66 protein-coding genes, 1 rRNA gene and 4 riboswitches (1 of these 71 cut by a window edge) are annotated in these 54,583 nt (G+C 40.5%); of the genes, 22 read left to right on the top strand and 45 right to left on the bottom strand.

Going from position 1 to position 54,583, the window contains the following annotated elements:
• Nucleotides 1-1,031: the 5' portion of a GGDEF domain-containing protein gene (locus AC1DSK_RS10910; RefSeq protein ID WP_477547147.1), read on the bottom strand. 214 nt of this gene lie to the left of the window's left edge; only the first 1,031 of its 1,245 coding nucleotides appear in the window; its start codon is at nucleotides 1,029-1,031; its stop codon lies beyond the left edge, outside the window.
• Nucleotides 1,032-1,270: 239 nt separating this feature from the next.
• Nucleotides 1,271-1,972: a YwaF family protein gene (locus tag AC1DSK_RS10905; RefSeq protein ID WP_477547146.1), complete on the bottom strand. Its 702-nt coding sequence runs from the start codon at nucleotides 1,970-1,972 to the stop codon at nucleotides 1,271-1,273.
• A 254-nt stretch (nucleotides 1,973-2,226) separates the two neighbouring features.
• On the opposite strand from AC1DSK_RS10905, the gene AC1DSK_RS10900 reads away from it, so the two are divergent.
• The gene (locus AC1DSK_RS10900; protein ID WP_477547145.1) at nucleotides 2,227-3,258 is read left to right on the top strand and encodes a serine hydrolase domain-containing protein; all 1,032 of its coding nucleotides are present in this window, start codon (nucleotides 2,227-2,229) and stop codon (nucleotides 3,256-3,258) included.
• Nucleotides 3,259-3,358: 100 nt separating this feature from the next.
• Nucleotides 3,359-3,529, top strand: coding sequence for a hypothetical protein (locus AC1DSK_RS10895; protein WP_016429834.1), 171 nt, complete (start codon nucleotides 3,359-3,361; stop codon nucleotides 3,527-3,529).
• Nucleotides 3,530-3,640: 111 nt separating this feature from the next.
• Here AC1DSK_RS10895 and AC1DSK_RS10890 read toward each other — a convergent pair whose 3' ends face one another.
• The 3 genes from AC1DSK_RS10890 to AC1DSK_RS10880 all read right to left on the bottom strand — a co-directional run bounded on the left by AC1DSK_RS10890 (nucleotide 3,641) and on the right by AC1DSK_RS10880 (nucleotide 5,633).
• Entirely contained in the window at nucleotides 3,641-4,219 is a 579-nt protein-coding gene (locus AC1DSK_RS10890; protein ID WP_477547144.1) for a hypothetical protein, read from the bottom strand.
• Nucleotides 4,220-4,237: 18 nt separating this feature from the next.
• Nucleotides 4,238-5,143, bottom strand: a complete 906-nt coding sequence (locus tag AC1DSK_RS10885) for a DUF4349 domain-containing protein (protein ID WP_477547143.1) — start codon at nucleotides 5,141-5,143, stop codon at nucleotides 4,238-4,240.
• 220 nt (nucleotides 5,144-5,363) lie between these two features.
• Nucleotides 5,364-5,633 (bottom strand): hypothetical protein, encoded by a 270-nt coding sequence (locus tag AC1DSK_RS10880; protein WP_477547142.1) that lies wholly within the window; start codon nucleotides 5,631-5,633, stop codon nucleotides 5,364-5,366.
• A gap of 135 nt (nucleotides 5,634-5,768) precedes the next feature.
• Between AC1DSK_RS10880 and AC1DSK_RS10875 the strand changes: the two genes are divergently transcribed.
• Nucleotides 5,769-8,927: a DUF3427 domain-containing protein gene (locus AC1DSK_RS10875; protein WP_477547141.1), complete on the top strand. Its 3,159-nt coding sequence runs from the start codon at nucleotides 5,769-5,771 to the stop codon at nucleotides 8,925-8,927.
• Here the strand turns inward: AC1DSK_RS10875 and AC1DSK_RS10870 are convergent.
• Both AC1DSK_RS10870 and AC1DSK_RS10865 read right to left on the bottom strand, forming a co-directional pair.
• Entirely contained in the window at nucleotides 8,904-9,308 is a 405-nt protein-coding gene (locus AC1DSK_RS10870; protein ID WP_477547140.1) for a (deoxy)nucleoside triphosphate pyrophosphohydrolase, read from the bottom strand. The two genes, AC1DSK_RS10875 and AC1DSK_RS10870, sit on opposite strands and share 24 nt — an antisense overlap.
• 17 nt (nucleotides 9,309-9,325) lie before the next feature.
• On the bottom strand, nucleotides 9,326-9,754 hold the full coding sequence (locus AC1DSK_RS10865; protein WP_477547139.1) for a hypothetical protein: 429 nt from the start codon (nucleotides 9,752-9,754) through the stop codon (nucleotides 9,326-9,328).
• A gap of 115 nt (nucleotides 9,755-9,869) precedes the next feature.
• On the opposite strand from AC1DSK_RS10865, the gene AC1DSK_RS10860 reads away from it, so the two are divergent.
• Nucleotides 9,870-10,322: a GNAT family N-acetyltransferase gene (locus AC1DSK_RS10860; protein WP_477547138.1), complete on the top strand. Its 453-nt coding sequence runs from the start codon at nucleotides 9,870-9,872 to the stop codon at nucleotides 10,320-10,322.
• A gap of 244 nt (nucleotides 10,323-10,566) precedes the next feature.
• Here the strand turns inward: AC1DSK_RS10860 and AC1DSK_RS10855 are convergent, their stop codons facing one another.
• Together AC1DSK_RS10855 and AC1DSK_RS10850 are read right to left on the bottom strand one after the other, a co-directional pair.
• Complete coding sequence (locus tag AC1DSK_RS10855; RefSeq protein WP_477547137.1) at nucleotides 10,567-10,923, bottom strand: YolD-like family protein; 357 nt, start codon at nucleotides 10,921-10,923, stop codon at nucleotides 10,567-10,569.
• On the bottom strand, nucleotides 10,923-11,147 hold the full coding sequence (locus AC1DSK_RS10850; protein WP_016429822.1) for a hypothetical protein: 225 nt from the start codon (nucleotides 11,145-11,147) through the stop codon (nucleotides 10,923-10,925). The genes AC1DSK_RS10855 and AC1DSK_RS10850 overlap by 1 nt, the downstream gene beginning before the upstream one ends.
• Before the next feature lie 344 nt (nucleotides 11,148-11,491).
• On the opposite strand from AC1DSK_RS10850, the gene AC1DSK_RS10845 reads away from it, so the two are divergent.
• From AC1DSK_RS10845 to AC1DSK_RS10830, 4 genes are all read left to right on the top strand, one after another.
• Nucleotides 11,492-12,466 (top strand): F510_1955 family glycosylhydrolase, encoded by a 975-nt coding sequence (locus AC1DSK_RS10845; RefSeq protein ID WP_477547136.1) that lies wholly within the window; start codon nucleotides 11,492-11,494, stop codon nucleotides 12,464-12,466.
• Nucleotides 12,467-12,830: 364 nt separating this feature from the next.
• A complete protein-coding gene (locus AC1DSK_RS10840; protein WP_477547135.1) occupies nucleotides 12,831-13,385 on the top strand; it encodes a TVP38/TMEM64 family protein in 555 nt (184 codons plus the stop codon).
• 198 nt (nucleotides 13,386-13,583) lie between these two features.
• The gene (locus AC1DSK_RS10835; RefSeq protein WP_477531481.1) at nucleotides 13,584-13,673 is read left to right on the top strand and encodes a YjcZ family sporulation protein; all 90 of its coding nucleotides are present in this window, start codon (nucleotides 13,584-13,586) and stop codon (nucleotides 13,671-13,673) included.
• Between the two features lie 178 nt (nucleotides 13,674-13,851).
• On the top strand, nucleotides 13,852-14,643 hold the full coding sequence (locus AC1DSK_RS10830) for an alpha/beta fold hydrolase (protein ID WP_477547134.1): 792 nt from the start codon (nucleotides 13,852-13,854) through the stop codon (nucleotides 14,641-14,643).
• Between the two features lie 42 nt (nucleotides 14,644-14,685).
• Here the strand turns inward: AC1DSK_RS10830 and AC1DSK_RS10825 are convergent, their stop codons facing one another.
• On the bottom strand, nucleotides 14,686-15,354 hold the full coding sequence (locus AC1DSK_RS10825) for a TVP38/TMEM64 family protein (protein ID WP_477547133.1): 669 nt from the start codon (nucleotides 15,352-15,354) through the stop codon (nucleotides 14,686-14,688).
• 224 nt (nucleotides 15,355-15,578) lie between these two features.
• Between AC1DSK_RS10825 and AC1DSK_RS10820 the strand changes: the two genes are divergently transcribed.
• Both AC1DSK_RS10820 and AC1DSK_RS10815 read left to right on the top strand, forming a co-directional pair.
• Nucleotides 15,579-16,232 (top strand): plasmid pRiA4b ORF-3 family protein, encoded by a 654-nt coding sequence (locus tag AC1DSK_RS10820; protein WP_477547132.1) that lies wholly within the window; start codon nucleotides 15,579-15,581, stop codon nucleotides 16,230-16,232.
• Between the two features lie 106 nt (nucleotides 16,233-16,338).
• A complete protein-coding gene (locus tag AC1DSK_RS10815) occupies nucleotides 16,339-16,437 on the top strand; it encodes a YjcZ family sporulation protein (RefSeq protein ID WP_081637846.1) in 99 nt (32 codons plus the stop codon).
• 257 nt (nucleotides 16,438-16,694) lie between these two features.
• Here AC1DSK_RS10815 and AC1DSK_RS10810 read toward each other — a convergent pair whose 3' ends face one another.
• The 6 genes from AC1DSK_RS10810 to AC1DSK_RS10785 form a co-directional block, all read right to left on the bottom strand.
• Entirely contained in the window at nucleotides 16,695-17,225 is a 531-nt protein-coding gene (locus tag AC1DSK_RS10810; RefSeq protein WP_477547131.1) for a cupin domain-containing protein, read from the bottom strand.
• Nucleotides 17,226-17,227: 2 nt separating this feature from the next.
• Nucleotides 17,228-17,857, bottom strand: coding sequence for a methylthioribulose 1-phosphate dehydratase (locus tag AC1DSK_RS10805; protein ID WP_477547130.1), 630 nt, complete (start codon nucleotides 17,855-17,857; stop codon nucleotides 17,228-17,230).
• Nucleotides 17,854-18,513, bottom strand: coding sequence for a 2-hydroxy-3-keto-5-methylthiopentenyl-1-phosphate phosphatase (locus AC1DSK_RS10800; protein ID WP_477547129.1), 660 nt, complete (start codon nucleotides 18,511-18,513; stop codon nucleotides 17,854-17,856). The genes AC1DSK_RS10805 and AC1DSK_RS10800 overlap by 4 nt, the downstream gene beginning before the upstream one ends.
• Entirely contained in the window at nucleotides 18,510-19,724 is a 1,215-nt protein-coding gene (locus tag AC1DSK_RS10795; RefSeq protein ID WP_477547128.1) for a 2,3-diketo-5-methylthiopentyl-1-phosphate enolase, read from the bottom strand. The genes AC1DSK_RS10800 and AC1DSK_RS10795 overlap by 4 nt, the downstream gene beginning before the upstream one ends.
• A 72-nt stretch (nucleotides 19,725-19,796) precedes the next feature.
• Nucleotides 19,797-19,901, bottom strand: a riboswitch (SAM riboswitch).
• A 152-nt stretch (nucleotides 19,902-20,053) separates the two neighbouring features.
• The gene (locus tag AC1DSK_RS10790) at nucleotides 20,054-20,368 is read right to left on the bottom strand and encodes a DMT family transporter (RefSeq protein WP_016429811.1); all 315 of its coding nucleotides are present in this window, start codon (nucleotides 20,366-20,368) and stop codon (nucleotides 20,054-20,056) included.
• Nucleotides 20,368-20,703 (bottom strand): DMT family transporter, encoded by a 336-nt coding sequence (locus AC1DSK_RS10785; RefSeq protein WP_342542659.1) that lies wholly within the window; start codon nucleotides 20,701-20,703, stop codon nucleotides 20,368-20,370. The genes AC1DSK_RS10790 and AC1DSK_RS10785 overlap by 1 nt, the downstream gene beginning before the upstream one ends.
• A gap of 58 nt (nucleotides 20,704-20,761) precedes the next feature.
• A riboswitch (guanidine-I (ykkC/yxkD leader) is annotated at nucleotides 20,762-20,865 on the bottom strand.
• 169 nt (nucleotides 20,866-21,034) lie between these two features.
• Here AC1DSK_RS10785 and AC1DSK_RS10780 point away from each other — a divergent pair.
• Nucleotides 21,035-21,241, top strand: coding sequence for a hypothetical protein (locus AC1DSK_RS10780; protein WP_477547127.1), 207 nt, complete (start codon nucleotides 21,035-21,037; stop codon nucleotides 21,239-21,241).
• Between the two features lie 268 nt (nucleotides 21,242-21,509).
• On the opposite strand, the gene AC1DSK_RS10775 is transcribed toward AC1DSK_RS10780, so the two are convergent.
• Complete coding sequence (locus tag AC1DSK_RS10775) at nucleotides 21,510-21,644, bottom strand: hypothetical protein (protein ID WP_016429808.1); 135 nt, start codon at nucleotides 21,642-21,644, stop codon at nucleotides 21,510-21,512.
• A 233-nt stretch (nucleotides 21,645-21,877) separates the two neighbouring features.
• On the opposite strand from AC1DSK_RS10775, the gene corA reads away from it, so the two are divergent.
• Nucleotides 21,878-22,840 (top strand): magnesium/cobalt transporter CorA, encoded by a 963-nt coding sequence (gene corA, locus AC1DSK_RS10770; RefSeq protein ID WP_342542657.1) that lies wholly within the window; start codon nucleotides 21,878-21,880, stop codon nucleotides 22,838-22,840.
• A gap of 240 nt (nucleotides 22,841-23,080) precedes the next feature.
• On the opposite strand, the gene AC1DSK_RS10765 is transcribed toward corA, so the two are convergent.
• From AC1DSK_RS10765 to AC1DSK_RS10720, 10 genes are all read right to left on the bottom strand, one after another.
• Entirely contained in the window at nucleotides 23,081-23,251 is a 171-nt protein-coding gene (locus AC1DSK_RS10765; protein ID WP_477547126.1) for a hypothetical protein, read from the bottom strand.
• Between the two features lie 178 nt (nucleotides 23,252-23,429).
• Complete coding sequence (locus AC1DSK_RS10760; RefSeq protein WP_477547125.1) at nucleotides 23,430-24,185, bottom strand: VanW family protein; 756 nt, start codon at nucleotides 24,183-24,185, stop codon at nucleotides 23,430-23,432.
• Nucleotides 24,186-24,397: 212 nt separating this feature from the next.
• Nucleotides 24,398-24,808 (bottom strand): pyridoxamine 5'-phosphate oxidase family protein, encoded by a 411-nt coding sequence (locus AC1DSK_RS10755; RefSeq protein ID WP_477547124.1) that lies wholly within the window; start codon nucleotides 24,806-24,808, stop codon nucleotides 24,398-24,400.
• Between the two features lie 66 nt (nucleotides 24,809-24,874).
• Nucleotides 24,875-25,891 carry a PQQ-dependent sugar dehydrogenase gene (locus AC1DSK_RS10750; RefSeq protein WP_477547123.1) on the bottom strand — a complete coding sequence of 339 codons (1,017 nt, stop codon included), beginning with the start codon at nucleotides 25,889-25,891 and terminating at the stop codon, nucleotides 24,875-24,877.
• Between the two features lie 56 nt (nucleotides 25,892-25,947).
• A complete protein-coding gene (locus tag AC1DSK_RS10745) occupies nucleotides 25,948-26,679 on the bottom strand; it encodes a sulfite exporter TauE/SafE family protein (RefSeq protein ID WP_477547122.1) in 732 nt (243 codons plus the stop codon).
• Between the two features lie 219 nt (nucleotides 26,680-26,898).
• Nucleotides 26,899-27,885: a GNAT family N-acetyltransferase gene (locus AC1DSK_RS10740; protein WP_477547121.1), complete on the bottom strand. Its 987-nt coding sequence runs from the start codon at nucleotides 27,883-27,885 to the stop codon at nucleotides 26,899-26,901.
• A 35-nt stretch (nucleotides 27,886-27,920) separates the two neighbouring features.
• Entirely contained in the window at nucleotides 27,921-28,742 is an 822-nt protein-coding gene (locus AC1DSK_RS10735; protein ID WP_477547120.1) for a metallophosphoesterase, read from the bottom strand.
• Between the two features lie 12 nt (nucleotides 28,743-28,754).
• Nucleotides 28,755-29,372, bottom strand: a complete 618-nt coding sequence (locus AC1DSK_RS10730) for an NAD(P)-dependent oxidoreductase (RefSeq protein WP_477547119.1) — start codon at nucleotides 29,370-29,372, stop codon at nucleotides 28,755-28,757.
• Nucleotides 29,373-29,584: 212 nt separating this feature from the next.
• Nucleotides 29,585-29,971: a VOC family protein gene (locus AC1DSK_RS10725; RefSeq protein WP_477547118.1), complete on the bottom strand. Its 387-nt coding sequence runs from the start codon at nucleotides 29,969-29,971 to the stop codon at nucleotides 29,585-29,587.
• Nucleotides 29,972-30,016: 45 nt separating this feature from the next.
• Nucleotides 30,017-30,361, bottom strand: coding sequence for a hypothetical protein (locus AC1DSK_RS10720; protein ID WP_477547117.1), 345 nt, complete (start codon nucleotides 30,359-30,361; stop codon nucleotides 30,017-30,019).
• 126 nt (nucleotides 30,362-30,487) lie between these two features.
• On the opposite strand from AC1DSK_RS10720, the gene AC1DSK_RS10715 reads away from it, so the two are divergent.
• Nucleotides 30,488-30,859, top strand: coding sequence for a VOC family protein (locus AC1DSK_RS10715; RefSeq protein WP_477547116.1), 372 nt, complete (start codon nucleotides 30,488-30,490; stop codon nucleotides 30,857-30,859).
• Nucleotides 30,860-31,059: 200 nt separating this feature from the next.
• On the opposite strand, the gene AC1DSK_RS10710 is transcribed toward AC1DSK_RS10715, so the two are convergent.
• Together AC1DSK_RS10710 and AC1DSK_RS10705 are read right to left on the bottom strand one after the other, a co-directional pair.
• Nucleotides 31,060-32,013 carry a nuclease-related domain-containing protein gene (locus AC1DSK_RS10710; protein WP_477547115.1) on the bottom strand — a complete coding sequence of 318 codons (954 nt, stop codon included), beginning with the start codon at nucleotides 32,011-32,013 and terminating at the stop codon, nucleotides 31,060-31,062.
• 248 nt (nucleotides 32,014-32,261) lie between these two features.
• Nucleotides 32,262-32,978 (bottom strand): CBS domain-containing protein, encoded by a 717-nt coding sequence (locus AC1DSK_RS10705; protein WP_477547114.1) that lies wholly within the window; start codon nucleotides 32,976-32,978, stop codon nucleotides 32,262-32,264.
• Nucleotides 32,979-33,068: 90 nt separating this feature from the next.
• On the opposite strand from AC1DSK_RS10705, the gene AC1DSK_RS10700 reads away from it, so the two are divergent.
• On the top strand, nucleotides 33,069-33,473 hold the full coding sequence (locus AC1DSK_RS10700) for an HIT family protein (protein WP_477547113.1): 405 nt from the start codon (nucleotides 33,069-33,071) through the stop codon (nucleotides 33,471-33,473).
• Nucleotides 33,474-33,684: 211 nt separating this feature from the next.
• Entirely contained in the window at nucleotides 33,685-33,897 is a 213-nt protein-coding gene (locus AC1DSK_RS10695) for a hypothetical protein (protein ID WP_477547300.1), read from the top strand.
• 47 nt (nucleotides 33,898-33,944) lie between these two features.
• On the opposite strand, the gene AC1DSK_RS10690 is transcribed toward AC1DSK_RS10695, so the two are convergent.
• The 5 genes from AC1DSK_RS10690 to AC1DSK_RS10670 are packed head-to-tail and all read right to left on the bottom strand — an operon-like array spanning nucleotide 33,945 to nucleotide 37,332.
• Complete coding sequence (locus AC1DSK_RS10690) at nucleotides 33,945-34,727, bottom strand: ABC transporter permease (protein WP_477547112.1); 783 nt, start codon at nucleotides 34,725-34,727, stop codon at nucleotides 33,945-33,947.
• On the bottom strand, nucleotides 34,724-35,626 hold the full coding sequence (locus AC1DSK_RS10685) for an ABC transporter ATP-binding protein (RefSeq protein ID WP_477547111.1): 903 nt from the start codon (nucleotides 35,624-35,626) through the stop codon (nucleotides 34,724-34,726). The genes AC1DSK_RS10690 and AC1DSK_RS10685 overlap by 4 nt, the downstream gene beginning before the upstream one ends.
• Nucleotides 35,623-35,823: a PLD nuclease N-terminal domain-containing protein gene (locus AC1DSK_RS10680; RefSeq protein ID WP_477547110.1), complete on the bottom strand. Its 201-nt coding sequence runs from the start codon at nucleotides 35,821-35,823 to the stop codon at nucleotides 35,623-35,625. The genes AC1DSK_RS10685 and AC1DSK_RS10680 overlap by 4 nt, the downstream gene beginning before the upstream one ends.
• Nucleotides 35,824-35,839: 16 nt before the next feature.
• Nucleotides 35,840-36,946, bottom strand: coding sequence for a DUF1648 domain-containing protein (locus AC1DSK_RS10675; RefSeq protein ID WP_477547109.1), 1,107 nt, complete (start codon nucleotides 36,944-36,946; stop codon nucleotides 35,840-35,842).
• Nucleotides 36,946-37,332 carry a GntR family transcriptional regulator gene (locus tag AC1DSK_RS10670; protein WP_477547108.1) on the bottom strand — a complete coding sequence of 129 codons (387 nt, stop codon included), beginning with the start codon at nucleotides 37,330-37,332 and terminating at the stop codon, nucleotides 36,946-36,948. The genes AC1DSK_RS10675 and AC1DSK_RS10670 overlap by 1 nt, the downstream gene beginning before the upstream one ends.
• A gap of 158 nt (nucleotides 37,333-37,490) precedes the next feature.
• Nucleotides 37,491-37,597, top strand: a riboswitch (TPP riboswitch).
• A gap of 103 nt (nucleotides 37,598-37,700) precedes the next feature.
• Here AC1DSK_RS10670 and AC1DSK_RS10665 point away from each other — a divergent pair.
• From AC1DSK_RS10665 to AC1DSK_RS10650, 4 genes are read left to right on the top strand one after another with little or no spacing between them, the layout of a single operon-like run.
• A complete protein-coding gene (locus AC1DSK_RS10665; protein ID WP_477531505.1) occupies nucleotides 37,701-38,306 on the top strand; it encodes a YkoF family thiamine/hydroxymethylpyrimidine-binding protein in 606 nt (201 codons plus the stop codon).
• 1 nt (nucleotide 38,307) lies between these two features.
• Nucleotides 38,308-38,907, top strand: a complete 600-nt coding sequence (locus AC1DSK_RS10660; protein ID WP_477547107.1) for an ECF transporter S component — start codon at nucleotides 38,308-38,310, stop codon at nucleotides 38,905-38,907.
• On the top strand, nucleotides 38,900-40,354 hold the full coding sequence (locus AC1DSK_RS10655) for an ABC transporter ATP-binding protein (protein ID WP_477547106.1): 1,455 nt from the start codon (nucleotides 38,900-38,902) through the stop codon (nucleotides 40,352-40,354). Before AC1DSK_RS10660 ends, AC1DSK_RS10655 begins: the two co-directional genes overlap by 8 nt.
• Nucleotides 40,347-41,108 (top strand): energy-coupling factor transporter transmembrane component T family protein, encoded by a 762-nt coding sequence (locus AC1DSK_RS10650; RefSeq protein ID WP_477547105.1) that lies wholly within the window; start codon nucleotides 40,347-40,349, stop codon nucleotides 41,106-41,108. The genes AC1DSK_RS10655 and AC1DSK_RS10650 overlap by 8 nt, the downstream gene beginning before the upstream one ends.
• 47 nt (nucleotides 41,109-41,155) lie before the next feature.
• Here AC1DSK_RS10650 and AC1DSK_RS10645 read toward each other — a convergent pair whose 3' ends face one another.
• Nucleotides 41,156-42,094 (bottom strand): carbohydrate kinase family protein, encoded by a 939-nt coding sequence (locus AC1DSK_RS10645; RefSeq protein WP_477547104.1) that lies wholly within the window; start codon nucleotides 42,092-42,094, stop codon nucleotides 41,156-41,158.
• 100 nt (nucleotides 42,095-42,194) lie between these two features.
• Between AC1DSK_RS10645 and AC1DSK_RS10640 the strand changes: the two genes are divergently transcribed.
• Both AC1DSK_RS10640 and AC1DSK_RS10635 read left to right on the top strand, forming a co-directional pair.
• Nucleotides 42,195-42,758: a GNAT family N-acetyltransferase gene (locus tag AC1DSK_RS10640; RefSeq protein ID WP_477547103.1), complete on the top strand. Its 564-nt coding sequence runs from the start codon at nucleotides 42,195-42,197 to the stop codon at nucleotides 42,756-42,758.
• 251 nt (nucleotides 42,759-43,009) lie between these two features.
• Nucleotides 43,010-43,780: a FixH family protein gene (locus AC1DSK_RS10635; protein ID WP_477547102.1), complete on the top strand. Its 771-nt coding sequence runs from the start codon at nucleotides 43,010-43,012 to the stop codon at nucleotides 43,778-43,780.
• A gap of 433 nt (nucleotides 43,781-44,213) precedes the next feature.
• Here the strand turns inward: AC1DSK_RS10635 and AC1DSK_RS10630 are convergent, their stop codons facing one another.
• The 9 genes from AC1DSK_RS10630 to AC1DSK_RS10590 all read right to left on the bottom strand — a co-directional run bounded on the left by AC1DSK_RS10630 (nucleotide 44,214) and on the right by AC1DSK_RS10590 (nucleotide 52,504).
• Entirely contained in the window at nucleotides 44,214-44,612 is a 399-nt protein-coding gene (locus tag AC1DSK_RS10630) for a hypothetical protein (RefSeq protein WP_477547101.1), read from the bottom strand.
• Between the two features lie 73 nt (nucleotides 44,613-44,685).
• Nucleotides 44,686-46,065, bottom strand: a complete 1,380-nt coding sequence (locus AC1DSK_RS10625) for a sensor histidine kinase (protein ID WP_477547100.1) — start codon at nucleotides 46,063-46,065, stop codon at nucleotides 44,686-44,688.
• Nucleotides 46,062-46,736 (bottom strand): response regulator transcription factor, encoded by a 675-nt coding sequence (locus tag AC1DSK_RS10620; RefSeq protein ID WP_477547099.1) that lies wholly within the window; start codon nucleotides 46,734-46,736, stop codon nucleotides 46,062-46,064. Before AC1DSK_RS10620 ends, AC1DSK_RS10625 begins: the two co-directional genes overlap by 4 nt.
• Nucleotides 46,737-47,564 carry a YihY/virulence factor BrkB family protein gene (locus tag AC1DSK_RS10615; RefSeq protein ID WP_477547098.1) on the bottom strand — a complete coding sequence of 276 codons (828 nt, stop codon included), beginning with the start codon at nucleotides 47,562-47,564 and terminating at the stop codon, nucleotides 46,737-46,739.
• Between the two features lie 221 nt (nucleotides 47,565-47,785).
• Nucleotides 47,786-48,901: an iron-containing alcohol dehydrogenase family protein gene (locus AC1DSK_RS10610; protein ID WP_477547097.1), complete on the bottom strand. Its 1,116-nt coding sequence runs from the start codon at nucleotides 48,899-48,901 to the stop codon at nucleotides 47,786-47,788.
• Nucleotides 48,902-48,916: 15 nt separating this feature from the next.
• Nucleotides 48,917-49,750 carry a MetQ/NlpA family ABC transporter substrate-binding protein gene (locus tag AC1DSK_RS10605; RefSeq protein WP_477547096.1) on the bottom strand — a complete coding sequence of 278 codons (834 nt, stop codon included), beginning with the start codon at nucleotides 49,748-49,750 and terminating at the stop codon, nucleotides 48,917-48,919.
• An 18-nt stretch (nucleotides 49,751-49,768) separates the two neighbouring features.
• Complete coding sequence (locus AC1DSK_RS10600; protein ID WP_016429774.1) at nucleotides 49,769-50,440, bottom strand: methionine ABC transporter permease; 672 nt, start codon at nucleotides 50,438-50,440, stop codon at nucleotides 49,769-49,771.
• Nucleotides 50,430-51,443 carry a methionine ABC transporter ATP-binding protein gene (locus AC1DSK_RS10595; RefSeq protein ID WP_477547095.1) on the bottom strand — a complete coding sequence of 338 codons (1,014 nt, stop codon included), beginning with the start codon at nucleotides 51,441-51,443 and terminating at the stop codon, nucleotides 50,430-50,432. The genes AC1DSK_RS10600 and AC1DSK_RS10595 overlap by 11 nt, the downstream gene beginning before the upstream one ends.
• 69 nt (nucleotides 51,444-51,512) lie before the next feature.
• A riboswitch (SAM riboswitch) is annotated at nucleotides 51,513-51,621 on the bottom strand.
• 88 nt (nucleotides 51,622-51,709) lie between these two features.
• Nucleotides 51,710-52,504, bottom strand: coding sequence for a carbon-nitrogen family hydrolase (locus AC1DSK_RS10590; RefSeq protein WP_477547094.1), 795 nt, complete (start codon nucleotides 52,502-52,504; stop codon nucleotides 51,710-51,712).
• A gap of 85 nt (nucleotides 52,505-52,589) precedes the next feature.
• Between AC1DSK_RS10590 and AC1DSK_RS10585 the strand changes: the two genes are divergently transcribed.
• Nucleotides 52,590-53,753 carry an aminotransferase class I/II-fold pyridoxal phosphate-dependent enzyme gene (locus tag AC1DSK_RS10585; protein WP_477531516.1) on the top strand — a complete coding sequence of 388 codons (1,164 nt, stop codon included), beginning with the start codon at nucleotides 52,590-52,592 and terminating at the stop codon, nucleotides 53,751-53,753.
• 571 nt (nucleotides 53,754-54,324) lie between these two features.
• Here the strand turns inward: AC1DSK_RS10585 and rrf are convergent.
• Nucleotides 54,325-54,440: ribosomal RNA gene (gene rrf, locus AC1DSK_RS10580) — 5S ribosomal RNA — on the bottom strand.
• Nucleotides 54,441-54,583 lie beyond the last annotated feature (143 nt).

Below are 54,583 nucleotides of genomic sequence, written 5' to 3'. Positions count from 1 at the left end.
TAGGTGCTTACCGACTTTAGGAACTCCAGACATTCTAAATAATTGCGACCTCGCAAGAAAATCGTGAATTCTTCGCCACCACTTCGGAACACACAATCATCTTTACTTGTATGAGATTTCAAAATGTCCGCAAAATGTTGAATGACCTTGTCACCAACGGCATGATTGTAGTTGTCATTGATTTGCTTGAACTTATCAATGTCAGCCACGACAATTCCAAGTACTTCATCGGTGCCATTGATTTCTTCCATTTGCTTGTCCATCATAGCCCGGTTTGACAAGCCTGTCATGAAATCGGTGTAAGCCATTTCACGGAAACGGTCACGTTCCAATTCATTTTGAGCTTTTTCCTGTCTCGAAACAAAGGATTTACTCACCACGTAATTTAATAGGAACATTCCAATCAGCATCTCCCACTGACTTTCCATTACAAAATAATATAAAAGAGCATTTGTAATGGCAACTTTTCCATTATCAAAAAGCGTTCTATTTTTTAAGAAAGCCCATACTTCTGACCAAGAATTTATATTTCCAATTAAATAAAAAGAAAACGCCATGAGCCCATGGGCATTCCAGGAGTTAATTACTGTGACCACAAAAAACAGAAGGAAGTAACCGAAGGGGATCGTTTGCGCAAACGGGTAAAACGCGAAAAAGATTAGATAGCCGAGTGTATTGTACAACACGAATGAACCAATGTTATAGAGCGTATCCGTGAATTCATCCGCATCAGCCGTTTTAGTATATTTCCGTTGTAAATACACATTAAAACGATGGATGAATTCAAAAATAAACAGCCCAAATGGTCCTGCAAATAATGTAAAAGACTGACTGTAGGATATTCCGTAATCGAAACTACCGCGGCCATTACCCTGTTGTATTTTTATATTAGAATAAATCGCAGAGAAGATTAGATAAATGGAAATGACTATTAAAAATTTAATTAAATCTACCTCTATAGGTGCAAACGATAGTCCCACTATTATACTAGCTACAAATAAAGAAACGTCAAAAATCTTGTATTTCGGCATTTTCGTGCACCTTCTTAACTATGAATATCAAAATTATAGCACAAGATTACCCAATTGAATGTAAATTCCGAATACTTTCTCTTTGCTTTATTTTCTGATAGCCATCACATGCGTATTCTAGTCGAATCACCAAAAAGACTTTTTGTCCGACCAAAATATTTTTTATGATTTATCAAGTTTTATTTCTCACTGTCCTGGCTCATATAGTTCCCTCTTTTTAATGTACTGTGCAATTCCCCCTATCCTGAACGCCTTTTTCTGAATACCAACCATAAACATACGAAAATGAAGAAAGCCACCAATTCAAGAGATACGATGTACCATGGATATGGTCCCAGGTAATCAAGCAGACTTCCGTTCACCGGTTTTGTCCGTAAAAACATATAGTTTCCGTTAACTAAAACATTGATGACAAACACGATTGGCAGCAATACGTTCAATGCGAGCATCGTCTTGAGGATTCCTTTAAAAGTAGGGCGGCACCCCTTCACCCATGTAAAATATAGCGCTACAAGGACAATTCCCGCATGCGTGTAAAAGAAGTGGAAGTACCTAAAATGCGGGAAGCTTAAATCCAATACTGGTGTTGCAATTGCTTGAAGTGCACCGCCTATTCCTGCATAGAAAACAAAATCATAGACATGCTTATTTCCCGTCCACAGCAGAACGATGGTCAACGCTAAACTGATGCTACACAATTCGAGTGGCAACGAACTACTCCAGTTCCATCTTCCGATTTGAAAGAGCCAAATATAATAGGCGATATCCACGCCTAGTAAGGACAGGGCAAAAAGACGTTCGATTCGTTGGATGTTGCGAGGTTGAAGTGTCCATTTATTTCTCAAAGCAAATAACAAAACAATTAATAGACCCAATCCCACAATTACGATCTGATGTGCCGTCGAAAACATAACAAATGCAGGTCCTTCTTGTTCCAACATTGCGTTTCCTCATTTCATTTTTCGTTCCATCTATACATACCTATTCGTTTCCATTCCTCGAAATCCTCGTTTTAGTTAGTTTCTCATAAAGAAAAAGGAAGAGACTAGGTGGTTGGCGAATAATAAATAGATACATCATTTGCTTTACGAAACATGGCAAATATGGATCGTCCCCTTGCGATTAGGGGGTGACAGACTAGAAGTAACATCAAACATTCAATGTAAATAGAGTTAAAGAAACGGAGGAATCTCACATGAAAAACACGATTATGGATCGAATTGTTTCCCTTCAAAGCGAAAATGATTTTTCTGGAACCGTTTTGGTAAAGGAAAGCGAGAATGTTCTTATTAATCGCAGCTTTGGATATGCCAATCGGGCAGAAGAAATAAACAATCAGTCTAGAACCAGGTATGGAATTGCTTCAGGATGCAAACTCTTCACCGCAATCGCCATCTGCCAACTCGTGGAGGAGAAAAAAATTTCCTTCGACTCCAAATTGACAGACTGTCTGGATGTAAAGTTTCCTCATTTTGATGACAAGGTCACTGTCCATCACTTGCTTACCCACACATCGGGCGTTCCTGATTACTTTGACGAAGAAATCATGGATGATTTTGAGGAATTGTGGATCAAAACGCCAATGTACCATATCAGGACCTTGAAGGATTTCCTTCCTCTTTTCCAAAATGAACCGATGAAAAATACACCAGGTGAGAGTTTCAGTTACAACAACTCCGGCTATATTTTGCTAGGGTTGATTGTGGAACGAGCAAGTGGACTTCCTTTCACTGACTATGTGGAAGAACACATTTTCAAAAAAGCTGGGATGGTAGATTCGGGCTACTTTTCTTTTGACTCCCTACCCGAGAGAACGGCATGGGGATACATCGATCATTCTGATGGAACTTGGAAAACCAATATGTACTCACTGCCGGCAAAAGGTGGCTCGGATGGCGGCGCTTATGTCACCGTTACCGATATGGCTCGTCTCTGGGAATCTCTTATGAACCATCAAATCCTTAGCAAGGAAATGACTGATTGCCTGCTTACGGCACATGTTCAAGTAAAAGAAGGCAGCTACTATGGTTATGGGATTTGGATTAATAAAAAAGACGAGACCGTAACCAAGTATCATGTTATGGGCTATGACCCAGGCGTAAGTTTTCACTCGGCATACTACCCGGATGATTCCCGCATTGTTGTGATTTGTTCAAATAAGTCTTCTGGTGCGTATAAAATCATGACGGCCATTGAAGACGAATGGACAAAAGTGACCAACCGCTAGACAAAGATAAAACATGAGGTGAACCAATATGAATAATGACTTCCAGTCTTTTTTGGAACACTTTTTAGGGGTTGCATAACTAAGTGATGGAGGTAGACTAATGGATAATTTGGAGTGGTTGGTTATGTATGGATTCCTGCTTGTCATTGGAGCCCTCGTCGTCCGATGGATTCGACTCATTAAAAACAATACGGACGTGCAGGTTGAACAAAACAAGGCAATCATCTCGCTGTTAAAAGATATACAGTTGAAAAAGGAAAAGAGTTTTTGACGTTGTGGTCAAAAACCCTTTTTTTCATCTGCGTTATATCAAAAATAAAGCATAGAAAAATTTCCAAGTTCATTTTAATATGCATATGATTTTCACGAGGTTCTTGTTGAATTACCGTTTCTTAAACCTCTTCCAAACGATGAAACTTAAAAGAACAATGCCGACAGCAATAATAACAGCAATCATTGCATTCGATTCGGCAACATCAATTCCCGCTTGTTCTGCAACTAAATCCACTTGTTCAGTCGGTTCTTTTCCTTCTCCGAGAACGGTCAAGTCTTCCTGTGCAGCACTTAACCCTGTTGTTCGATCACAGATGACTGTTACGAGCTCTGCTTTATCTCCATACATCGTAGACTCAGTGGCATACACTAAATATTCCTGACCCACCTGGAATTCATAGCCGCAATCACCCCCACCACTTCCGGTGGTAATAATTACTTGAGACTCAGATACACCTTTCCAGGTTTCTGCCACCTCAATTAATACTCTTTTCTTCACATACCCCTTAAAGTTTTTCTGTTCTTTCACTTCCAATACTTTACCTGAAAAAACGGCTTGTGAGCGTTCCAACTCATCTTCTACTGATGGAGGCTGAGCACATGAACATGCGTAGCTGGTTGTCGGAACGATGGACATGCTGATCAAACTAAAGACGACAATCATTGTCACAAGAATCTTTTTCCTCATGAACTACTCCCCTTACCTTCAGACCTTTTTCTGTTCATTCCGAAGCCTTTTTTTAATGACAAAATAGACCAATATTCCAATGGCTGTCAAAATAACGAGAACTGGTAAGTTACCAACGAAGAATACAATCAATGCAGAGAATGCCGAAAGTAAGGAATTCATGCTTGTCGCGAATTGTTTTTTTGTTTTTTCCCATGTATTTAACTCTTTGCTGTCTATCTCAGGAACAACCACACGATTTTCATACATTGTGATTTCAATCGTCGAGAACGACGTCTGGTTTTCAAGATACTTCATCTTACCGACCATCACTTCAATCTCTTCTTGAACTTGTGCTAAATCTGCAGAAATTTTCAGCAAGTCTTCGGTTTTCTGTGCTTTGCTCATGAAATCCAGTAAGCGTTCTTCAACCGCTCGTTTTGATTTCACTCGTGATTCCAGATCCACGTATTGCTCTGTGACATCCTGACCCGTCACATTGCGATCCAATACTTTAGCCGCTTCCCCTTCAGCTTCCAATAGAAACTGTTCAAAGTTCTCTTCTGGGACCCTAACAATCATTTTTCCGCTGCTCGTCTGTTCGTCTTCTTGATAGACGTTTGACTCCACGATATAGCCACCAAATTGCTCGACTTTCTTCTGAATATTACTTTGTGCTTTATCCAATTCTTTGACGTTCACACTTAATATCGCCTTATGAATGATCATTCTTTCCACTGCAACAGTAGGTGCTGTTTTCTTGGCTTCACCTGAACTTGAATTGTTAGCTAATTCCTCAGACTCTTCCGTAGCTACTTCATTGGAATCTGACTGCGGTGCAAGCGCTTTGTCCTCGGAACTTTCAGCTTTCTCCTCGCCCGCACTACACGCAGCTAATAAAACCAACAAGCCGGAAAGTAGTATGAATAAAATCCTCTTCCTCATCTTCGACTGCCCCCTATCTCTATAGTATTTATGACGCGATGGACAGGAAAAATGTTACAATTTTCTAATTATTTTTAAAAGCACATCACAAACCCCCATGTGTCCTGGACATGGGGGTTAAAAGTTAACGTAGTTGTTCGTTTGGGTAACTAAAGACTCGGCACACTCTTTAAATAAAACAATCGGCCGAAGATGCAATTTCGGCCGATTCCTACTTCATTTATTTTTGGGTTCGGACTATTCGTAAACGACGGAACTGAGCAATTTCTTTAAATAGAAATTGCCAGAAAACAAATGATGCGATTAACAAAAATCCAATCTTCCACCCCTGTCCCCAGTCATTGAAATATACATAATAGGACATTGATGCGAACACACCTACATAAAAGATCAGGCCCCAAAGAAGTGACTCTCGTTTTACATAGAACTTAATCGCAAACAACAATGCGCAAATGCCTAATAGCACCCACTTCAACGTATCGAACTCCATTAGGTTCCCCCCTTACATTCTAGATTGTTTTAATTGCCATAAAACTATTTTAAATTTAGGAAAATGATATAATTTAACACTAGAAGAATTTTACAGAGTTAGCAACTAGGAATTAATTAATTATCGGAGGAAGATATGGCCAATCACTCTAAAGGAATTATGGAAGAACTTTATTTATTAAGTAAAGACTATCCAGAAACTCAGTTAATACAGAAACTCGGTCTAGATGAATACGTAGAGACACTTTCAATGCATGCGGCTAATGCTATCGGTAAAAAATTAAGAGTATTGGCAGATGAGAATAACTTCTCTGAAATTTACGAGATACTAAACAAGGTCCACAAAATTATTGATGATGAAAATGAAGCGAAATTTCAGTTGCCACTTTCGATGATTACTTACAGTGAAACATTGGGAGAGATGCCTTTAAAGGAAGACCTATTTTTATCCAGAGTTGACGTTCTTTATAATGACGCACACAAAATTAAAAATTTCTTCAAAACACTATCTTATGAAATGAAAACTGCGGACGAAGTGTTTTTTTTAGTGAGTTTTATAAGAATGTCAGGCGCACAACTGCTGACTAGAGAACTAATCGATTTAGAAAAACGAAATATTCCGGTGAAGATCTTAACGACTACATATTTGAATGTTACAGAGGCTAAAGCAATTCGACATTTCCAACAATTTCGAAACGTAGAGTTAAAAATTCTCCCATTAAAGAATGAATCCTTTCATACGAAAGCTTATCTGTTTAAAAGGAATTCAAATTTAAATACAGTAATAATTGGTTCTTCAAATCTTTCTCACTCTGCTCTAATCAATGGTCATGAATTAAATGTCAAAATTCCTCATTCTGAGCATTTACCAGCCTTTGACCAAACCAAATTATTTTTTAATAAAATGTGGAATTTACCTAATGCAATAAATGCAGACGAAGATTTTTTACGACAATATGAAGCCTATCAAAAGAAACAAACCAAATTGGAGATGTCTTCTTTTACCTTTGAAAGAACAGAAGACTATACAGTAAGAGAAAAAATAGAGCCTAACGAAATGCAAAAAGAAGCTCTAAAAAACCTTTCTTTCACAAGAAATCAAGGTCAATCAAAAGGAGTCATTATTGCAGCAACTGGTACAGGTAAGACGTATTTATCCGCATTCGATGTGCTTCGCTACCAACCAAATCGACTATTATTTATTGCACATCGAGAAGAATTATTAGATGGCGCAATAAAAACATTCAATTCTCTATTTAATAATGAAGAACTTTGCGGAAAAATTACCGGGACTAAAAAAGATTATAATAAACGGTTTATATTTAGTACCATACAATCATTGTCGAAGGATATCACACTTGCATTATTTGAGAAACATACCTTTGACTATATAATAGTTGATGAATTTCATCATGCAGAAGCAGCAACTTATAAAAAAGTACTCGCATATTTTGAACCACAATTTTTATTAGGTCTTACCGCTACTCCTGAACGAATGGATGGCAGAGATGTCTTATCTATTTGTGATAACAATGTTGTTTATGAAATCAGATTAAGAGATGCCTTAGAAGCAAAATTATTAGCACCATTTCATTATTTTGGACTGTCAGATACGACTGTAGACTATGATAAAGTCAAAGTGATTAATGGTCATTACGAAGAAGACTCACTAGCCAAAGCACTTTCAACAAATCAGCGTGTAGAATCAATTATCGAAAAAATTATATTATACGGATATGATGGTGAAAACCTACATGGTCTAGGTTTTTGTGTAAATATTGATCATGCGCAATATATGAGTCAAGAATTTAATAATAGAGGTTTTGAAACCACGTTTTTAACGGGTAAAGATTCCGTGGAACATAGAACTAACATGATAAAACTGCTTGAAAATCCGAATGATAAATTATCAATTATTTTTACAGTCAATATTTTTAATGAAGGCATAGATATTCCTAGAGTGAATCTTATGCTTTTTTTACGACCAACTGAATCTTCAACTATTTTTATACAACAATTAGGTCGTGGATTAAGAAAAATTGATAATAAAGAATATGTTACTGTTTTAGACTTTATAGGTAATTTCAGAAAATCTTTTATCATTCCCTTAGCTTTATCAGGACAATACAATAGTAAAGCATTTGATGTAGATTCTTTAAGGGTTTCTGTTGCCCATGAATTCGCAGATGCTGCGGGGGGATCATATGCACAATTAGATCCAGTTGCTCAACGAGAAATTCTAGAAAGATTAGAAACTATCAAGTTGAATCCAACAGAAGTACTTAAAGAAATATACTATCAATTTAAACACGATTTAGGGAGATCACCTGAAATCATGGACTTTCTCTATTCGGAAGAAGCACCAAGTCTCACTTTCTTTTTGTATAAACATAAATCTTGGGTAAAAACAAAAAAAACCATGAGGGATATGTCTATATTTGATGAAACATTATTTGCAGATGAAGATAAGATGGCTCTAATTGAAAGAATTGAAGGTATGCTTCCTTTGAAATGGCCATACGAATTTGCAATTTATAAACTCGGAATGTCTCAACAGAATGTTTCTATTTTAGAAGTACTTACGTGGCTTTCAAAGAGATTTGGTATTCATTTAGATTCGAATTTACATAGCTCTTTAATTGAACGAGCTATGATTCGATTAACAGCGATGATGCCAAAACAAAAAACACCGCTCGGTACAATTACCAACGATGTTTTTAGCTTTTCTAATACAACCATTAAATTGTTAAAAGATGAAATTTTTGCAAACTACCTTAATGAACGACTTGAGTATGGACTCATTGATTTTAGAAGAACGTTTAAAAGTGAAGATATGATGCAAAAACCAAAACAACTTGCCTTATATAATAACTACACTAGGAACGAGCTTATTTTCTTGTTTGAAGCAAAAGTTCCAGAAAGTACATGGCGTGAAGGTATAAGTCGAGTAGACAATCATTATTTACTTTTTATTAACTTAAATAAAACTGAGGACATCGCTGAGAGTATACGTTATAAAGATAGCTTTAGGGATCCCTCGACATTTCATTGGCAAAGTGAAAATCGTGCTTCTCATGCATCTGGGCGTGGACTAGATTATGTAAACCATAAAGAACGCGGTCTCCATATTCACTTATTTGTTCGTAAATTTATTAAAATGCATAATATGACTATGCCTTTCACTTATTTAGGCGAAGTCGAGTACGTTAGCAGCCATGGTGATAAACCAATGAATATCATTTGGAAACTTCACAACCCTGTACCTGAAGATTTATACCACGATCTTATTAGATAAGATTTTCCTAACAGCTGGAATATCTGCTGGTGCCCATTCTAATATTGATAATTTATGAATGGGTACCCATTTTATTTCTGCATGTTCCGTTGGTTGTAAATTTCCTTCTGTAATTTTTGCTAAATATGAAGTTAGTTGAATTGTGAAAGTATCATACTCAAAATATGTATCCTCTACTTTGTCGCCAACTACAATATGCACACCAAGTTCTTCTTGAATTTCCCTAACTAATGCGATTTCATGACTTTCCCCTTTTTCAATTTTTCCACCGGGAAACTCCCATAAGTTCGGTAGAGCCATTACTGGAGAGCGAAGTGCACACAGAATTTTATTTTCATCATTATGTATTACCGCTGCTACAACATTTATATGCTTTTTCATTTCTTGTTCTCCTAACATTACTTATTAAAAAACTTTTTCAATTGATTCTCACTAGGCATTTTAATCGGATATCTCAGATCACTATCCCCCATATTTATTATGTAAGGATTAGCACCTTCCTCTACTTTGAATTTCCAATGCGGTCTTAATTTTGTTGTGTTGGGCATAGTTTCCCGTAACATCATTTTCCGCTGAAAAGGCTCAAGTTTTGCCATTAAATATTTGTCTTTAAATCGAATAAGGAGATAGCCTTCTTGCTCTTTTGTATTATAATTTCCCATGATCGATTCACCAATATCGAACCAATTATACTTATTCTGAACAGAAGGGGAGATTACAAAGATGCTACCTTTATTAAAAATCGTTGTATTCCGTTCTTGGCGTAACCCCAATTCATTTATTAAAAATTCTAAGTTCACTTTGGAAGATGCATGTGCAACTGACAACTCAATCTACCTTCTCTCATATTCTGGTATATTCAGTATAACGGAACGTGATCTGGAGATCTCAATTTGAGGGGTAATTCTCATAAAACATAAAATGAAAAAAGGTGAATGATTTATGATCAAAAATATTCTCAATTTAAATTTATCACTTGCACACAAAATCCTTGCGATCCAACGTCCCTCTTATCAAATCGAAGCTGACCTCATCGGATTCCAAGGTATTCCTGCTCTTTCCGAAACGGTTGAGGACATATTGAATAGCAAAGAAATTTTCCTCGGGTATTACGAAGATGATCAACTTCTTGGGGTTCTCTCCTATGAAGAAAATGAAGACTTCGTTGATATTTGCCGGTTGGTTGTGTCACCCGCTTCTTTTCGTAGAGGGATTGGACGTCAGTTGGTGAGTTACATAATGGAAGAAATACGGGGTTCTCGTGAGGTTGTAGTCTCAACTGGTTTGAAAAATATCCCTGCTGTTACTCTTTATGAAAAGCTGGGGTTCCAGCAAGAGCGGACGGTGGAAATTGCACCTGGTATTCAAATTGTAAATATGCGTTATTTCCGATAGTAAAAAAGCGAAGCGAAAGTGACGACATCACTTCACTTCGCTTTTTTCATTGTTCGATTACTGTGCATCCCAGCAATGCGCCTTGAATGCCGATTCTACTTTTATTTAAGAAATGTCAGTTGGTGAGTTATTGGTAGAAGAAGTGTATGAAGGTGCTTTAGATGAGTTGAATTATGCAGTTACGTGTTCGCGGTAAATGACCTCTTTAGTTAATTGGCTAAAGAGGTTTTTTGCTCTTTAAAAATCAGACAAGAACAAAGACACCGACGAGTTCGTCGAGTGGCAGTTGGTGAATACCGTAAGGATCTTCGTATCGTAGGCACTGATTGTTGGCTTCTTTGATGATGCCGCGGTGATAGTGGATTTTGCCGCTCTTCCACGAAGTGAGGCGTGTTTCCATTCGGCTGATGAGTGCGCGTTCGAGTTCTTCCTGCATCGTATCGTAATCGAACGCGTCGAGTTCGGGTTTTTTAACCAGATCGTGTTCTTGTTGCCATTCGCGGAGTTGCGCGACGTGCTCTGGCAGCATCATGGCCGTCCATTTGATTTTGCCGCGATCTTTGAGGTCGCCTTGCATTTTTAATCCTCGGTTGATTTTCATCAGATCACGTCCTCTCGTTCTTTTCGAATGACGGGGACGGCTGCTAAGACATTGTCAAAGTAAAAAGTACGCTTTGCCTGCTTTGTAAAACAGTACGCCTGAAACGTGTCATGGTAGGCTTTAATGATTTTCACACGGCGTTTGGTGATATTACCATCCTTCGCTAAATAGACCATTTCCAAAATATCGTGCCGCTTCATGATTTTTACGATGTTGTCTTTCATTCAAGCCGCCTCCTTTTTTTTATTATATGCGAACATTTGTTCTTTTAACAATGGTAATTAGAGGAGTTTTTACATAAAACGGTCCAACCCATTTAAAAGTATGTTCCAACCCACTAAAGATAACCCTTCAACTTGAAGTCGAAGGGTTATCGTATATCGTTATTCACCTACATAATACAGTTTGAACATTATTTCACGTTGCGGCACTTGAAGGCGTTCGAATTTCTCCAAGAATGCTTCTTTGTCATAGCATAGGTTAAATCTATTTTTCGTGTAAAATGAAGGCAGTTAGCCGATGATGATATAAGCACGGATTTACCATTAGATGAAAGTGAGTGTGGAATATGCAAAAATTGATTCTTATGATGGGACTTATGAGTTTGATGCTAGCAGCCTGTTCATCAAATGAAAAGACCGAACACAATGAACACAAAGTAGAGAAATCAACTCAGGAGAGTTCTTCCTCTCCATCTGGAGATTTTTATAAGGAAACAACGGACGTTGAAGTATCTCATATACACGGGATTGGCTACCCTGGTTCCGGTGACGCATTAATGCTCGCCAGCCACCACGGTCCTGTTTTGTATGAAGAAGGAATATGGAAAGAAACAACGGGTGAGAAGCATGATTACATGGGCTTCCAAGCTGTGGCGGACGGCTTTGTTTCCAGTGGTCATCCTGAGCCTGGTTCGAAATATAAAAATCCGCTTGGTCTGCTCAAAAGTACAAATGCAGGCGAGTCGTTTGAGCAATATGCATTCGAAGGTGAAATTGACTTTCACTATTTAGCAGCTGGTTACAATACAGATCGCATCTACGTTTTTAATGAAATGCCAACTGAAAAGTTAGGAAACGGCTTTTATTATTCGGATGATTTAGGTAAGTCGTGGACTACCATGGATATGGGTGGATTTGAAGCCGACATGATGTCCAATATATCCGCACATCCAGATGAGCCTGAAACCGTTGCGATTGGTACAGACCGTGGGTTGTACGTATCTAAAGATGCGGGCAAGACTTTTTCCCTTGCTACGAAAGATAAGACAATCACTTATGCCTTGTTAAACGAACAACAGGCATATGTTGCGGAAATAGTAGATAACAAAGTTCAATTGAATCAAATCGACCTTGCGACAAAAGTTGAAAAAGCCATGGACGTTCCAGAACTGAAGAAGGATAATGCGATTATTTACATTGCTGTCCATCCTACTGATGACAAAGAAATATCTATCGCAACATTGAAAAATGATGTGTACCAAACAACTGATGGCGGAGCTAATTGGAAACAAATTTTAGCTGCTGGGCGCGTATCTAAATAAAAGCGATTCACTGCTCTTTTCATTAAACACTAATTGTCCGAAAGAAGACAATGTGAAATGATGGTGGACTGCATTCGTCTCGACCGGGTATGCGCAAATGTGCAGAAGCATGCCGTAACATGGTTGCCTAAAAGATGTGAGAAAGCCAAGCAGGATGAACTTCATTCCGTTTGGCTTTTTTACTGTGAATTTTTATGGTCAACGATGTGACAGACCTTCACGCTACGCTTGCGGCATCTTCCTTTAATTGAAGGTATTATATATCTATCATCGAATCTTATAGAAGCCGTGACTAAAAAAAGTATGGCTTCGCTGAAATAGGAACCACTTTTCAATATGGTTTTGTGCAAGGAGCTTAATATACATGGATACTTTATTGACTTATTTACATATACTCCCCCTTCCTGTAGCTGTCTTATTGAGTATTTCCCTCAATATATTAATTGCCATTTCAGGTGTCATCCCAAGTGCATTCCTGACGGCTGCGAATGTGGCGGTTTTTGGATTTTGGGGAGGTTTTTCAGTCTCACTGATTGGGGAAATTGTGGGGAGTTTAATCGCTTTTGGATTGTACCGAAAAGGATTTCGACATGTTATCGCCGATAAGACCAAACATGCTCCACGCCTGCAAAAGTTGCTGCATGCTTCACCCAAGGAAGCCTTTTTGTTTGTCATCGGGCTGCGGTTGATGCCATTCGTCCCTTCTGGATTAGTCACTCTTTATGCAGCAGTCGGCACCATGAGTTTTGGGTCCTTTGCAGTAGCCGGCAGTATAGGTAAGTTGCCCGCTCTACTGTTGGAAACTTCCGCTACATACGCACTTGTAGAATGGGCACAAGCTGGACCGTATCTTGTCTTCGTGTTGGCATTCGCTTTACTTTTGCATGTATGGAAAAAATTCAATAATTCTCAGAGATGATTGGATTCATTGCATATATTAACCCTATAATACTTATACTATGAAGAACCTTTATTGAACAACAAACTACGAGGTTCGTAGACTTGGTCCTTTGCCCGGAAACATAGATTTATTTATATTAGCCCAAGACATTGCCCCATATGCAGACCGTTGTATTACGTATAATACAACATCTCATTATGAAAGGCGGTGTTATTTATGGGATATAACAACTGCGGATCTTCTTTCGCTTTACTTGTGGTACTTTTCATTTTGTTGATTATTGTCGGAGCTGCTTTTCTTTACTAATTAAAATAATCGCAAGGAAAAGAAAACCACTCTCACAAGCACTCCGAGAGCGCTTTGTAGGCGCTCTCCCCTATTGTGGGAATCGCTTTGGTATTTTTGGACAAGCCCCGTTTCTGAGAATCAACAGAATAAGTAACACCTTAGCTGTTGTTTTCAGTCGAGTGCACGAGGGAACATTATGATTAGAGGTGATTGGATGGGAACATTTAAGAGTAATGGAACGAGTTTAACTTATGAAGAATATGGAACCGGTGAGCCTCTATTGTTACTGCATGGGTTAACCGGCAATCGCCATATGTTTGATGCGGAAGTAAAAGTATTCAAGAAGTATTTTAGAACAATCGTACTAGATGCACGTGGGCACGGGGACTCCGAGAAACCATCATCGTATACGCTAGATGATCATATCGGCGATGTACTTCGATTACTTGAACATTTAGGGATTGAAGAAACTTATTTGCTAGGTGTCTCAATGGGCAGCTATATTGCGCAAGGTGTAGCAATTGCTTCACCGGAACGTGTGAAGAAACTGATTTTAGTGGCAACGAAATCTCAAGGGAAAACATCTTCAATGGAAGCCTTGTTTGCCAAACATGCAAAAGAACTTGAAGGAATGGACTTTTCAGAGAAAGTAGCCAAAGTCTCTCCATATATTTTTCATGACCTCAAAGCTGTCGGTAAGTGGAGTCACTATGCTGCTGAAAAGGGTTCACCCCTGACCGCTAACGAGATTGAAGCTGCAAACGAAGCGTTAGAGGGCTTTGATTTCCGTGAGGATTTGTATCGTATAACAGCTGAAACATTGGTCATCAGTGGCGATCATGATGGATTGAATCCGCCTGAAGTGGGACGTGAAACAGCGAAATTGATTCCGAATGCCACGTTTGTGGAGTTCAATCAGTCAGGACATGCGCCTAATGTGGAACAACCCTTGCTGTTCTTGGATTTCGTACTCGAATTTTTAGATTAAAAATAAAACCCAGCTCACACTTTGTGAACTGGGTTAGTCTCTTTAGTTAGAGGGTTTCCGTTTTTTTCGAACAAGTTTGAACAAGTAGTATAACAAGATAGCACTCACTAAAATGACCCAAATCATGGCTTCATCAATTTCCTTTGATACTAGACCAGCGGGAATCAGTGCCAGGATGAAAAAATAAATAAAATTCCCGATGGTCGTGGCAAGAATAAACGGCCAAAACCGAACCGTGCTCAATCCTCCCAATATATTGACCAAACTAGTCGGGACTAAAGGGAAAATCCGCGCTTGGAATACATAAGCAAATCCATTCGCTTCTATTTGTACAAGTAAACCTGGTTTGAATTTTTCAATCAATCTTTTTTGAAACAAGAAGCGGACGGCACAGAAGACGAAGACTGCGGCGATTACACTGGAAATCCAGCTCCATAAAAAACCATCAAAAAATCCAAACAACGTAATGTTGATGGTAATTACTAAAAGTAAAGGAAACACAGTAAACGAATTTTGGAGAATCATAATGATCAGCATAAATATATATGCATAAAGCAGATTATCATCCAAAAAATCTTGAATGCCTTCGACATCACGATTTACGAGAAGAGTAATGATCTGACGATTTAATAGTAAAAAAATGAGCAGCAACAATAAGCCACCCCAAACCAACCAGTTTTTATTCGTGAATTTGTTGATCGCTTCTTTCATTCGTCACCCACTCGTATCTTCCTATCGAAATAATTTTATTGTGTAATAAATTAATTTTCTTCTATCATACCATGTTTCTTAAAATTGATAGAAATGGGAACTGTAAATATTTCCAGCTAACGCCGTTTTTTAATAGCGATGAGTCCTCACCAATACTCTCCAGAAAACCATAATATATGCTTCTGTGGTATGATGGGGAAAAATTCTAAAGTAGAGGTGATATCTTGAAAGCGTATCAATTTCTTGTCACGCTAAATTATGTAAAACCGAAAGTATGGCGCCGCTTTATCGTACCTGAAACGCTCGATTTTTATGATTTACATTCGATTATCCAAACCTCTGTCGGATGGACAAATAGTCACTTATTTAATTTCTCCATCGACGATTCCAAGAACGATAAAACGATTCAATTGGTCGGCGATGAAGAATCGGTTTCAGAAAACTTCGGCATGGCCCAATACTATATGAAAAACCCGCCAGAAGAAGGATCGTATGAATTTAGAATGTATCAACGGTTTATCCGTACTCAGCTATTACTCGCACGCGATGTGGATTTGACCAAATACGTCCATGACTCTCCCGTATTTCGCTACATGTATGACTTTGGAGACAGCTGGGACCACGAAGTGGTGCTCGAACAAGTAGTGGATGATTACGCGTATAATTATCCGCAGCTGCTCGAAGGCAAAGGTACTTGCCCACCTGAAGATGTGGGAGGTCCGCCTGGATATGACGAATTCAAGCGCGTCATGAAAGACAAAGATGACCCTGAACACGCGGGGATTAAAGCATGGGCAGAAGGTCAAGGGTATCAAAAGTTCAACTTAGCCAAAGTAAATGCCGTCTTGAAAGAAGAATGGTGTGGCCAAATAAAATAAAGTGAAGCAAGAAACAATCTTGTGTAGTGAACCGTGATTTTTTCCCGAGTCAGTGCCAAAGATGAGCATATGCTAAAGCATCCTTTCTAAAAAGGTGGTGTAAGGCATGGGATACGAATGCTGCAATACTAGCGGTTCTACGTTCACGTTGATTGTTGTTCTCTTCATCTTGTTAATTATTGTCGGTGCAAGTTGTCTATATTAATTTATAGAAATTAATCCTCACATCCGACTATGACGCACGACTCTTTCTTCCCCCATCGTGTGTAATAAGTACAAAAAACCTGACTCCTTACGGGATGTCAGGTTTTATTGTGTGTCTGGAAAGGATGATTTGTCCGTGTCCAGGCGAATGGACAAAAACCATTGCTGACTGGTCAAAAACTTCGGCTGACCGGATGAAAATCAACCTTGACTGGTCACAGACCTTTATCAAGTGGTCAAAAAGTAATCAACCTCTAATTAAGCGACTGTTTCCTTCTCGTAAATCGGTACCCAGCCTTCTGTCGTGACAAAAATGCGCACCGCTACGACTTTGCGGTCTTCCATCAGCGTAAAGTAGTGGCGTACATTTTCAGGTACAGAGATTAAGTCTCCCGGTTGCAACTCGACATCAAAGAACTCTCCGTCTTCCGATTGAATGACGAAAATGCCGTGACCGCTGACGATGAAACGTACTTCATCGTCTTCATGATGATGCTCCTGTTGGAAATTTTTCAACAGTTGTTCCAAGTTAGGCGTTGATTCAGAGAGTGAAATCACATCCGCTTGCTGGTAGTTGCGTCGCTCGGAAATGTCAGCAATTTCGATTCCGAATGCGGATAGAATCTGTTGTTTTTCTTCATCTGTTAGATTGAATTTTTCACGAAGTCCGGTTGGAAGCTTCTCGATGTCCCACTTTTCGTAAATAACTTCATTGCTGTTCAAAAAGTCGATGACTGCTTGCTCTTCTTCAATGCGTTCGTTGTTTGCGTGTTTGCGAATGTATGCCATTTTTAATAACTCCCCACTACATGTTTTATAGTTGCGATTTTCACTTGGTACGAGAATAAAAATTCCCATGCTTCCAAATATTTTTTCGCTTCGAAAGCGTCTTTGCCCCACACCGTGATGCCGTGATTTTGAATCAGGATTGCTCCCATGTCCCCTGTTACATAACGATCAAATTGTTCAGCAAGTGTCGGGATATGCGCGACATTTGGAATGATCGGAATGCTGACTTTGGCATCTTGTTCCCAGGAACCGAGTGCTTTAATAATTTCATTTCCGGTGAAATCGATATGTGTTTCATGTTTATACAGTTCCGTGATGACATTGTTGTCAATCGTGTGCACATGAAGGACACACCCGGCATTTGTTTTGTTATAAATCTTAGCGTGGAGCAACGTTTCGGCCGATGGCTTTGACGTCGTTTCCTCCAACTTTTCACCAGCTGCATCAACTAGTAAAAAGTCATGATCCGTGAATTTCCGTTTGTCCTTACCGGATGCTGTAACGAGGAATGTAACCGGTTCATTCGTTACCTTAATCGATAAATTACCACTCGTGCCGTAGAACCAATCGCGGTCTGCGAGTTCTTTTTTTATGGCCGAAAGCTCGGTCCAACGGGAAAAGTAATTGCTCATGTGCGTACCTCCAATTGCTTTAAAATGTGAATCACGTCTGTAAATGTTTCAAATGGCTCAAAAGGAATATCGAGTTCTTCGCACTTTTCGATGAGGAAGTCCCGCGCTATGACTTTGTCTGCCAGTTTGGCCGCTTGCAGATCGGTAATGGAATCACCGATGACGATTTTGTAAGTGTTGTCGTCACTCAGTTTGCGAATGATGGATGGTTTACAACAACCACAGCCATTCGAGCAATGTTCATCGCATGAATGAGGCCAGTTGATTGTGATGGTTTCTCCAGAAAAATCTGCCACGTTGCAGTAAATACGGTCGTCTTCTATATGTTCCTTCACGAGTGGCTTAACAAAGAAATCAATGCCACCAGATACAATAAAGAGTGGAATCTTCTGTGCTTTCGTATAGGCCACAAAATCCTCAAATCCTTCTCGAATTTGTGCCTGTTCCAATACATATTGGGTAATTTCATCTTTTTGGTCGGTTGATAACAAGTTGAAAAGTTGTGTCACGCCTTGTTGAATGGTTATTTGTTGGTCGAGAATCTGGTCTTTAATCGGCTCCCACTCAGGTGGTGCGAATTTTTTCATGATGGCCATAATGTTATCTTTCGTGGTAATCGTGCCATCAAAATCACAAAATATAACGGGTGGTGTCATCGTACTTTGTCACCCCACAATTCCAGTGCTTGTTGCAGTTCTGCATTTGTTTGCGCAGCCTCTGATAAGGTCTTCCTTGATAGCATTGCATCAACCGCTTGCCTGAATGCTTTGCCCCCCGCCGCAGAACCTGCCGGATGTCCGTGCACCCCGCCACCTGCATTGATGACGGAATCAATACCAAAGTCTTCAATCAGTTGCGGCACCATGCCCGGATGAATTCCGGCTGAAGGCACTGGCAAAGAGGTCTTTATCAAACCAGGAACCTGGAGTGCATCTGCAATTTTTAGTGTTTCTGATTTTTCCAAGGCCACACTGCCATATGGTGAGGGAAATAACGAGAAATCCGCCCCGGCAAGTCGCAATAATTTACCCAGTACGAGGTGGTTTGAGAGACCATACTTTCGGGATGGAGTGAATGCTCCCGAAACAGCTGGGTGTGCCATAATCGGAATCGCAATTTCTGGATCTTCAGCTAAACTTTGCAGTGTATCCAATCCGTATGCATAAACATTAAACAGCAACATATCTGCCCCTAGCTCTGTCGCATGTCTTGCTTTGTCTCTTAAGTCGAATGTACGTCCTGTCAAATTCACTGCGTAACGTGTGCGGTGACCTGTCTCCGAGAAAACATGCTCGAGTACTTCACGTCCTTTTACAATCCGTTGTTCAAAAGGCGTCGACTCGTTTTCGAATAAAATTTCATCATCTTTCACAAAATCCAGACCACCGCGTGCTTGGTGTTCCAGTTGTGTCAGTAAAAAGTCCAAATCTTTCCCGAGTATGCCTTTAAAGATACTCATGACAAATGGTCGTTCTTGCACGCCTGTCAGTTGTCGGATTCCTTCTGTGCCGAATTTCGGACCTGGAAAGTGGCCCGTTAATTCCGGACTGAACTCCAAATCAATTAATTTGATTTCCCCGTCCAGTGATAACTTGCCAAAAGTCGTCGTTAAAATGGCTGGCAAATCAGGACTGAAATTCGCCTTGGGGTATGCAATGCGAATAATTCCTTTCGTTCTGCTTTCTAATTGACTATTTTCTTTTTGGACAGATACAACGCGTCCCTTATGTTTCTTCAGTTGCTGTTGTTCCAGTTGCGGTAAGTCGGTCCATGATCCGACCGTCAAGCCAAGTGCGATGCCTTCTGCTTTTTTTTCTAAATTTCCTTCTATGCTATGGACTAAATAAGTCGCGATTACTTCACTCAATGTCTTCACCTCTTTAGGGAAAATAAAAAACCTCTTCACAAAAAAGAAGAGGTTAGTAGTTGAACTAACATCCTCTTATCTGTCAGCTACTGCTGCAAGAATTAGCACCGTGCCTACTCGCGTAAGTCGGTTGCCGGGTTTCATAGGGCTAGTCCCTCCACCTGCTCTTGATAAGAAAAATGTAGATATGATATTTTTTAAAATCTAAATTGGATTATGACAGGGTGCAAAATACTTGTCAACATAATTTTCTAATAAATTCAAATATACTGCTTTTTATACGTGTGATAAAGCTATGCTATGTTTGCCGGGAAATAGATATGACAGTCCTAAGAAATAAATTTCAAACCGACAGCCGCTCCTAACACCATGGCAATAAACAGCATGCGCAGCCATGTTTTAGGCTCCCCGTATAAAATCATGCCTAAAATCGCTCCACCTGAAGCACCAATACCTGTCCACACTGCGTATGCCGTACCCATCGGAAGGGTTTCCATGGCGAGTGCAAGGAACAGGAAGCTTGCCAAAAAGCTTGCGAACAATCCGCTAATGGACTTCCAATTGCGACTTTTATGCACTTGACTGATCATCGCCACACCTGTCATTTCAAACAATCCAGCAATGACTAAGAATATCCACGCCATTAGGATTCCACCTCTTCCTGTTCTTTTGTCACCAGCTTAAGCCCGACAACCCCAATTAACAGAAGTGCAATCAAGGCAATTTTTGCGATACTAAATGATTCCCCGAAAAAGAGGATATCCGCAATCACTGTCCCAGCTGTACCAAGTCCGACAAACACTGCATACACGGTTCCAACAGGAAGTGTTTTCCCTGCCATAATCATTAAATAGAAACTCACCGAAATAGCAATTGCCGTGCCCAACCATGTCCAGATATCATCCGCATGCTTGAGACCAATTACCCAAAATACCTCAAAAAATGCTGCTATGAAGACTTTCATCCATTCTTTATTCATGAAAACATACTCCTTTTCCAAATCAAAATAAGCCCGAGAGATAAACGTATCATACGTCATCTCCCAGGCTTTTATCCTTCCGTGTATCCTTGCGTGTGTGCAAAGCGTTTTCTCTCGGACCAGACCAAACCGGTTGTTTGCGGAACCCTAGAAAACTTGGCCGCCATTGTGAAAATGGCGCTTTATGAATTTATTAATTCCATGGCTAGAATAAACTATATTTTACAGAGAGTCAAACGATGCGCTCGCTTTAAAGAAACAGTTGTAACAATTGGAAGTAAATGTAATACTTAATGATAATATATTTGGTTGTTGCGGAAGGAGAACCACAATGAAAACCTTCAAAAATAAGATCATTATTTTGATCATGTCCATCGTCATTTTCGTCATTTTTTATCAGTTACTTGGTTTTTTTGCAGGTAATCTACTTCCTATCTCTCCGCTTGGTACGATGATTGGATTGATTATTCTTTTTCTTCTCATCCCGATTTCGTATCTGTCAGCGTATGGAGTGGTAAAAGTTATTAAAGATATGTAAATTCCCGTATAAAGGATTTTTAAACAAGAAAAAACTCTCCATAAGAAATGAGAGTATTAAAGAGAATCCATTTATTTATATATGATTGCGTTTAGTTAATTCCAAGGTGTCTGTGATGAATTTAATTGAGAAAATCTCTTTTCTTGTGCTCTTTGAGTGGACTTACTTATGAAGTCCATAAATCGCGTCAAAGATATTTTTTTCCAAGGTCTTCGTTGAATTTCCACGTTAATGACTCTCCTTTTAAATCGCATTTTTTATTTTTCCTTTATCTAGCTTTTAGAGGTATTCGTTGTCGTTTATGAAATGGAAATGTGGCAATGGTTCCCGCGACTCCACTGATGGCTAAAAACGAAAGGATTGCGATAGGTAAAGCTTTCTTTTTTAAACGTGTTTGACTCATGTAGGACCTCCTTGGATTTGAGCTTGCACCTTTAGTGTAGCCGATGAATATGAAGAGGATGTGAATGACTTGTTAAGACATTATTTAGAAAATGAGCTTTTAATGCGAAGTCATAAGAAATCGACTGGTAACTTCTCCTTTTTCAAACGAATTTTATAGGCTTCAATACAAGCACATCGAACTTTCGTGGTAAACTACTACTAGCATTTACCGTGTGAAACGAGGTTTTACTTATGATTCGAACATTTGGAGTTACCGTTGATAGTCAATTAGAAATGGACTTTCCTTTAGAAGATCTACATAAAAAGTCATTCGACTGGTACTGGATTGATTTTGACAAACCATCAGCCACTGAATGGGCTTTGCTTGATTCGTTCTTTCATTTCCATCCACTAGCGATTGAAGATTGTTTACACCGCTTGCAGCGCCCGAAAGTCGATTACCACGATGGATATCATTTCTTTGTCGTCCATACGCTGAATGAAGAGACGCTTGAAGCCGAGGAATTGGATTTATTTGTCGGAAAGAATTTTGTTGTTACTTTTCATCATAATGCCGTTCAAGAATTGGACTTGGTTCGAGAAAAATTGCAACGCGATGCCTCCTTCTGGGAACGTGGAGCGATTTATGCGATGTATCAAATTCTCGACAAAGTGGTTGATTCCTACTTTCCACTTGTGTACAAGATTGAGGACCATTTGAACGAAATTGAAGATCAGATGACGTTTGATATGAAGCATTTTTCGATGGATACCGTCTTTGAAATGCGCAGTGACTTGTTATGGTTGCGCCGAACGATTTTGCCGATGCGTGATTTGATGTACCGTGTATTAAACTCGAGTCGTTTTAACCTTCAACAGCACGAACATTCCTACTTTGCGGATATTTCTGATCACCTCGTCAAACTGACAGAAATTGTGGAGTCAAACCGAGAACTTACAGCAGATATTCGAGATAGCTATATGGCAATGAACTCCAACCGAATGAACCGAATCATGATGATTTTAACGATTGTATCCTCCATTTTCATTCCACTAACATTTGTAGCAGGGGTATATGGCATGAATTTTGAAAACATGCCGGAACTCGAGACGAAATATGGCTACTTTTTCGCTTTAGGCGGAATGGCACTTATCGGATTGTTAATGTTCGCCTGGTTTAAATACAAAGGCTGGCTGAATTTATTCAAATCATAATGAAAACCATCTCCCGAAAAAAAGGAGATGGTTTTTTATTTGATCGGTTTCCAGTTCATAAGTTCAAACAGGATTTTCCCATTGTAGTATCGAAAATAGAAATAGGATGAAGAATTCAATTTTAGAAAATTTTGGGGACTGCTAAAAAGCTATAGAGTGATGGGTGTTACAAGGCTTAATCCATTAACATCACTTATTGTCCACAAAAAAAGGAGCTCTACGCTCCTTAAATCTGCTGAATTATTCTTCGCCTTCTTCAGTGTTTTTGTTTTCAGAATCTACTTCGTCCTTCTGGTCACCATCATTGACACCATTATCCTGGTCAACTCCGTCACCACAACCTGCTAAACCACCCAAAACGATTCCACCTACTAGACCACTTGCTAATAATGTTTTTTTCCAATCTGCCATGTTAGTTTCCTCCTCATATTTTGTGATAGTTGAAATGTTTCTAATGTTCTAATTCAAATTTACCCCTATACAAAACATATAAACCTCATCCGTAAATGTTAATCGAAATAGTCATTTTTTCTTTCTTTTTAAGTTGAACAATAAAACAGCTCAGCAGATTCCTGCTGAGCTGTTTCTTTTATGCCTTACCATCCGTCAGAAAAGGTTCATACATGGTAATGGCATGGTTTTCAGTAATGAACTCGTCATCGATTCGTTCTCCGAAACGGTTGAATACTTCTCGGTATATCGTGTTGTGACGTACGTACCCGCCCCAGTGTTCTAATGTGAACCAATGCTCTTTTTCATAAACATTGTAGGTCGTCAAAGAAGGTTGTGTCGTTCGCCATTCGCCTACCAAAGATTGATCGGTTACGTAAATGATTAGTTGGTAAGGTTCATTCGTTTCATTTTTAATCTGCAGGTCCAAATAGTTATATGCACAAGTTGCCCCGCTTCCAAAAGGTTGGCTGCGCTGGGAATCCGGAAATACATCGTAACTGTGACGGTAGCGTTCCGTTACTTGAAGTGGAGTGTGCAACGTCATCCAGTAAATTAAATTGGATAATTGGCACAGTCCGCCGCCGGGACCTGATCGCACTTTTCCATAATGTAGAATCATGCCGTCAAGATAACCTTTCCGTCTCGTTGTTTTCCCAATTGTCTTCCAGTAGGAAAACGTTTCACCGGGCTGAACGACGATTCCACTTACCTTTTTGGCTGCAATCCTCAAATTCTTAACTTTATTATATTGCAGTTGCATGTCCACATCTTTTAACTGACGCAGCAACGGTGTCTTGTGTTTGAAAACTTGATATTCCAGTGATTCATTTCGCTTATTTTTTGCGTACTTTTTTTCATCCAGTACCCATTCAGGAGAGAGATTAAAAATCACACTATGAGGAACCGTCATCTCAGCACAAGTTAACTTGACTCTGAGACCTATCTGAGCGATAAATGGTCTAGTTTGAGCGATAAACTCGATTTTTGATCGATAAATGGTTCAGTTTGAGCGATAAACATCGCTGTTTGAGCGTTAAATTTTTCACAAACTTTCACATTACACAAAAAAGCTCACCCTCAGTCTGAGAGCGAGCTTTCCATTTATTAAAATTCAATGGTTTCAGGTGGTTCTCCACTTTTGTTCATAAGACGAACGCTTTCTGGTTTTACAACCAATATCACTAAGTTCGGGTCTTCTGGACCTTCGAACCAATTTTTCATATGGTCATTCCAAATTTTTTCTTTCAAACTTTCGTCTTTACTTTCACTTACTTTGCCTTCAATCTCTAGGAATGCATCCCCGAAGCCTTCTCCGTCATAGCCAATCAAAATATGTGTATATGGATTGGCTTCAATGTCTTCAACTTTATGCGTGTTTTTATTGGTCGGCGTATATAAAGTGAATTCTTCATTGAAGAAAGTCATGTATCTTGAGTGTGGTTTATTATTTTTAACCGTTGCCATCGTGCCGGTGCGACTTTCTTTTAAAATATTCAATGCTTGTTGTTTACTCACTCTTAATCAGCTCCTTTCCTGAAAGTATTCCATTCAGTTCAGCCAATTAAACATGACAACGTGCTGTTATTCCGCTAAATATTGATAAAGCTTATCGTCATCAACTTTCGCTTTTCCACGTCCATCTCGATTGTTTGAGACGAAGTACAACTCCTCACCATTTGAAAATACATCTCTTATTCGTCCATAGCCTGTAATTTTATCCTCTAATTCACCAGACTCGGGATTAATGACGAGAATCCCTTCTCCTCGCAAAGCTGCAACATACAATTTCCCTTTATGAAACGCCATGCCAGAAGGTGCCCATGTGATATTCGCACCTGAATGAAGCAATGGAGTCACATATCCTTCTCGTTCTTCACTTCCTTCAATTAATGGCCAACCGTAGTTACTGCTTGGTTCGATTTTGTTTATTTCATCATTGGCAGATTGTCCATGTTCAGAAGCAAATAAAACGCCATCATCTGTCCAAGCAAGGCCTTGAGGATTGCGATGACCTAGACTAATGGTTTCCCATTGATTGTTTGCATTTAAACGGATGATTTTCCCGTTTTTAGAATCGGGATCTTGGGCGAGTTGTGGATTTGACGCATCCCCAATCGTTGCATACAACAACTGATCAGGACCGATTTCAAGTCGACCTCCATGATGGACATTGCCGGTTGAGATTCCGTCTAAGTGTATGGCGTTTTCTTTCCAGACGTCACCTTCTAATTTCAATGTCACTATACGATTGAATGGACCGTTTCCCGCATCATAATTGTAATAAGCAAATGCTGTTTTTGTTTCTTCGAACGTCGGTTTCAGGACAAATCCAAGCAAACCCGCTTCCGAAACTGTCGCTAAAGGCGTGGAAAACTCTACTTTTTGATGTTCGACCGTGCCATCAACTTGGATATAGGCAATCGTGCCGACCCGTTCAGATATGTAAAAGTCCTCCCCAGACTGGTTGATGGACCAAGGGACTTGAAGATTTTTAGCTACTACTTTAATTGACTCTGGTTCTTCAGATTTGTTTTGTTCGAATATTCCACACCCACTTAACAGAAGAAGGCATGAGGTGAAGATTACCCATCGCTTCATGACTAATCACCTCTTTACTCTTTATTCACATTATACTGAGAATTTAGCCTTTTTATCTAGAGATTCGTTGCGACAATTTGTATAATCAACGCTATCGTTACAATGCGTAATAAAGGTTTCACATATTCTTTTTTCAATTTACGAGCTAGATGCACCCCGATTTGCGCACCACTTACCGAGCCCAACAATAGTGTAATGGTTACCGCCCACATAATTTTCCCCGTCGCTATGTACGTTAATGCCGCACCGAAACAACTTGAAAAAATCGCAATGCGGGCTAGTCCAACAGCCCGAATATAAGAAATGCCTAGATGAGATAGCACGTACATCATCAATGTGCCAGATCCCGGTCCAAACACCCCATCGTATAGACCGATGCCAAATAGACCGGCCCCACTTTTCTTACTAACGACAAGCGGACGATTTCCTTCAAAATCACTCGATCCCATAAATGAAGTTAGCAAAGCGAAACTCAGTAGGACAACAGCGATTATTGTCAACGTGCTTTCTGTTAGAAAGGACGCGATTAATCCTCCTGTTATTCCCCCACCAAGACAAAGCGGAACGATGATGAACGCTTCTTTGACGGTAACTTCTTTATACTTATAGATCACGATGAAACTAGATAAGGAGCTGACTGTATTCGAGACCTTATTTGCGCCTATGGCTGAGTGTACCGGTATTCCCATTAATAACATGGCCGGTAAACTAATTAAGCCACCGCCTCCAGCCAAAGTGCCCAGCACATTCGCAATCAAACCTATTAAAAATAACCAAATGTAATCCATGAGCTACCTCTTTATCCAGTTAGTATGTTGATGCGAGTTGGAGAAGGGTATTTTCTATAGTAATGAACTAGAAATTATAAATAATAATAAAAAAGTTGCTCTCATTACTCGAGGGCAACTATTTTTACGTAATAATGAATGAAATGGCTTCAAGAGCAATACTTGAAAGCCTTCAAATGTATCAACTAAACGAAGCACCCAAAAATCTAAAATTCCCTTTTAATCTAATGCTCTTTTTAATCGTAAAGAAGTGTGAGCACTTGTCAATTCGGAATCATTTGCAGGCTCTTCTTTAACGAAAATGAATCCTTTTGCTTTATAAAATGGGATTCCTTTGTTATTTTCCTTTTCCACCGAAACCCACTGTTCCGTGGCATTATACTCTTCTTGTTGTAGTCGGGTATAAGCTTCCAGTAATTGTGTTCCAATTTTCTTGTTCCGCTTCTCTGGATGCAAATAAAGAACGTAAATTTCTGCTATTTTGGAGTTGGTCATACCCCCACCTATAGCCCCGACAATTTCCCCTTCAACCTCAGCCACATAGTAACCATTCCATTTTTTCGACAAATCATTGATTTCCTTCAAGATTCGTTTAGGAGTATAGTATCTATTAATGATATGTTCAATCTCTTGCTTCGTATATATATCCCCATATGTAAACCATTGACCTTCCGTACAGACCTTGGTAATTCCATCCTCATCCCCGGGCTTTGCTTGGCGTATGATTGTATCTGGTACATATAAATGCAGCGCATATTGCTGACCTTTTGAACCTATGTAGCGACGTCCCTCATCTTTGAAACCAGCCTTTAAATAAACATGTCTAGCAGCTTCGTTGCGTTCGTTGACCCCAAGTACCACTTCGTCGAATTGCGGAAAATGCCGATGGATAAAAGTTGGAAGAGCTTGTATCGTTTTCACTGCAATTCCTTGACCTTGGGATTCCGGATGAATGGAAAATCCTCTTAATAAAATAGAATTCGGGTTGTCAGTATAAAAGAAACGGTCATTTCCGGTATCCAGGACAAAGAACCCAACGATATGATTCCCTTCCAAGATGGTGACGGGAGTTCTAGAATAATTGTCGTTTTTCAGCAGCTCTAATGGGTGTGCCGTAAACTCAAGCTGGTCGGGAGGTAACGGGTAAAATTGGAATGCTTGTTGATGATCTGGATTGTAAGGTACAAGCGTAATGCTTTGTGGCATGATGAAAATCTCTCCTTCTTAAGTTGTCGATCGAGTTATTTTATTGAACTCGATTTTAACGTAACCACGACTATTTCAGGCAAGTTAAACAGACGAATCGGAATGATGCTATTTCCAAGTCCTCGACTGACAATCAATTTAGATGACCCACCTTCATGAATGCCCGCTGTGTATGTTGGAAAGTAACCTTGACCAGGCGCAACAAGGCCGCCAACGAATGGGATACGGAACTGACCGCCATGTGCATGTCCGGAAAACGTTATATCCATTCCTGCATCTATATAAGATTGAAAATCTTCTGGGCGATGGGCAAGGAGAATTGAAAAAGCGTCATTCGGAACATTGGAAGAATCAATCATTTGTGAAGCTGTCGCACCATTTAATGGGTCTTCTATCCCTGTTAAGGATATCGACATTCCGTCACGTGTTATGTTCACGGTTTCATTGGATAACACGCGCACGCCACGAGTGGTGAGTTCCTCTTTTATATGTTCCACATCATTCGTTGCTACTTCATGATTTCCTGTCACGTAGTACACGTCCGTTAATTCCACAATTTCCTCGATGAGCGCAAGACTGTTGGGTAAATCATAGCGATTGCTATCAATCAAATCCCCGGTAATGACAATCATATTTGGCCTTGCCTGTTTAATTTTATTCACTAACCGCTGTTGATTTTCACCAAAAGTAGCATCATGTAAATCTGAAATTTGCACAATCCGATATCCATCAAAAGATGAAGGAATCTCAGAAGATTCTACGGTGTGATTCGTAACGCTGAGCCAGTTGTTATTCACATATAAGAAGCCAATCAGACAAGCGACGGCAATGATACCTTTCAATAGTTTTCGAAACATGTAAAACTCCTTTTAATAAGCAAGACCCACTCGAACGTTTATAAACTGAGGGTCCAGCAATTCTTTGTAAGCGAACTCAGCGGTGTCCCCTACAGATATTTTAACGCCATCTTCTGGTAAAAAGTTCCGTTCAATTCTCCACTGACCCGTCGCCTTTCCATCTGGTAAATAGGTTGGGCAGACAACTGTCCATTCCAGGTTCGTTGCAGCAAGCTGTTCATAAGCCTTTGCATGCTCTTCTGCCGCAAAGGTTAAGCGACGTTTTGATTCAGTTGACTGAAAGCGGTACGCTTCAGGGTTGGTACGACTTTGCAAAATCCCTGCCGTGCCTATTGTGACGATACGTTTTATTTCTTCTTTTTGCATGGCTTCAATAATAAGCGGGATTGCATCTGTCAGTGTTGTGGTTTTATCAGTACCAATTGCACTGAATACGGCATCCGCACCTTTAATCGCTTCACTCACCGATTGTTGTTTTCGGATATCGCCTTCTAGAATCGTTAAATTTTCATGTGGTGTTAGTTTGGATGGTGTGCGTACAAGAGCTTTCACACGATGGCCATCTTTTAAGGCGCGTTGTAAGATTTCATTTCCTACACGACCTGTCGCACCAAATATCGTAATGTTCATGGAGATTCCCCCAACTATCGTTTTCTTTAAGCATAAAGGAATGCGAATGGTCTGGCTAATGATTCAACCAAGGTAGTCTCTAACACTGTATACGGAAGCCCGGTGTTTTATAACGTGGTACAACTCAGGCTTTTTCCGAAGGTCTAAATTTTCATAATCCAGGTCATAATCAAACGGCATGGCAGAATCACTCCTTTTCTACCCAATGCCCGTTATTTAGGCGCTACAATCTCTAATTTTATCCGATCCGGATCTTCAAAAAATACAGCGTACGTATGATTGCTCCCTGCAAAGGGATGACGATCTTTATATAGAATGTTTACGCCACGGTTTATCAATTCTTCCGTCAGAGCATCCACTTGCGTGCGGGACTCCCCATGAAATGCGAGGTGGTTTAAACCTGTACGGCCTCGGTGGAATGACGCATCCGCATGCTTCTCCTCTGTTTGTACAAAAACTAGATATGTATGATTGACCTTATAACTAAATCCTTTATCCCATTGTTGATAGAGTTCATAGCCTAGCATCGGCAATAGAAAGTCATAAAAGGCGCGGGATTGCTGTAAATTGGAGACATTCATTTCTACGTGATGTAACATGCTTATCCACCTTTTTCGAGGGCGTATTCGTTCGATTAACAAAAGCTATAACGCCTCGTTCATTTCTTCTGACCATTGAATCCACCATTGATGAGGCAATTCTACTTTAGTGAGGTCCAAGTCCTGCAATATCTTAGACGAATAAGTATTAATTAAAAACAAATCCCATTGGGCTTCAATGTCTGTCGCAACCCACGCAGCGAGGGTTTCATATTCATTCAACTCTTCTCGTTCGTCATCATCAAAAAACATCGTTAAGTTATCACACCACTTACTAAAATCAAATTGTGAAAAACTGTTTTCTTTATTACATACCTTATTTAGTAAGTCCTTTAAATTTTCAGGTGTATAAGCCAAAGTGATGCTCGTTTCATTCCAATTCCAATTCACTTCTTCACCCCTTGATTTTGATTTCATCCTTTATTATCAAACTTTCGAGTCTTCTCTAAAGAATACCACAGCAGGATTTCCACTCGTTCTGTCGAATTGAAAAAGAAGGGATTGGAGGAAATACATATGAAAAATTTATCGATTGAGTCCATTGGTCAAATTGCCGTCAATGTAAAGGACGTGCCTCGAGCTGTCGCTTTTTACAGAGATGTAATCGGCTTGCCGTTACTGTTCGAAACAGATGGACTGGCGTTTTTCCAATGTGGAGAAACACGTTTGTTATTGAGTTTGCCGGAGAAGAAAGAGTTTGACCACCCAAGCTCCGTGCTGTACTTCAAAGTGAAAGAATTGAATTCAACAGTGAGCACCATGAAAGAAGCGGGAGCAGATTTTATTGATGAACCCCATATGGTTGGAAAAATGGGCGATATTGAAATCTGGATGGCTTTCTTCAAAGATGGCGAAGGCAATACACATGCAGTTATGAGTGAAATTTAAGCAACGAACCCTTCCAAAGCTTCAGCATGGAAGGGTTTTTCTTTTCAAGAGGAGGCGTAGCCTTCTCCCATTTAAGTTTTTGTCCATTCAATATGAGTTTTCGTCCAATCGGAGCAGGTTTATGACCAGTCAGACTCACTTTTTGACCACTCAACAGCTGTTTTCGACCAATCGCAGGTAATTTTCGTCCATTCAGTGTTTTACTCGTAATTTTCCTTTGTATATTTAGTGCTTCTTCCTTTCCCATCAACTCTCAAATTCATTTCTCCAAGTAACCTTGTAGCAAGCTGATGACTTTTTATATTTAAAAAGTCTCTACATTTCTTATTTGTCATTTCTCCACCAACCAACATAAACCATTCATTAATTGCTTGGCGGTGAGCCTTCGAATCTTTATGATGACATTGTTGACATACCCAAGTACGCAATTGGCGTATCATTAGACCCTCGCTACATTTGGTACAATAAACTCCTTTCTTTAAACATGCAGTTTCTATATTCCATCTGCGGCAAATCGGAAAAGGAATGAATATTTGATGACTTTCAATCAGTTGCTCAGCAATCTCTCTTGCTATTTTGGGTTCTACTATTGATTGAGTATTCATTAATCGTTTAATAAAAGAATGGACTCCCCCTAAAAATAGTACGGGATAAGAGTTCAATTGCACGTTTACTTTTTGCGATGCATTAGGCAATACGACAGCTCCCAAGATGGGAAATTGAATTCCTCTAATCCTCAGCCAATCGTGAAGTAAATCACTATTGCGATCGAGTTGTATCATTGGGCTCTCAAAATGATCAATTTGTCCATTATCCAAAACTCTACTTATCTGACCTGTTCCTTCTAAAAATGACATCTCTCCTGCAATGTTTTTAACCTCCAAAATTAGAGCGAATTTAGGAGTAATAACAAGACAATCGATTTGAGCTTGTCCTGTTGAGTAAATAGAAAGATCGTGCAGGATGTAAACTTCATCTAAAAAGAAATAGTTTTCAAATACTGATTCAAGTTTTGTTTCTCCTCGTATTCCTGCAATCATCATCGCTATCTTTTTATTAATAGTAGTGATTAAAGAATGACTATCAGGTAATCGTTTGTAGAGAGCTTGTAATCCATGTAAATGGTGGTCTTTTCCACGTTTTTTTAGAATCATTTCATCACCTCATTTGCATCGTAACACATGAAAAATTCACCTTATTTCAAGCCGTTACTTTACACCTAAGAAAATGAACCAAAATTAAATTTTCCAGGGCACAAAAGTGGGCAAAATAAAATTTTGAACGATTTTAATTTTTTCAGCCAGCTGGCTCAATGCACCCGTGATATTCCAGAAAAAAAAGACATCCCGATTTGAGATGTCCATTGTATAATTGCTCTAACAATTGAGAACAAAAAACTCAATCACGCTTCAATTTTCATCAGATCCAACGGCGTGACAATACCGACCAGTCCATCTTTGTCAGTAATCAGCAATGCTTCGAGTCTTTTTCCTTTTGCCATTGCTTCTTTAAAAAGTTCCTCCGCTTCAAAAATCGACATCTCCCGTGGGACGAAAAGATGATTTTCTTTCTTTTTTTCATGTTGAAGAGTGGATTCGATAGTCATTTCCCAGGAAATATCCTCTTTTTCGACATGGTTTGCAAGCCAGAAGGTAATTCCCACCGCAGTTAATAGGCCTACAAAAACATTACCTTGATATACGGGTATTTGGGTAAATTGTTTATCTCTTATCATGACTAAGGCATCAAGTAACGTGTCTTGCGCTTGGAGTGTGCTTACTTTTCGTGCAAACATTTCCCCTACGGTAACTGGTTTTGCCAGTGCTTCATCAATTGCTTCAAGAGCTTGTACAATTTCATCATGGGGTTCAGCAATGGCATACTCTGTTGAGGTTTGATGATGGACGATGGCATTTCGCAGTGTGGCATATTCTTTTAAATCCTCTTCAAATCTTCGGACAACGGCATTCTTCCGTTTCGAAAGCTCAACTAATTTATAAAATGACAGATGATCATTGGTGCCAATAATGTCTTTCATCGATTGTTCTATGCGATGAAAAGCCGTCAAAAAGCGATTGGAATTTCGAATTGATTGCTCGGCCTGTTGTGTTTTATCCATTTTGCATTCCTCCCGTTCGCAACTCTTTCTACATAGTTTGCTTATTTTCCTGTCGTTCTATTACAATTACTGTAAGAAGAGGTGTTGAAATTGGAAAACCTATTAAATTGTCCTTTTTGCAATCCGCAAAAGGATTCTGAACAGCGTATTGTGTTTGAAAATGAATATTGCCAGTACTTACAACATCCCAATCATCAAACCATTTTAGAAGGCAGTGGACTAATCGTTCCAAAAATCCATCGACAAACGGTTTTTGATTTAACACAGGAAGAATGGAACGCTACATATGAATTGTTGCAACAAGTGAAGTCCTATGCGGACGAGAACTACTCACCAGACGGATACACACTAGGCTGGAATGTTGGAGACGCTTCAAACCAATCGATTCCGCATGCGCATTTTCATATTTTGCCTCGTTTTGCAGACGAACCTTATGCTGGAAAAGGCATTCGTGCATGGTTCAAATCGGAAGAAAATCGCAGACCCGGAAAATAACATGTATATCGAAATATTCTCGAATGGTCAGGTTGGAAATTAATAAATGGTCAAAATCCCCTTCGAGTCAGAAGCCACTTCACACTCGACAAAAACGTTACGCGGCTAACAAAATACAAAACCCATTTTATCAAAATACATATTTCACTCCTGTATGAGCAACCTAAGCTGAAAACAAAAATCAGGTGAAACAGGAGGTAAAAGTTTGTATATGAAATCTATATTATTAGTCGTTTTGGCTATGTTTATGCTTGCTGGTTGTGGAACGGATAAAGGTACTTCCATCGGTACTCAACAGGGACCAAGTGATCAAGATAAAAACTTCGTACCTGGAGAGAATAAAACAGATGGTGAAGAACCAACGATGGACAAATCAGATATACCAGATGCTGATGGTGCAGCTGACGATAACAACAAAAAATAAGCCTACAAAAAAATCCCTCTCCATATTAATTTGGAGAGGGATAACTTTTACACCTTTGTTTTTGATGCGTTGCGTTTTGACATCCATACACCAAACATCATCAACGCGATAATAGCCACAATCGTGATCACCATGCTCCACCAGAAATCGCCTGAGTCTGGTGAACCTGTCAACCACTGCGTTGCATAAATAGACAGCTTCCAAGGCGATATGGTCCAGTACGCTCCAAGTAAAGAGTCTACAATCTGAACAAGTAAGACCAGCAATAATGATACACCTGCAGCGCCACCTGTAGGTAACCACGCACTCATAGCCAAAACGATTGTCACGACAAATAAAATCCATACACTATAAGTGCCTGCAAAAGCTAAGAAATCAGCTGCTTCGATTTTGCCGAATAACAACCCTGTGTAATACCAGCTCGTTAACAATCCTAGCCATACGCTCACTAGCGCAATGAAGCCGACGACTTTCCATTTGCTCAAAAAGTAATTTATATAAGAAATCGGTCGTACGTAAATAAGTGTTCCTGTTCCATTTTTACGCTCGCGGGAAATGGTACCCATGAATGCCAATACTAATACGAGCATGCCGATGAATTGGTATTGCCCCAATGTCGCCATGATGACTTGAGCGGGCGTGAAATCCGGCATTGGGAAGACGGAGCCTTCAGGCATATTCCCTACCGCGTCGAGTATTTGCGGCAAATAGTAACTTGTCAGCGGCTCGGACAATCCGAAGAAAATAAAGACAAGAGGTACCCATAAAAATTTATAGTTGCGTGTATTCTCACGCCACTCTTTTTGAAAAAGTACGATTAATTCCCTCATGCCTGCCCCGCCACCTTCATAAAGATTTCTTCTAAGTTCGCTGTTTGTCGCTCCGCTTTTTGGACATCCAGTCCACTTTCCGCCAACGACCTCAACACTTCCGCCATTGTCGGCAATCCTTGAGTTATGTGAATGGTACCGTAAGTGCCTTCCACTTGTACTTTCCATGGAGCACTTTCTGAATAAATGAGGGCATCTTCTGCTCGGCCAAATTCCAAGCGGTATCTTGGTTGATCATATTTTGCACGCACATCGCCGATCGAACCTTGTTCGACCAATTGTCCTTTTCGTAAAAACAACAATTGATCCGTCATTTCTTCCGCATCATTCAAAATGTGTGTCGAGTACAAAATGGTCATGTCTTGTTGCAAGCTTTTCAATAGATTCATAATCTCGCGTCTTCCAACGGGATCCAGCGCAGATACCGGTTCATCCAATAATAAGAGCTTCGGTTTATGAACAATGGCCTGTGCTAATCCAAGACGTTGTTTCATTCCGCCGGAGAAAGTACCCGTTTTTTTCCGTAGTGCATCTCCAAGTCCTACGAACTCCAGTGTTTTTTGTGCTTCAAGCTTGGCAGACCGTGAGTCCATCCCACTTAATTTCGCCGCCATTTCAGTAAATTCCAGTGCTGTCAGCCACGAAAAGAATTGTGGATATTGAGGCAGGAAACCAATATGTTTTCTTACGTCCGCATGTTTTTCCCCATTCAGTGAAATGGTACCCGATGTTGGTTGTAATAACCCACCAAGCATGGATAAAGTCGTCGTTTTACCGGCTCCATTTGGTCCGATTAATGCCGTAGATGTGCCTTCTCCCAGCGCAAAAGTCACATCATTTACAGCTCGCTCTGATCCGTATATTTTCGTTAAATGATTAGCTTCTAAGATTGTCGTCATGTTTGTTTTCTCCCTGCAATAAAGTACGAAATAGGTCCAAAAATACTAATGAAAATAATGACCAGTGCCCAGACCCATTTAGGTCCGTTTGTTTGATGTATTTTTGCTAAATCGATAAGTGCAACTACTATTAAAATAAATTGAATGATAAATATCGGTGTGATAATACCCCAAGGCACCCCTTGTAATTCCTCCATTTTCTCCCACTCCTCTTTATTGCAATGTTGAAACGAACACGATACTTCCTATTAGTAATAGTAAGGAAATCCAACTGGTTTTGTGACCGAAATTGATGGTCCAGCCAATCCCAAAACGTTTTTCCACCATTATGCTCGGATCGTTCTTATTCACATAAAACATTCCGAATTTCCAGTATCGATCATCATCTTGATCGATTACCCCTTCTAGACTTTCATCTGGGTGTGATACGGCTATTCTGGTGCCACTTTGCCCTACTTTAATGGCGTAAAATAGGACAGAACCTAAAATAATGACCAAGAAAGAGATGGTGGAAGCAAGAGTTACTGAAGTTGACATGGTTTCAGGAAAAATAATGGTCAGCTGTAAGTATCCCATCAACAACGTCACCGTGATGGTCACGACAAACAATAACCAACTTGTATATTTACGGAACGCGAGTTGTTGTTCTCGGGAACGTTTTTTATTTCGCACCTGAATCTTTGCACCTGATTGCTTCATGGCCCCATTGAAAAAAAGCAACATGCCTTGAAGTACGAGGGTTAGGAATGGCAACGAATTGACTGAAAGCCAACTTTTTTCCGTAAATGCATCCGCTTCCCCATTCGGACCCCAGTGCGTCGGAAGCTGGTCAGGTAACAAATCATATTGGGTTAATCCATAAACACTTAGACTGACGGTCAAAAGCATCGGCAAAATAAAATACATGTTGGGCAACAGTTTCAGTTGCTCACGAAACTGCAGGTCTACCACTTTCCGCTCAACTTGACCCGCTGTCCATTTTTCATCTTTCTTCCAGTTAGCTAATGCAATATGATTTTTTGCATATAGCCCCATCGGCAAAACCAATGCACCTATTTGTGCGGCTAATCCCCAAAATACAATTTGTTGCTCCTGTGGACGGACGATTAACACCCAGCCAATGAATAGGACCAGAACAACCACACCACATAGCAAAACCAATTGAGTGTAGCGGTTTTTCATCCTCATAAGGCGTGGGTCTTTTACGTGCGTATCCGGGATATACACGCCAAACGCTTCACTTTCCTTCAGAAACTTCGGTAAAAAGGCTTGAATGGCAATGTTGAACATTAATAAGACGATAAAAATGATTGCTGACATTACTTAACCTCCTTCAAATCCAAAATAATTTCTTTCACCAGTAACTCAATGTCCTCTTGAGACAACTGAAGACAAAGTGCTTCTGCTATGATTGGGCGTAATTCTTTGCTCAGACGTTGGCGATCGGAAGCTGATGCTTTCCGTACACCTTTTTCATGAATGAATACACCTTTCTTCGGTACAATCTGAATAAATTCCTTCTCTTCCAAGTAGTGATAAGCTTTATTTACCGTATGCATGTTCATGCCGAGATCAGCTGCAAATGAGCGTACAGATGGCAAGGAATCTCCAGGTTTCAAAGACCCCTTTGCTACCCCTTCAATAATTTGCTGAGCCAATTGTAAATAAATCGGTACGGTCGAATCCGGTTCAATCTCAATAAACATATGCGACCTCCCTTTGTTCTATTCTTAGTAGAACAGTTTTGTTATATATAATATAGAACAGAATTTACTGATTGGCAAGTATTGATATTTACTTTATTTACAATCCTTTTTTCATGCGTTACAATGAAGCCGTTCTTGAATATATAAAACTGCATACGAATTTGCACTAGGGGTGCTATAGTTTGGCTGAGATGAGAGCATTTGCTCCGATCCCTTAATACTCGATCCAGATAATACTGGCGTGAGGAAGTGCGGTGACCTTTGCCCAACTTTTTTTCTTTTTGCGCAAACCAGCTGCATTCCACGTCGAATGCAGCTTTTTTATGTTCAATAATAGGTGCCTGGCACTAAAAAAGGAGGAAAAAGAGATGTCGAATGAGTTTAGTTGTGGGATTAGTCCAATCGTTGGCTTACGGTTTTCGATTCACCCGATGGCGGACAATTTTATTGAAATTATTAAAGGGGCTTTGCGTGAAGCAGATACCTCAAATGTATGGATGCATACCGACGACGTCAGTACGGTGATGCGAGGGAAGCAAATGCATGTATTCGATACAGCGAGAGCCATCGTATTGTATGCAGCAAAAACGGGTGCCCATGTCGCCTTTAACGGAACCTTTTCGATTGGCTGCCCAGGGGATTCTGCAGGCGATGTTTATCTAGAAAAAGATGATGTTCTGTTAAACCATCCTCAAATTCGCGAAATCAAACAATATGTATCATCACAATTTGCCCTGTATCCGATGAATAACCCCGATTATATGTCGGTTATTTATCAGGAAGTGGCACGCGCAAAAGAATATGGGGTGTTCAATGATTCCATGCATTATGCAAGTGGACTTCATGGGGATATTCACGACGTGTTTGCATTCCTTGAAGATTCTTTTACACACGCTCGATCGGAACAACATAAACATTTGGTCATGACTGTTAACATGAGCATCAACAGCCCTTCTCACAAAGGAGATGCGTAATATGTTGAAGTCCTGGAAACTGAAAGAAGTTGTGTTGCTATCCGTTTTTGCTGTTGTCTTTGCCGTCGTTTATTTGCTGTTTGTTCAAGTAGGAAACATTTGGGCTGGAGTGATTGGACCGATTGCATACGAGTGGATCTTTGGGATTTGGTTTATTGTGTCGATCATTTGTGCATACATCATCCGCAAACCGGGTGCCGCTCTTTTGTCTGAAACCATGGCAGCGACTATTGAAGTGATGATCGGTAATGCGGTGGGACCACGTTTGATTTTATCTGGACTAGTCCAGGGGCTTGGTGCAGAAGCTGCTTTTGCCGCGACAGGTTACAAACGCTATGACTGGTGGGTGCTTTGTTTAGCGGGGATTGGTTCTGCAGTCTTCAGTTTTGCCTATGGCTTCTTTGTATCTGGTTACGCAGCGCTTGACCCTTCACTGCTTATCTTGATGTTCACACTTCGAGTGATGAGTGGTGCCATCATCGCTGGTTTAGGCGGAAAGTATGTATCCGATGGTTTACTGGCAACAGGGGCTCTCCGTGGATATTCGATTTCTCGCAATACGTCAAAGAAACACAAGCTGAAGGGTGAGTCCATTGGGTAAAGATTTCACGAATGAATCACCAAGTGGCATCTCACAAGTAATTGACTTCAGAGGAGTCACGTTTCAATTTCCAGAAGATGACTCGCCAGTTTTTACAAACATTTCATTTTCGATAGATGCTGGCGAACGTGTCGTCTTATATGGTCCGAGTGGCTGCGGGAAAAGTAGTTTACTGTATTTGATGAATCGTTTGTACCCTGCCAATTGTGACGGAGAGCTAAGTGGTTCGGTTGTCCTCTTTAATAAAGACACCAGTAGTTATGTCGCTGGGGAAATTAATCGGAGAATCGCTACCGTCTTCCAAGATCCGGATACACAATTTTGTATGCCTACAGTTGAACAAGAAATGGCTTTTACGTTAGAAAATCTGCACGTCAATCGGGCAGAAATGGAACAGCGAATCACATCAACACTTACCCTTACCGGTCTTTCTGAAATCCGGCATGCAATGATTCAAACGCTTTCCGGAGGAATGAAACAACGACTTGCAACCGCTTGTGCATTGTTAATAGAACCGCAAGTGCTGTTGCTCGACGAGCCGCTTGCTCATTTAGACCCTCTGACCGCACAACAATATGTAGAGTGGTTGGATGCATTGCAATTATCCAATAGCTTCACAATCGTGGCTGTTGAACACCGTCTCGATTTGTGGGGTTCATTTTTCGACCGTGCCCTTCTCGTCACATCTTCCGGGGATTTCCCTGTCGATAAACATCCGACAAGATTTCCAATCCGTTTTCCTTCACGTACTTCGACTATTCAGGAAGGTATAACGTTGGAAGCGAGAAATGTCAGTGTGAACATCAATGAAAAACGTTTATTACATTACGTTTCCCTCCGTTTGCAAAGAGGTGAAATCGCCGTCCTTGCAGGTCCAAATGGCAGTGGAAAATCCACTTTCCTGAAAACCATATGTGGTATTTTGAAAAAATCGGCAGGGTACATCGAAAGTGGAAACACGTTTCCGGGGTACGTTCCACAATCGCCGGAGCATTTATTTGTTACTCAACAAGTAGGACAGGAGATTTCCTTTTCAAATTACTCTACCACCGATGAAATTGAGGATATTATGCAACGGTTACGACTAGCCGAAATTCACGATGCCCACCCTTTTTCAATCAGTCATGGACAAAAACGACGTGTGGCAATTGGAGCTCTGCTAGCAGATAAGCGACCGGTTCTATTATTAGATGAACCTACATCTGGACAGGATTCAGATGCTCTTATCGAATTGTTTCATTTACTCGATGCTCGTGCCAAAGAAGGGTTCACCGTATTGATTGTGACGCATGATATGGCGTTTGCTGAAGCCATCGCGGACACCGTTTTCTTATTAAATAACGGTGAATTAACGGGGCGTTATGAAATTGACCAATTGTGGCAGCAATCCGAATTATTAAAACGTCACCAATTACTTTCACCGATAGGAGCGGGTTCATATGTCTAGTCGTACTTGGTTACATGAAATGAATCCTGCTTTGAAGTTTATGTTAGTTATTGTCTCTATGTTGACTTTGGCGTGGTTTTTCAATCCATGGACGCCTTCTCTATTATTTATCGGTGTTATTTTTGTTCAAATATCGTTCAGTCGGGTAAATTGGAAAGTTTGGTCTTTATTCATGATTCCGATTGGCTTTACTGCTCTCGGATATTTATGGACGACGGTGCTCTTTGCCGCTGATACAAGTGGTGACGTCATTTGGGCATGGCATGGATTTGAAGTGACGGATAAGCAGTGGCATACAGCGTTATCATTGGCGTTTCGTGTTTTCGCTTTCTCCTCACTGTCTTTGTTGTTTGCATTAACAACAGATCCAGTTAAATTTGTGATGAGTTTAATGCAACAATTAAGGCTGTCTCCAAAACTTGCATACGGTGTGATGGTTGGATATCAGTTTTTGCCTGTCGTGAAGGATGAGTTCATTCAGATTCGACATGCACATCGATTGCGGGGAATTGGTCAGGAAAAATATGCTTGGCAACGCCTCGTAAGCATGAAAAGGCTATTGATTCCACTGCTTGCGAGCGCTGTTCGTCGAGCGGAACGGACGGCATTCGCCATGGAGGCAAGAGGCTTTACAGGTGAGAGGCGTTCCGTTTATTACGAACCCCTCACCATCGCTGGCCGGGATTGGTTCCTTGCCATCATCATGATCGGTGTATTAATAGGCAGTAGTGTCGCTGGCTTCCTTTTGAGTTGAACCAAAAAAATCGCCCTTTGACAAACGTTGTCATGGGCGATTTTCTATTATATTTTCAATTCACTGAGTCGCGGCATTGCAGTCAATGCACCAGCTTTTGTAGCAGCTAGGGCTCCAAGATGATTGGCAAAAGCCGTACATTCAATAAGGGATTCCATCGTTGTCGGCAAACCATTGAGATGGACATAGCGCAATACGCCTGCCATAAAGGCATCTCCAGCTCCGGTCGTATCGACAGGTACCACTGGTTCTACCGGAACATGCTGGAGTTCTCCATTCAGAACAGCGTAAGTCCCTTCCGCACCGGCTGTTATTAAAATGATGGGGATATTCAGATTAGCGATTGCTGCAAGTCCTTCTTCCATTGTAGTCGTTTCAGTTAAGAACGTTAACTCTTCTTCCGTGAACTTCAACAAATCTGCGTCTTTGAAAAATGAAGAGATTGTTTCGCGGCACTCGGTTTCACTATTCCAGCGTAGCGGGCGGATATTGGCATCAAAAGACAATAAAGCTCCGTGCTTTTTCGCGTATTCTACTGCTTTGCGGGATGTCTCCAATGCCTTCGGTTGAAACAATGTACCAGAACATAAATTTAAAACAGATGCTTTTTCAAATGCCCCTTCTTTCAAATCCTCAGCTCCGACTTGAATATTTGGTGCATCGTCAATATATTGATGAAAAATGCGATCATGGTCTTCCGTTAAATGCACATACACCCCACTCACCCGTTTTTCAGGTTCTACTTTGGCAAAGTCCATGATGACTTCTTCAACTTCAAGTTCACCTCGTACAAACTCAGACGTTGCATCATCACCTGTAATGGTAATAAATGCTGAAGGTACGCCAAGCCTAGCAACACCTACTGCTACATTAACGGTAGCCCCTCCCAAAAACATTGAAAATGATGTATTCGTTGAATCGGTTGCAATATAGTCTACAAAAGCATCCCCGTAAGTGAGGACGTGCGATTTATGTGATTGAGTCATCATCCATCCTCCTTCTATTTAGTAGTATTAGATTACCATGAACGGCATTATAGAGGGAACATGTACATTTTGGTATAGTAGAAGGAAGGAGTTGACTTTCATGACAGTACATATTCGAAAAGCAAGACCTGAAGATGCAAAAATAGCCGTTCCACTCATCATCGATGCGATTGGCGAGATTGCCGAGCAAATGACTGGCGAAAAGGATGCCGAAGCAGTGACAGAACAGTTAATACACTTATTTCAGCAAGAAGACAATCGACATTCCTATTTAAATACGGTAATTGCCGAACAACAAGATGGGATTACTGGTGTGATGGTTCTATATTCAGGAACCGACGCCATTGAAATGGATGCGAATTTAGTAACATGGTTACGCACGAAAACAGGAGAACCAATCGTTATCCCACCAGAGGCACGTAAAGACGAATTTTATATTGATACCGTTTGTGTAAACCCCGATTTCCGTGGGCAGGGCATCGGAAGTATCTTATTGAAGCACGCAGAAGAAGTCGCACGAAAAGAAGGTTTCTCTAAAGCCGCACTTAATGTTGAGTTGGAAAAGGAAGCAGCCATTCGGCTATATGAAAGAATCGGCTATCATATTGCTGAACCGTGGGAAATCTATGGCGGTGCCTTTCATCACATGGTGAAACCTCTTTAGGACAAACCACTCTCTAAAAAAACGCCTGGCCTTTTGTAAGGCTGGGCGTTTTTTTGTTACTGGGCTTTTGAATGAGTGCAATGATTTCATAATAATAAGAAGAAACTCTGTTTTTATAGAATATTTTCTTTCCACTTTATCCGATACTTAAACAAAAGCAGTGTAACATATAAATTCCCAGTTCTGTCACAGCTGTATAAGCTTTTTTTTGCTACAATGACATCAACGAAACGAAATGAGGCGTATGACAAATGAAACGATTTTTAGCAATTGGATCAATACTCGCTGTTCTTACTCTTAGTGCTTGTGGAACAAATGACGAACATGAAGGACATAACGTAGCAAAGACAGATGAAGTTCCAGAAATAGTTGAAGTCGATTTAATCGTACCTGAAACAGTTACTGCCGGTGAAAAGGTAGAAATCGCTGCTACAGTCACACAAGACGGAGAAATTGTGGAAGATGCGAATGAAGTAAAGATTGAGGTCTTGAATTTAACTTCTGGTGAAAAAGAAATGATTGTTGCAACATTAAATGAAGACAAACAGTATGCAATTGACTATACATTTAAGACAAATGGTACGTATGATATTACATCGCATGTAACAGCTCGTGACATGCACGTTATGCCTACAAAACAAACAACGGTGACAGGTGGCGAAGAAACGTCAAGCAAAGCGACTGACACTTCGAGTGAAGGTCAAGCTCATGGCGACGATAGCCACCATGGCCACGGTGCAACGATTGATTTTGCAGACGGTACTGCGACTGTTGGTGAAGCGGTAATGTTAAATGCCAATGTTTCTCTAACGGATGCGCCTCTTGAAGGAGCACGCGTACGATATGAAATTTCACGCAGTGATGACGACCACCACACTTGGCTGGAAGCCCCTGAAAAAGGCGCAGGCGTGTACCAGACAGAATTCACCTTTACAGAGTCTGGAACTTACGAAATTCAAGTTCATGTAACTAAAGGCGACGATGTGCACGACCATGTGGTAAAAACGTATACAGTGAAATAAGATAGACGCAATCCTGTAAATGGGATTGCGTTTTTTTTACTATGAGGCTATCTTAAAGAAGTTTATCTGTTAATTAACCAAGTAGAAGTGTTTAGATTCGTAGTATAGAACAATAAAAGGGATAATTTAAATGGATTGAAAAAGAAAAGTACCATCTTCTATATCGTCCTTGGAATAATTTTTATCATTTTAAAAGGGTTATAAAACTGACAGCTACGCTTTATTCAACTAAAGAAAGCTTTTATTGAAGATCAGCGAAACACTATCATGGCTCTATTTTCTTTTTGAACAATAACTGAACCAACAAAAAAGAGGAGCGCCAATCTGGCCTCCTCTTTCCTTTTTTCTTTAAGGACTGCATGGAACGCCCTTTTGTGTTAGAAAAGCTTTTTCTAACGCTTTTTTCGCAACGACAGAGCTTGATGTTTTCGGTCTACTGTTTCTTAGCTGGTTTAATGGCGAATGTAACCGCTACAAACAACGCAAAGCTTAAGAGTAATGTACTTCCACCCACAATGTAGAAAATCAATGAGAATGTTTCAGGTATTCCAAGAGGTTGCATAAATTGTAGCCACATTCCTACTGTTAATCCGATTGCTCCTAAAATGGCTGACCATGCATGAACGACGACCAATTTCGGATATTTCACTTCAAACAACTTGTAGAATACACCCCAACTAAATACGGATAACCAACCCACCAGCAAAATATGTGCATGAATCGGCTTGAATGCGTACGACCCCGCTCCCGCCATATGCGAGCCGATATAGGCGCCAATAATCCCAAAAATTGCGGCAATCCGGATTAAACGAATACTCCATTTTTCTTGCATTTGATTTCTACCTTTCTTCTTTTAAGATGAGTTCATCTTACCACACGAAGATGAACTCAACATGAATTTGGTATTACAGTTTTGGAAGAATGATTTGAATGGTGGTTCCTTTATCAATCTCACTATTGATTGACACTGTTCCATTGTGACGTTTCACGACCTCACTGACAATTGCCAGTCCAAGCCCTGTACCTTCCTTAGCTCGAGTCCGGGAGAGATCGGCTCGGTAAAACCGGTCAAAAGCTTTTTCCGCTTGTTCATCGGTCAATCCAATCCCTGAATCTTCTATTGTAATAGCAACTTCCTTCTCCAACTCAAATCCTTTAATGTGAATGAAACCATTTAAACGGTTGTATTTTACTGCATTGGTGATGATGTTTTCCCATACTTGCATCAATAATTCCGGATTTCCGTGTGTAAGCAGGGGTGGCATATCTATCTGAACATCCAACTCCAACTCTTCAAAACGCCATTCATTTTGACGAATGGACCTTTCAATTTGCTCTTTAATCGAAACCCTCTTATAAGTGGGTTGATACGATTGATGATCTAGAGAAGTCAAATACAACAGCTGCTTTGTTAATGCTGACAATCTCCTACTCTCTAACTCCACGATTTCAGCATATTGAAGTCGTTCATCTTTCGGACAAGATGGATTTGCAAGTAACTGCGCATATCCTTGGATGTTCTGTAAGGGTGACTGGAAATCATGTGAGACATGACTTATAAAATCTTTTCGTACTTGATCATTCTCTTTCAAACGAGTGGCCATGATTTGAAAACTTGCAGCCAGCTGTCCGATTTCATCCCTACTTGAAACAGCAATGGGCTCATCAAAGCGTTCATTCGCTATTTTATTCGTTGCTTCCGTTAATAAGGTGATGGGTTGAATCATCTTTCTCGCGACAATTATCATCGCAAGTAAACTAAACACGGTCATGGATGTAGCCAATCCACCCAGCAGAAGGTGTACTTCCGTAAATAACATTTTGATATTTGGGCGAATAAACAGCGCATGATTCTCGCCGTCATAAACAAATGGAACGCCGACTGTATTGGTCAATTGATTTGAAAAGAAGCCGGTAACAAACGTTTCTTTCGGAAAATCTCTCATGCCGTGATAAATTTCTCCTTCAAGTACCCCTTCTTTTACTTTTGCGGGCAAAGTTGATTTACGAAATGGACCACCATGAAAATCTGATTCACCCGCTTCATTTACAACGTACAATTGGTATCCGACATCACCAAATACCTCAATTGATTCAGTTAAAGGGACGTTTGGATTGCGTTCAATGAAAGCCGCCATGTCTTGTGCAATCCCAACATTTTTGGCGTCATTTTGTTCTTTTAATTGTTGATGGTAATACGTATTGACCAATAAAAACCCAAGGGTGGCACTTCCAATCATGATGGCGACTGTCACAAGGATAAACTTGCTATACAAAGATCTCATGTTTGAGCCTCCAACTTATAGCCAACCCCACGTACTGTGCCAATCTTCACATCTGAGACAAATCCCTCCAAGCGTTGCCGTAATCGTTTTATATGTACACTCAATGTCTGTTCATCACCTTCATAATCGTATCCCCAAACTTGTTCCATCAGTACACTTCGTTGAAATACAGTGCCTGGATTGGATGCGAGCAAAGCAAGCAATTCAAATTCTTTTAAGGGTAGCCATTTTGTTTCAACTCCATTTGAAATATCGAGTCGTTTTCGATTAATCACAAGTGACCCAACCTGCATGCGCATTTCATTTGGCTTTGCGCTCCTTCTTAACACAGCACCTATACGAAAAAGGAGTTCCTGCGGTTCAAACGGTTTAACGACGTAGTCATCAGAACCTGCAAGAAATCCTTTTTCTTTATCTTCAAGCAAATTTTTGGCTGTTACCAATATAACGGGAATATCAAATTCATCCCGAATCTTTTTTGTTAACGCGAAACCATCCATGCCGGGCATCATCACGTCAACGACAACCACATGTGGCCACACACTTGGAATCAACGTAAGCGCACTCTCTGCATCCAGTGCTTTTTCCACTTTATATCTCGCTTTGCTTAAATGGATGCTCATAAGCTCTAAAATATTTGGGTCATCATCTACCAATAAAATGGTTCGCATTTACTCAACCCCTTCATCGCTTCCCAATCGAAGCTTTCTTACTTCTGCAATCAACAGCCCTGACAATAAAATCACGACGGTGGTCAAGTAGAACCAAAGCACCAGCACGATAATCCCTGACAGTTGACCATACAGTCTCTTGTAATTGACATTCGCCACGTAGTCAGCAAAAAGAATCGAAACGACTTGCCAACCAACTGCCGACAATAAAGCACCAGGCCATACATCACGGAAAGTGTGTCTTTTGTTTGGTACGATTTTATAGAAAAGCAGGAAAAACAGGAACAAAAATACAGACCCAAGCCCCCACTTTACTGCGGGCCAAATATAAATCCACCCTTGCCAGTGATCGATTGTACCTGCTTTTGATACCACCCAGTGCAATCCACTTTCGATGAATGGTAAAAACAATGATAACGGTATAAGTGTCATAAACAAAAGGGTTATGCCAAGATCTCGAAGAAGTCCTTTCCAATAAGGAAGTGTACTTTTAATTCCATTCGCTTGATTCAATGCACGGGCAAGCGCCTGCACAGCCATAGATGAAACCCAGAACGCAGCCAGCAAACTGAGGGACAGTACGCGTCCTTTGTCGGCAGCCAGGATATTTGTCACATTGTCTTCTATTAAATTGAACGATTCACCAGGAGCAAACGGTCTCAAGAAATTTAAAATCTGTTGCTCATCCACCGGAAAGAAGCTAATTAATGACAGGATAAATAGTAAGAAAGGAAATACCGATAAAAGCAGATAATAAGCGGTTTGCGCAGCTTCATCGAAAAATCGCTCCGAAAAAAAACGCATAAATATACGTGTAACGAGCTTCATCTAATGTTCCTCCAAGCTTGTTCTACTGTCATTGTGACCGAAACATATGGGTTTAAGCAAGAAAAAACCCCATACAAAGTGTAAGGGGATAAAATGTACATTTTGGAAGACCATTTTGTATGAATGACCAAGACCTTTTAAGTATAATCTTCTACACAACAAAAAAGACCGACTGCTTAATGTCGGTCTTTCAAATTGATAATCATGGATGATCGCAAATTTCACGGGTTCGTCTTTACTTCAATCATAATCGGACTTTTCACGAGTTGGAATGACTCTAAGTTACGCATGACTTGTGCCACTTCAGTAGCTGTAATCTTTTCACTCCGCATGTTATGTATCGACTCTTCTTCACGTGTGGAGTGCACAGCAATTTCGTCAATCCATGTATCAGAAATATTTAATTCTCGAAGTGAAGTAGGCAAGCCCAGCTTATGATAAAACGGCAGTAATCGCTCCACTTCGCTTTCTTTTTGTTCTAGGAGCAGTTGAACCAAAATGCCGTAAGCTACTTTATTTCCATGAAGCGCTTCGTGAGACTCTGGTGCAATGGTCATTCCGTTATGAATGGAGTGGGCACCTGCAATGCGACCAAATTTGTCACCAAATCCACCAACCATGCCGCCTAGCATAATAATGGATTCCACTACTTTTTTAAATGACTCTGACACTCGGGCTTCTTTCGCGTCAGCAATGGCTTCTTCTGCATGAGCAAACATTTCTTCAGCACACAGCCGAGCGGTATGATGAGCGACTTTCAGCGCAACCGGGGGATGGGTTAATCGCCGAATTTGTACGTCTGCCTCATACCACTTGGCTAGCGTGTCACCGATGCCTGCAATCAAAAGTGGAGCTGGGGCTTCCACTAAAATGCGCGGCTCGACGAGAAGAATGTCAACACTCATGGGATACACATCGTAATGTGTCATAACCCCTTCATCCGAATAAATAACGCTTAGTGGTGTCCACGGTGCGCAGTTTGAAGCAAGTGTTGGAATTAACACTGACTTCGTTCTACTAGCGCTAGCAGCCGCTTTCACCACGTCTAATACTTTTCCGCCGCCTACTCCAATAATGGCATCCACACCATCAGTTTGTGCCAACGTAGACACTCTATTAATCTCAGTGAGTGAACACTCGCCTTTATAGAAGGTATGTGATACCTGAATGCTTTTTAGATTTGGAAAGTAATAGCGCGCTGCATTCCATGATTTCACACCTGAAACAATAAGTACTCGCTGAATGCTTCTTAGCTGTAACTTCTCTTCTAATTCATTCAGTACACCACTTTTACAAACATATTCAGCTGGTGCGCCCCGAACTATGATGTCTTCCACAAAAACCCTTCTCTCTTAACGGTTTTTCATCCACTCTGGTTTGCCGAAACCTTCGAATTCCGCATCGATGATTTCCTCGAATTCTGGTGCTTCCACGACTTCAATTAAATCTTTCGCTAATTGTGAGTCTTTGTTAGCTGTCGTTACAGTAACTAAGTTGCGGTATCGGTCCGGCATGTTCTCAAGCAAAATCGCATCCAGCAGGTTCATTTCCGCCGCTAAAGCGAAGTTACCAGGTACAGCTGCTAAGTCCGCACTGTCCACTGCACGTGGAAGTTGGCCAGCTTCAATTGGTTGGAACACCAAGTTCATCGAATTTGATTTAATGTCCTTTTCAGACGCCTTCAATGGTTCTGCATTAGGGTCTAATTCAATTAATCCATGGTCTTGCAAGATTAATAATGTACGAGCTGCATTCACCGGGTCATTCGGAATGGCAATAGTTGCTCCATCCTTGATCTCTTCAACAGATTTGAACTTGTTGGAGTAAATGCCCATTGGTGCTGTCGGCACTGCAATCAAGCCTGTCAATTCCATATCATTTTCTTTTGAGAAGTTTTCCAAGTAAATCGAGTGTTGGAAAAGATTTGCGTCAATATCTCCATTGTCCAACGCTATATTCGGTTGAATATAGTCACTGAATTCAACGATTTTCACTTTGTATCCTTTATCTTCAAGAGCGGGTTTGATTGCCTTATTGAGCATGTCGCTATATGGACCTGCTGATCCGCCTAATGTCACTGATTTGTCGTTGTCAGCATTGCCTTTTGACTCATTGTCGCTTCCTCCACATGCAGCAAGTGCCGCTGTCATTAAGACTAGAATGAACATTAATAAAACTTTTTTCATCTCTGTTTCTCTCCCTTTTTATCGCTTATCTATTGCTTTTGACGTCCAGTCACCCAGCTGCTGAATGACTTGAACGAGAACAATTAAAATGACAACTGTCACCATCATGATTGTTTCATCGTAACGGTAATATCCGAAGCGAATGGCTAAGTCTCCAATACCGCCGCCTCCAACCACACCCGCCATTGCGGAGTATGCTACTAAACTAATGATTGTCATCGTAATGCCTTGCACGATGCTGGTTTTTGCTTCAGGCAATAATACATCCTTGATGATCATCCAAGGTGTCGCGCCAACTGCAATGGCTGCTTCAATCACTCCTTTATCAATTTCACGAAGAGACGTTTCCACAATTCTGGCGAAGAAAGGAATTGCAGCAACTGACAATGATACACTTGCAGCTGCTGGACCAATCGTTGAGTCTACCAGTAATTTGGTTAAAGGAATAAGAGCTACCAACAAAATGATAAATGGAATGGAACGCACCATATTGACGATAAAACCGAGTGTTCCTTTGACAAATCGATTTTCTAAAAATAAACCACGGTCTGTAACAAAAAGCACAATCCCCAATGGTAAGCCAATAATGATTGCGACTGTTAATGAAACCCCAATCATATACATCGATTGCCCGAATGCATTCAGGATATCTGGCCACATTTCAATTACATGCGTTATATCAATTCCCATTACGTACCACCTCCACTTGCGCCCCTCGTCCTTCCATATACGTGATGGCTCTTGTTATATTTTCTGGTTGTCCTTGAATTTCCATCAAAAACAAGCCGAGTGGTATTTCCTGAATGTATTCAATCGCGCCATGCAAGAAATTACCTCGTACATCAAAATTCTGAATCATATCCGAGATGACACCTTCTCCCGCCACATTGCCTTTAAATAGCACTTTCACAATACGTCCAGTGACTTGATCCAAAATGGATTGGGGTACTTCGAATGATACGACGCTACTGATGAACTCTTTCGTCAATTCTGCTTTTGGATTGGAGAAAATATCGTAAACCGTTCCCTCTTCAACCACCCGTCCATCTTGCATGACGGCCATGCGATCACATACTTCTTTTACCACATTCATTTCGTGTGTGATCAACACAATGGTGATGTTCAATTCGCGATTGATTTTTTTGAGCAAGCGCAGAATAGATAAGGTCGTATTCGGGTCAAGCGCTGAAGTCGCTTCGTCACACAGCAGGACGGAAGGATTGTTTGCCAGTGCACGAGCAATTCCGACACGCTGCTTCTGTCCACCGCTTAATTGGGCCGGATAAACATCTTTCTTATCTGTCAAACCAACCATTTCTAGCAACTCCAAAACGCGGGTCTCCATTTTTTCACTTGGTGTATTAGCTGCCTTTAATGCGAAGGCAATATTCTGAGCAACTGTTTTTTGACTGATCAAGTAAAAGTGTTGAAAGATCATGCCGATTTTCAAGCGGGCTTTACGTAATTTTTCTCCTTTTAATTTTGTGAGGTCCAGTCCATCCACTTCAATTTGTCCGCTTGTTGGTCGTTCCAGCAGATTGATGCACCGCAATAATGAGCTTTTGCCTGCACCTGAGTATCCGACAATGCCGAACACTTCACCTTCATTGATGGTGAGATTTACGCGATCAACACCTATAACCGTTCCTTTTTTCGTTATGTACTCTTTAGATAAATCATTAATTTTTATCATCACAAGCTCCTTTTTGCCAAATAAAAAATGCCCCTTTCATCATGAAAGAGGCACCGAAAAATGGATTTTGGGTTATCTTTCAGAATGAAATCATTCTGTAGGAATTGGCACCTTCCCAGCTCGTGCTGGGGGTTGCCGGACGTCATTGGGCCTATCCCTCGGTCTCTCTTGATAAATTTCCATATGTAGTTGTTTGGTTGTTTTGTTGCTGAAGTAAATCTTACGATGTTTTTATACACGTGTCAAACACTTTTTTAAAATTATTTTCATTTTTCAAACAAAGGTTCATATAGCGAAGGTCTGCGATCCTCGTATACCGGTATGCGAGTACGTACATCTTCAACTTCTGAAAAATCAACATCAATGATTGCGTACTCTTCATCATCAGCTCCAGTCCATAACACTTTCCCCCACGGTGCAATGATCATGGATTGGCCATTGAACTGATTGTTCGGATCGTTCCCAGTTCGGTTGACCGCGATGACAAAACATTGATTTTCGATTGCACGGGCTTGAAGCAAGATTCTCCAATGATCGATACGAGTTTCAGGCCATTGTGCTGGTAAGAAGAGCACTTTCGCTCCGGCTAATGCATGTGCCCTTAACCATTCAGGAAACCTTAGGTCATAACATATGACCCCTCCTGCTTGAATAGAACCTAATGAAAATACATTTAATTGATTTCCTGCTTTTAAGTATAGATGTTCATCCATGAGACGGAACAAATGCGCTTTATCATATTCTGACACCAGCTTACCCTCATTCGAATAGATGTACATTGTGTTGTAGAAGCTGTCTCCTTTTTTCGTAGAAACCGACCCTCCTACGATATGGACATGATATGTACGGGCCAGCTCGGAAAGAAATTCTTTTGTTCGTTGCCCTTCGACGTCTGCAAGATGTTCTAACTCCGTTAATGCATAGGCAGTATTCCACATTTCAGGTAATACAACGAGCTCTGCACCCTCACTTGCGACCTTTTTTATGTACTTTTGAACGTTGGAAAAATTTTTTTCAGGCTCGGCAAACGCTACGTCGAGCTGAATGCATGCGATTTTCATGGGTACACCCCCTGTAGACAAGATACACAAAAGATTATAAGATTTGGCTGATGATTGCAACTATTTCAGAAAATGAGGAAAAACCATGGAACTTTCTAAGAAACTTCAACAATTACCACCACAATTCTTTGCTTCACTTGTTCAAAAAGTAGGAGCTGCAGTGGCACAGGGTCGCGATGTGATCAATTTAGGTCAAGGAAATCCTGACCAACCAACACCTCCACACATCGTAAAAGCCTTACAAGAAGCTGCCGAAAATCCCCTTACACATAAATATTCGCCATTTCGTGGAATTGGCGAATTGAAGGAAGCTGCAGCAGATTTTTATAAAAGAGAATACAATGTTGAGATTGACCCAACTACAGAAGTTGCGGTTTTATTCGGAACGAAAATTGGACTTGTGGAGTTGCCAATTGCTGTACTGAATCCTGGAGATTTGATGTTACTGCCTGACCCAGGTTATCCGGATTATTTATCTGGAGTCGTCATGGCTGACGTTCAATATGAAACACTGCCACTAGTCGCCGAAAACAACTTTTTACCTGATTACAATATGCTTTCTCAAGACACGAAAGAACGCGCAAAACTCATGTATCTTAACTATCCAAATAATCCAACTGGAGCAACTGCAGACCTTGAATTCTTCAACCAAACCGTCGAGTTCGCAAAAGAAAATGGAATTGCTGTATCACACGATTTCGCCTATGGAGCCATTGGATTTGATGGCGTTAAACCGGTAAGTTTCCTACAAGCTGAAGGAGCTAAGGAAATAGGAATTGAGATGTATACGTTATCTAAAACCTACAACATGGCAGGATGGCGTGTCGGGTTTGCAGTTGGTAACAAAGAGATGATTGAAGCCCTGAACTTGATTCAAGACCATTTATTCGTCAGCCTTTTCCCTGCAATACAGCATGCTGCAGTCGCTGCTTTGAATGAAAATCAATTATGCGTTTCCTCATTGGTCGAGCGCTACGAAAACCGTCGCAATACCTTTATCAACGCATGTAAACGGATTGGTTGGGAAGTAGAAGCCCCTACAGGCTCATTCTTTGCTTGGTTACCCGTTCCAAAAGGATATACCAGCCAAGAATTTACAGACAAGCTTTTAAATGAAGCAGACGTAGCCGTAGCCCCAGGAAATGGCTTCGGTGAATTTGGAGAAGGCTATATTCGGGTTGGGTTATTAGTTGATGAGCCACGCTTGGAAGAAGCGGTAGATCGGATCGGTAAGCTGGCTATCTTTTGAGCAAGTGGTGACAATGAATGAGTATTTAATTACTATCGTAAACACCTTTCATTTGTTGATAGGTGTTTTCGTTGTTCTTTTGCAAAAGTAGACTTGCTGATCTAAACTTCATTTTTCATAAGACCTTATTATTTAGAAGCCTGCCTTTCACAGAAAAGAGCCATGTAGCGTACGCGGAATGGTACCCATTTAGTTCTTGAGTTTTTAAGAACGTGACGGTCTAGAAAGACTAATTATTTTTATTTCCGCTGCGCTCCTGTTCAAACCCTTAGAAAACAACATACAAAAAACCGATATCTCGGAATGTACCGGTTTTTCATTTGCCTAGCGACGTCCTACTCACAAGGGGCCCCCCCCAACTACCATCGGCGCTAGGCTGCGAAAAGAGATGCACTGCGCATTTCTTCGTCATCTGCGGGCTTCTCGTTTCTCACGTATGTTATACGTTCCGAGACTCGCCCCCTTGTTTCCTCGAACTACTTGCACCTCTCTTTTCTCGCACACCTTCGATTCCTGTTTAAAAAACAACACAAAAAAACCGACACCTCGGAAGGTATCGGTTTCTTATTTTGCCTAGCGACGTCCTACTCTCACAGGGGGAAACCCCCAACTACCATCGGCGCTAAAGAGCTTAACTTCCGTGTTCGGTATGGGAACGGGTGTGACCTCTTTGCCATTATCACTAGACTATTTGAGTGTTTGTTCACTCAAAACTGGATAAACGGGTCATTGAAAACCATTCAAATTCATTTTGGTTAAGTCCTCGATCGATTAGTATTCGTCAGCTGCACACGTCACCGCGCTTCCACCTCGAACCTATCTACCTCATC

The sequence above is a fragment of the Paenisporosarcina sp. P4_B8 genome, from assembly GCF_056402175.1.
This window is presented reverse-complemented; position numbering and strand designations above follow the sequence as displayed.

Coding starts and splice junctions, on each gene's coding strand:
- AC1DSK_RS10745 (WP_477547122.1), bottom strand. CDS start 26,679: ATGGATTACATTTGGTTATTTTTAATAGGTTTGATTGCGAATGTGCTG.
- AC1DSK_RS10695 (WP_477547300.1), top strand. CDS start 33,685: ATGAAATCTATATTATTAGTCGTTTTGGCTATGTTTATGCTTGCTGGT.
- AC1DSK_RS10630 (WP_477547101.1), bottom strand. CDS start 44,612: ATGCAAGAAAAATGGAGTATTCGTTTAATCCGGATTGCCGCAATTTTT.
- AC1DSK_RS10890 (WP_477547144.1), bottom strand. CDS start 4,219: ATGAGGAAAAAGATTCTTGTGACAATGATTGTCGTCTTTAGTTTGATC.
- AC1DSK_RS10650 (WP_477547105.1), top strand. CDS start 40,347: ATGTCTAGTCGTACTTGGTTACATGAAATGAATCCTGCTTTGAAGTTT.
- AC1DSK_RS10880 (WP_477547142.1), bottom strand. CDS start 5,633: ATGGAGTTCGATACGTTGAAGTGGGTGCTATTAGGCATTTGCGCATTG.
- AC1DSK_RS10685 (WP_477547111.1), bottom strand. CDS start 35,626: ATGACGACAATCTTAGAAGCTAATCATTTAACGAAAATATACGGATCA.
- corA (WP_342542657.1), top strand. CDS start 21,878: ATGATTCGAACATTTGGAGTTACCGTTGATAGTCAATTAGAAATGGAC.
- AC1DSK_RS10845 (WP_477547136.1), top strand. CDS start 11,492: ATGCAAAAATTGATTCTTATGATGGGACTTATGAGTTTGATGCTAGCA.
- AC1DSK_RS10600 (WP_016429774.1), bottom strand. CDS start 50,440: ATGGGAATTGATATAACGCATGTAATTGAAATGTGGCCAGATATCCTG.
- AC1DSK_RS10860 (WP_477547138.1), top strand. CDS start 9,870: ATGATCAAAAATATTCTCAATTTAAATTTATCACTTGCACACAAAATC.
- AC1DSK_RS10840 (WP_477547135.1), top strand. CDS start 12,831: ATGGATACTTTATTGACTTATTTACATATACTCCCCCTTCCTGTAGCT.
- AC1DSK_RS10825 (WP_477547133.1), bottom strand. CDS start 15,354: ATGAAAGAAGCGATCAACAAATTCACGAATAAAAACTGGTTGGTTTGG.
- AC1DSK_RS10635 (WP_477547102.1), top strand. CDS start 43,010: ATGAAACGATTTTTAGCAATTGGATCAATACTCGCTGTTCTTACTCTT.
- AC1DSK_RS10645 (WP_477547104.1), bottom strand. CDS start 42,094: ATGACTCAATCACATAAATCGCACGTCCTCACTTACGGGGATGCTTTT.
- AC1DSK_RS10715 (WP_477547116.1), top strand. CDS start 30,488: ATGAAAAATTTATCGATTGAGTCCATTGGTCAAATTGCCGTCAATGTA.
- AC1DSK_RS10585 (WP_477531516.1), top strand. CDS start 52,590: ATGGAACTTTCTAAGAAACTTCAACAATTACCACCACAATTCTTTGCT.
- AC1DSK_RS10785 (WP_342542659.1), bottom strand. CDS start 20,703: ATGAATAAAGAATGGATGAAAGTCTTCATAGCAGCATTTTTTGAGGTA.
- AC1DSK_RS10800 (WP_477547129.1), bottom strand. CDS start 18,513: ATGACACCACCCGTTATATTTTGTGATTTTGATGGCACGATTACCACG.
- AC1DSK_RS10830 (WP_477547134.1), top strand. CDS start 13,852: ATGATTAGAGGTGATTGGATGGGAACATTTAAGAGTAATGGAACGAGT.
- AC1DSK_RS10690 (WP_477547112.1), bottom strand. CDS start 34,727: ATGAGGGAATTAATCGTACTTTTTCAAAAAGAGTGGCGTGAGAATACA.
- AC1DSK_RS10730 (WP_477547119.1), bottom strand. CDS start 29,372: ATGAACATTACGATATTTGGTGCGACAGGTCGTGTAGGAAATGAAATC.
- AC1DSK_RS10775 (WP_016429808.1), bottom strand. CDS start 21,644: ATGAGTCAAACACGTTTAAAAAAGAAAGCTTTACCTATCGCAATCCTT.
- AC1DSK_RS10665 (WP_477531505.1), top strand. CDS start 37,701: ATGTCGAATGAGTTTAGTTGTGGGATTAGTCCAATCGTTGGCTTACGG.
- AC1DSK_RS10905 (WP_477547146.1), bottom strand. CDS start 1,972: ATGTTGGAACAAGAAGGACCTGCATTTGTTATGTTTTCGACGGCACAT.
- AC1DSK_RS10670 (WP_477547108.1), bottom strand. CDS start 37,332: ATGTTTATTGAGATTGAACCGGATTCGACCGTACCGATTTATTTACAA.
- AC1DSK_RS10605 (WP_477547096.1), bottom strand. CDS start 49,750: ATGAAAAAAGTTTTATTAATGTTCATTCTAGTCTTAATGACAGCGGCA.
- AC1DSK_RS10850 (WP_016429822.1), bottom strand. CDS start 11,147: ATGAAAGACAACATCGTAAAAATCATGAAGCGGCACGATATTTTGGAA.
- AC1DSK_RS10835 (WP_477531481.1), top strand. CDS start 13,584: ATGGGATATAACAACTGCGGATCTTCTTTCGCTTTACTTGTGGTACTT.
- AC1DSK_RS10750 (WP_477547123.1), bottom strand. CDS start 25,891: ATGAAGCGATGGGTAATCTTCACCTCATGCCTTCTTCTGTTAAGTGGG.
- AC1DSK_RS10710 (WP_477547115.1), bottom strand. CDS start 32,013: ATGATTCTAAAAAAACGTGGAAAAGACCACCATTTACATGGATTACAA.
- AC1DSK_RS10660 (WP_477547107.1), top strand. CDS start 38,308: ATGTTGAAGTCCTGGAAACTGAAAGAAGTTGTGTTGCTATCCGTTTTT.
- AC1DSK_RS10900 (WP_477547145.1), top strand. CDS start 2,227: ATGAAAAACACGATTATGGATCGAATTGTTTCCCTTCAAAGCGAAAAT.
- AC1DSK_RS10590 (WP_477547094.1), bottom strand. CDS start 52,504: ATGAAAATCGCATGCATTCAGCTCGACGTAGCGTTTGCCGAGCCTGAA.
- AC1DSK_RS10615 (WP_477547098.1), bottom strand. CDS start 47,564: ATGAAGCTCGTTACACGTATATTTATGCGTTTTTTTTCGGAGCGATTT.
- AC1DSK_RS10675 (WP_477547109.1), bottom strand. CDS start 36,946: ATGTCAGCAATCATTTTTATCGTCTTATTAATGTTCAACATTGCCATT.
- AC1DSK_RS10855 (WP_477547137.1), bottom strand. CDS start 10,923: ATGAAAATCAACCGAGGATTAAAAATGCAAGGCGACCTCAAAGATCGC.
- AC1DSK_RS10595 (WP_477547095.1), bottom strand. CDS start 51,443: ATGATAAAAATTAATGATTTATCTAAAGAGTACATAACGAAAAAAGGA.
- AC1DSK_RS10705 (WP_477547114.1), bottom strand. CDS start 32,978: ATGGATAAAACACAACAGGCCGAGCAATCAATTCGAAATTCCAATCGC.
- AC1DSK_RS10780 (WP_477547127.1), top strand. CDS start 21,035: ATGAAAACCTTCAAAAATAAGATCATTATTTTGATCATGTCCATCGTC.
- AC1DSK_RS10765 (WP_477547126.1), bottom strand. CDS start 23,251: ATGGCAGATTGGAAAAAAACATTATTAGCAAGTGGTCTAGTAGGTGGA.
- AC1DSK_RS10735 (WP_477547120.1), bottom strand. CDS start 28,742: ATGTTTCGAAAACTATTGAAAGGTATCATTGCCGTCGCTTGTCTGATT.
- AC1DSK_RS10885 (WP_477547143.1), bottom strand. CDS start 5,143: ATGAGGAAGAGGATTTTATTCATACTACTTTCCGGCTTGTTGGTTTTA.
- AC1DSK_RS10790 (WP_016429811.1), bottom strand. CDS start 20,368: ATGGCGTGGATATTCTTAGTCATTGCTGGATTGTTTGAAATGACAGGT.
- AC1DSK_RS10805 (WP_477547130.1), bottom strand. CDS start 17,857: ATGAGCAATTACTTTTCCCGTTGGACCGAGCTTTCGGCCATAAAAAAA.
- AC1DSK_RS10680 (WP_477547110.1), bottom strand. CDS start 35,823: ATGGAGGAATTACAAGGGGTGCCTTGGGGTATTATCACACCGATATTT.
- AC1DSK_RS10875 (WP_477547141.1), top strand. CDS start 5,769: ATGGCCAATCACTCTAAAGGAATTATGGAAGAACTTTATTTATTAAGT.
- AC1DSK_RS10620 (WP_477547099.1), bottom strand. CDS start 46,736: ATGCGAACCATTTTATTGGTAGATGATGACCCAAATATTTTAGAGCTT.
- AC1DSK_RS10625 (WP_477547100.1), bottom strand. CDS start 46,065: ATGAGATCTTTGTATAGCAAGTTTATCCTTGTGACAGTCGCCATCATG.
- AC1DSK_RS10725 (WP_477547118.1), bottom strand. CDS start 29,971: ATGTTACATCACGTAGAAATGAATGTCTCCAATTTACAGCAATCCCGC.
- AC1DSK_RS10740 (WP_477547121.1), bottom strand. CDS start 27,885: ATGCCACAAAGCATTACGCTTGTACCTTACAATCCAGATCATCAACAA.
- AC1DSK_RS10815 (WP_081637846.1), top strand. CDS start 16,339: ATGGGATACGAATGCTGCAATACTAGCGGTTCTACGTTCACGTTGATT.
- AC1DSK_RS10640 (WP_477547103.1), top strand. CDS start 42,195: ATGACAGTACATATTCGAAAAGCAAGACCTGAAGATGCAAAAATAGCC.
- AC1DSK_RS10810 (WP_477547131.1), bottom strand. CDS start 17,225: ATGGCATACATTCGCAAACACGCAAACAACGAACGCATTGAAGAAGAG.
- AC1DSK_RS10895 (WP_016429834.1), top strand. CDS start 3,359: ATGGATAATTTGGAGTGGTTGGTTATGTATGGATTCCTGCTTGTCATT.
- AC1DSK_RS10870 (WP_477547140.1), bottom strand. CDS start 9,308: ATGAAAAAGCATATAAATGTTGTAGCAGCGGTAATACATAATGATGAA.